This is a genomic window from Pseudomonas sp. W15Feb9B, from assembly GCF_000828175.1.
Classification (GTDB): Bacteria; Pseudomonadota; Gammaproteobacteria; order Pseudomonadales; family Pseudomonadaceae; genus Aquipseudomonas; species Aquipseudomonas parakoreensis.
Genome location: NZ_JTKF01000041.1, coordinates 115,218 through 172,888 on the forward strand (window position 1 = coordinate 115,218; position 57,671 = coordinate 172,888).

The 57,671-nt window shown below is 59.8% G+C and carries 48 protein-coding genes (1 of these 48 only partly in view); 27 read left to right on the plus strand and 21 right to left on the minus strand.

Annotation, left to right across the window (positions count from 1 at the left end; genetic code table 11):
• Window positions 1–271 precede the first annotated feature (271 nt).
• Window positions 272–1,834, minus strand: coding sequence for a sigma-54-dependent phenylalanine hydroxylase transcriptional regulator PhhR (locus tag OC71_RS21085; RefSeq protein ID WP_041073049.1), 1,563 nt, complete (start codon window positions 1,832–1,834; stop codon window positions 272–274).
• A gap of 389 nt (window positions 1,835–2,223) precedes the next feature.
• On the opposite strand from OC71_RS21085, the gene phhA reads away from it, so the two are divergent.
• The 6 genes from phhA (at window position 2,224) to OC71_RS21110 (ending at window position 6,625) form a co-directional block, all read left to right on the plus strand.
• Window positions 2,224–3,015 (plus strand): phenylalanine 4-monooxygenase, encoded by a 792-nt coding sequence (gene phhA / locus OC71_RS21090; protein WP_041073052.1) that lies wholly within the window; start codon window positions 2,224–2,226, stop codon window positions 3,013–3,015.
• A 118-nt stretch (window positions 3,016–3,133) separates the two neighbouring features.
• Window positions 3,134–3,490, plus strand: a complete 357-nt coding sequence (locus OC71_RS21095) for a 4a-hydroxytetrahydrobiopterin dehydratase (RefSeq protein ID WP_003222798.1) — start codon at window positions 3,134–3,136, stop codon at window positions 3,488–3,490.
• The gene (locus tag OC71_RS21100; protein ID WP_041073054.1) at window positions 3,490–4,683 is read left to right on the plus strand and encodes an amino acid aminotransferase; all 1,194 of its coding nucleotides are present in this window, start codon (window positions 3,490–3,492) and stop codon (window positions 4,681–4,683) included. Before OC71_RS21095 ends, OC71_RS21100 begins: the two co-directional genes overlap by 1 nt.
• Window positions 4,684–4,936: 253 nt before the next feature.
• A complete protein-coding gene (locus OC71_RS28550) occupies window positions 4,937–5,068 on the plus strand; it encodes a hypothetical protein (RefSeq protein ID WP_256198933.1) in 132 nt (43 codons plus the stop codon).
• Window positions 5,069–5,138: 70 nt separating this feature from the next.
• Window positions 5,139–5,321, plus strand: coding sequence for a hypothetical protein (locus OC71_RS21105; protein WP_007965516.1), 183 nt, complete (start codon window positions 5,139–5,141; stop codon window positions 5,319–5,321).
• A 104-nt stretch (window positions 5,322–5,425) separates the two neighbouring features.
• Complete coding sequence (locus OC71_RS21110) at window positions 5,426–6,625, plus strand: MFS transporter (protein ID WP_041073056.1); 1,200 nt, start codon at window positions 5,426–5,428, stop codon at window positions 6,623–6,625.
• On the opposite strand, the gene arfB is transcribed toward OC71_RS21110, so the two are convergent.
• Both arfB and OC71_RS21120 read right to left on the minus strand, forming a co-directional pair.
• Entirely contained in the window at window positions 6,622–7,035 is a 414-nt protein-coding gene (gene arfB / locus OC71_RS21115; protein WP_041073058.1) for an alternative ribosome rescue aminoacyl-tRNA hydrolase ArfB, read from the minus strand. The genes OC71_RS21110 and arfB overlap by 4 nt on opposite strands.
• Before the next feature lie 116 nt (window positions 7,036–7,151).
• Window positions 7,152–8,570 (minus strand): amino acid permease, encoded by a 1,419-nt coding sequence (locus tag OC71_RS21120; protein ID WP_041073059.1) that lies wholly within the window; start codon window positions 8,568–8,570, stop codon window positions 7,152–7,154.
• A gap of 893 nt (window positions 8,571–9,463) precedes the next feature.
• Here OC71_RS21120 and OC71_RS28395 point away from each other — a divergent pair.
• A complete protein-coding gene (locus OC71_RS28395; RefSeq protein ID WP_003222780.1) occupies window positions 9,464–9,601 on the plus strand; it encodes a hypothetical protein in 138 nt (45 codons plus the stop codon).
• Between the two features lie 70 nt (window positions 9,602–9,671).
• Window positions 9,672–10,637, plus strand: a complete 966-nt coding sequence (locus OC71_RS21130; protein WP_041073062.1) for a hypothetical protein — start codon at window positions 9,672–9,674, stop codon at window positions 10,635–10,637.
• Window positions 10,638–10,835: 198 nt separating this feature from the next.
• Here the strand turns inward: OC71_RS21130 and rluB are convergent, their stop codons facing one another.
• The 6 genes from rluB to OC71_RS21160 all read right to left on the minus strand — a co-directional run bounded on the left by rluB (window position 10,836) and on the right by OC71_RS21160 (window position 15,845).
• Entirely contained in the window at window positions 10,836–12,056 is a 1,221-nt protein-coding gene (gene rluB / locus OC71_RS21135) for a 23S rRNA pseudouridine(2605) synthase RluB (RefSeq protein WP_003222775.1), read from the minus strand.
• A gap of 142 nt (window positions 12,057–12,198) precedes the next feature.
• Entirely contained in the window at window positions 12,199–12,390 is a 192-nt protein-coding gene (locus tag OC71_RS21140) for a DUF1289 domain-containing protein (protein WP_003222773.1), read from the minus strand.
• Between the two features lie 143 nt (window positions 12,391–12,533).
• Complete coding sequence (gene scpB / locus OC71_RS21145) at window positions 12,534–13,505, minus strand: SMC-Scp complex subunit ScpB (RefSeq protein ID WP_041073064.1); 972 nt, start codon at window positions 13,503–13,505, stop codon at window positions 12,534–12,536.
• Between the two features lie 11 nt (window positions 13,506–13,516).
• Entirely contained in the window at window positions 13,517–14,215 is a 699-nt protein-coding gene (locus OC71_RS21150; protein ID WP_171061841.1) for a ScpA family protein, read from the minus strand.
• A gap of 123 nt (window positions 14,216–14,338) precedes the next feature.
• Entirely contained in the window at window positions 14,339–14,968 is a 630-nt protein-coding gene (locus OC71_RS21155; protein WP_007966016.1) for an L-threonylcarbamoyladenylate synthase, read from the minus strand.
• 13 nt (window positions 14,969–14,981) lie between these two features.
• On the minus strand, window positions 14,982–15,845 hold the full coding sequence (locus OC71_RS21160) for a PHP domain-containing protein (RefSeq protein ID WP_041073066.1): 864 nt from the start codon (window positions 15,843–15,845) through the stop codon (window positions 14,982–14,984).
• A gap of 87 nt (window positions 15,846–15,932) precedes the next feature.
• On the opposite strand from OC71_RS21160, the gene OC71_RS21165 reads away from it, so the two are divergent.
• From OC71_RS21165 to OC71_RS21190, 6 genes are all read left to right on the plus strand, one after another.
• Complete coding sequence (locus OC71_RS21165) at window positions 15,933–16,529, plus strand: septation protein A (protein WP_027613975.1); 597 nt, start codon at window positions 15,933–15,935, stop codon at window positions 16,527–16,529.
• Between the two features lies 1 nt (window position 16,530).
• Window positions 16,531–16,830: a YciI family protein gene (locus tag OC71_RS21170; RefSeq protein WP_025110562.1), complete on the plus strand. Its 300-nt coding sequence runs from the start codon at window positions 16,531–16,533 to the stop codon at window positions 16,828–16,830.
• A gap of 246 nt (window positions 16,831–17,076) precedes the next feature.
• On the plus strand, window positions 17,077–17,487 hold the full coding sequence (locus OC71_RS21175) for a translation initiation factor 2 (protein ID WP_041073068.1): 411 nt from the start codon (window positions 17,077–17,079) through the stop codon (window positions 17,485–17,487).
• Between the two features lie 7 nt (window positions 17,488–17,494).
• Window positions 17,495–18,172: a response regulator transcription factor gene (locus tag OC71_RS21180; RefSeq protein ID WP_041073070.1), complete on the plus strand. Its 678-nt coding sequence runs from the start codon at window positions 17,495–17,497 to the stop codon at window positions 18,170–18,172.
• A gap of 277 nt (window positions 18,173–18,449) precedes the next feature.
• On the plus strand, window positions 18,450–18,899 hold the full coding sequence (locus OC71_RS21185) for a Spy/CpxP family protein refolding chaperone (RefSeq protein ID WP_041073072.1): 450 nt from the start codon (window positions 18,450–18,452) through the stop codon (window positions 18,897–18,899).
• A gap of 170 nt (window positions 18,900–19,069) precedes the next feature.
• Complete coding sequence (locus OC71_RS21190; RefSeq protein ID WP_041073074.1) at window positions 19,070–20,410, plus strand: HAMP domain-containing sensor histidine kinase; 1,341 nt, start codon at window positions 19,070–19,072, stop codon at window positions 20,408–20,410.
• A 191-nt stretch (window positions 20,411–20,601) separates the two neighbouring features.
• On the opposite strand, the gene OC71_RS21195 is transcribed toward OC71_RS21190, so the two are convergent.
• On the minus strand, window positions 20,602–21,168 hold the full coding sequence (locus OC71_RS21195) for a nitroreductase family protein (protein ID WP_041073077.1): 567 nt from the start codon (window positions 21,166–21,168) through the stop codon (window positions 20,602–20,604).
• Window positions 21,169–21,289: 121 nt separating this feature from the next.
• On the opposite strand from OC71_RS21195, the gene OC71_RS21200 reads away from it, so the two are divergent.
• A complete protein-coding gene (locus OC71_RS21200) occupies window positions 21,290–22,744 on the plus strand; it encodes a TrkH family potassium uptake protein (RefSeq protein ID WP_041073079.1) in 1,455 nt (484 codons plus the stop codon).
• On the opposite strand, the gene OC71_RS21205 is transcribed toward OC71_RS21200, so the two are convergent.
• Window positions 22,701–23,756, minus strand: a complete 1,056-nt coding sequence (locus tag OC71_RS21205) for an AraC family transcriptional regulator (protein ID WP_198759098.1) — start codon at window positions 23,754–23,756, stop codon at window positions 22,701–22,703. The genes OC71_RS21200 and OC71_RS21205 overlap by 44 nt on opposite strands.
• Window positions 23,757–23,920: 164 nt before the next feature.
• Here OC71_RS21205 and OC71_RS21210 point away from each other — a divergent pair, with 164 nt between their 5' ends.
• Both OC71_RS21210 and OC71_RS21215 read left to right on the plus strand, forming a co-directional pair.
• Entirely contained in the window at window positions 23,921–24,232 is a 312-nt protein-coding gene (locus OC71_RS21210; protein WP_041073083.1) for a DUF962 domain-containing protein, read from the plus strand.
• Window positions 24,233–24,258: 26 nt separating this feature from the next.
• Window positions 24,259–24,849, plus strand: a complete 591-nt coding sequence (locus OC71_RS21215; RefSeq protein WP_041073085.1) for an HD domain-containing protein — start codon at window positions 24,259–24,261, stop codon at window positions 24,847–24,849.
• Between the two features lie 116 nt (window positions 24,850–24,965).
• Here the strand turns inward: OC71_RS21215 and OC71_RS21220 are convergent, their stop codons facing one another.
• Window positions 24,966–25,781, minus strand: coding sequence for a UDP-2,3-diacylglucosamine diphosphatase (locus OC71_RS21220; RefSeq protein WP_041073087.1), 816 nt, complete (start codon window positions 25,779–25,781; stop codon window positions 24,966–24,968).
• Window positions 25,782–25,917: 136 nt separating this feature from the next.
• Here OC71_RS21220 and OC71_RS21225 point away from each other — a divergent pair, with 136 nt between their 5' ends.
• Together OC71_RS21225 and OC71_RS21230 are read left to right on the plus strand one after the other, a co-directional pair.
• Window positions 25,918–26,682: an AraC family transcriptional regulator gene (locus tag OC71_RS21225; protein ID WP_041073089.1), complete on the plus strand. Its 765-nt coding sequence runs from the start codon at window positions 25,918–25,920 to the stop codon at window positions 26,680–26,682.
• Window positions 26,683–26,756: 74 nt separating this feature from the next.
• Window positions 26,757–27,650 (plus strand): DMT family transporter, encoded by an 894-nt coding sequence (locus tag OC71_RS21230; RefSeq protein ID WP_041073091.1) that lies wholly within the window; start codon window positions 26,757–26,759, stop codon window positions 27,648–27,650.
• Here OC71_RS21230 and OC71_RS21235 read toward each other — a convergent pair.
• Window positions 27,644–27,931, minus strand: a complete 288-nt coding sequence (locus OC71_RS21235; RefSeq protein ID WP_041073093.1) for a SelT/SelW/SelH family protein — start codon at window positions 27,929–27,931, stop codon at window positions 27,644–27,646. The genes OC71_RS21230 and OC71_RS21235 overlap by 7 nt on opposite strands.
• Window positions 27,932–28,002: 71 nt before the next feature.
• On the opposite strand from OC71_RS21235, the gene OC71_RS21240 reads away from it, so the two are divergent.
• Window positions 28,003–30,192 (plus strand): patatin-like phospholipase family protein, encoded by a 2,190-nt coding sequence (locus tag OC71_RS21240; protein WP_041073095.1) that lies wholly within the window; start codon window positions 28,003–28,005, stop codon window positions 30,190–30,192.
• Between the two features lie 142 nt (window positions 30,193–30,334).
• Here the strand turns inward: OC71_RS21240 and OC71_RS21245 are convergent, their stop codons facing one another.
• The 3 genes from OC71_RS21245 to recQ form a co-directional block, all read right to left on the minus strand.
• Window positions 30,335–32,113, minus strand: coding sequence for a FimV/HubP family polar landmark protein (locus OC71_RS21245; protein WP_041073110.1), 1,779 nt, complete (start codon window positions 32,111–32,113; stop codon window positions 30,335–30,337).
• A 127-nt stretch (window positions 32,114–32,240) separates the two neighbouring features.
• Window positions 32,241–32,675: a MarR family transcriptional regulator gene (locus tag OC71_RS21250; RefSeq protein WP_027613988.1), complete on the minus strand. Its 435-nt coding sequence runs from the start codon at window positions 32,673–32,675 to the stop codon at window positions 32,241–32,243.
• Window positions 32,676–32,808: 133 nt separating this feature from the next.
• Complete coding sequence (gene recQ, locus OC71_RS21255) at window positions 32,809–34,938, minus strand: DNA helicase RecQ (RefSeq protein WP_041073098.1); 2,130 nt, start codon at window positions 34,936–34,938, stop codon at window positions 32,809–32,811.
• Between the two features lie 390 nt (window positions 34,939–35,328).
• Here recQ and OC71_RS21260 point away from each other — a divergent pair, with 390 nt between their 5' ends.
• The 6 genes from OC71_RS21260 to OC71_RS26820 all read left to right on the plus strand — a co-directional run bounded on the left by OC71_RS21260 (window position 35,329) and on the right by OC71_RS26820 (window position 47,779).
• Window positions 35,329–35,916: a YecA family protein gene (locus OC71_RS21260; RefSeq protein ID WP_007962155.1), complete on the plus strand. Its 588-nt coding sequence runs from the start codon at window positions 35,329–35,331 to the stop codon at window positions 35,914–35,916.
• A gap of 10 nt (window positions 35,917–35,926) precedes the next feature.
• Entirely contained in the window at window positions 35,927–36,322 is a 396-nt protein-coding gene (locus tag OC71_RS21265) for a YbaN family protein (RefSeq protein WP_041073100.1), read from the plus strand.
• A gap of 118 nt (window positions 36,323–36,440) precedes the next feature.
• Window positions 36,441–40,448 (plus strand): hypothetical protein, encoded by a 4,008-nt coding sequence (locus tag OC71_RS21270; RefSeq protein ID WP_041073102.1) that lies wholly within the window; start codon window positions 36,441–36,443, stop codon window positions 40,446–40,448.
• Between the two features lie 70 nt (window positions 40,449–40,518).
• Complete coding sequence (locus OC71_RS21275) at window positions 40,519–41,427, plus strand: hypothetical protein (RefSeq protein ID WP_041073104.1); 909 nt, start codon at window positions 40,519–40,521, stop codon at window positions 41,425–41,427.
• Window positions 41,428–41,459: 32 nt separating this feature from the next.
• Entirely contained in the window at window positions 41,460–43,088 is a 1,629-nt protein-coding gene (locus OC71_RS21280; protein ID WP_052510609.1) for a hypothetical protein, read from the plus strand.
• A gap of 170 nt (window positions 43,089–43,258) precedes the next feature.
• On the plus strand, window positions 43,259–47,779 hold the full coding sequence (locus OC71_RS26820) for an Ig-like domain-containing protein (protein WP_052510610.1): 4,521 nt from the start codon (window positions 43,259–43,261) through the stop codon (window positions 47,777–47,779).
• Window positions 47,780–47,847: 68 nt separating this feature from the next.
• Here the strand turns inward: OC71_RS26820 and OC71_RS21290 are convergent, their stop codons facing one another.
• The 4 genes from OC71_RS21290 to OC71_RS21300 all read right to left on the minus strand — a co-directional run bounded on the left by OC71_RS21290 (window position 47,848) and on the right by OC71_RS21300 (window position 54,350).
• On the minus strand, window positions 47,848–50,046 hold the full coding sequence (locus OC71_RS21290; protein WP_256198934.1) for an autotransporter outer membrane beta-barrel domain-containing protein: 2,199 nt from the start codon (window positions 50,044–50,046) through the stop codon (window positions 47,848–47,850).
• Window positions 50,047–50,323: 277 nt separating this feature from the next.
• Complete coding sequence (locus OC71_RS21295) at window positions 50,324–51,661, minus strand: hypothetical protein (RefSeq protein ID WP_256198935.1); 1,338 nt, start codon at window positions 51,659–51,661, stop codon at window positions 50,324–50,326.
• Window positions 51,643–52,260: a hypothetical protein gene (locus OC71_RS28555; RefSeq protein ID WP_256198936.1), complete on the minus strand. Its 618-nt coding sequence runs from the start codon at window positions 52,258–52,260 to the stop codon at window positions 51,643–51,645. The genes OC71_RS21295 and OC71_RS28555 overlap by 19 nt, the downstream gene beginning before the upstream one ends.
• 164 nt (window positions 52,261–52,424) lie before the next feature.
• Window positions 52,425–54,350 carry a hypothetical protein gene (locus tag OC71_RS21300; protein WP_086794519.1) on the minus strand — a complete coding sequence of 642 codons (1,926 nt, stop codon included), beginning with the start codon at window positions 54,348–54,350 and terminating at the stop codon, window positions 52,425–52,427.
• A 269-nt stretch (window positions 54,351–54,619) separates the two neighbouring features.
• Here OC71_RS21300 and OC71_RS28810 point away from each other — a divergent pair, with 269 nt between their 5' ends.
• Window positions 54,620–54,931: a DUF6124 family protein gene (locus OC71_RS28810; RefSeq protein WP_371260446.1), complete on the plus strand. Its 312-nt coding sequence runs from the start codon at window positions 54,620–54,622 to the stop codon at window positions 54,929–54,931.
• Here the strand turns inward: OC71_RS28810 and OC71_RS21305 are convergent.
• Window positions 54,885–57,671: part of an S-layer family protein coding region (locus OC71_RS21305; RefSeq protein WP_041073106.1), annotated on the minus strand (this coding region is incomplete at its 5' end). 901 nt of the annotated region lie beyond the right edge of the window; the window shows 2,787 of its 3,688 annotated nt. The genes OC71_RS28810 and OC71_RS21305 overlap by 47 nt on opposite strands.

Consider the following 57,671-nt stretch of genomic DNA (forward strand, 5'->3'; position numbering starts at 1 on the left):
CTGGCGGCTTGCGGCCCGGTAAACAAAGGACTTGCGGGGTTTTGCGGGGAAATTGGAAATGTATCGAAGTCGAAAAACCGGCGGTGTTATGCCGCTTGGCGGCAATCCCGACTTTTGCGGATGGAAATAAAACCTGTGGTGAGGGAGCTTGCTCCCGCTGGGTTGCGTAGCAACCCCAAACCCATTCAATACGGTGTATCAGACAAACCGCATTGATCCGGTTTACGACTGCTGCGCAGCCGAGCGGGAGCAAGCTCCCTCGCCACAATGGTTACTCGGCAGGGTCTTTACCGACCTCATACTCGCGCAGCTTATTAGCGATGGTGGTGTGCGAAACCCCCAACCGCTTACCCAGTTGCCGACTGCTCGGGTGCTCGGAATACAAGCGCTCCAGCACCGCTTTTTCAAAACGCCCGACGATTTCGTCCAACCCGCCCTCCAGCGAGAAATCGCCAAGCGGCTGACGCACGCCGTAGTCCGGCAGGCGAATATGCTCGGCCTTGACCGTGCCGCCATCACACAGCGAGACCGCCTGAAACAGCACGTTCTCCAGCTGTCGCACGTTGCCCGGCCAGTGGTAGTGACTGAGACGCTCCATCGCCGCCGGCGCCAGTTTCGGCAGCGAGCAACCGATCTGCCGACTGGCCTGATCGAGGAAGTGTTCCACCAGCGGTGTCAAACCGTCGAGGCATTCGCGTAGCGGCGGGATGTGCAGCGACAGCACATTCAAGCGGTGATACAGATCCTGACGAAACTCGCCGCGCGCGCACAGCTCGGACAAGTCGACCTGAGTGGCGCAGATCACCCGCACATCCAGATACACCTCTTCATCGCTGCCGACCCGGCGGAAGCAGCCGTCCTGCAGAAAGCGCAGCAGCTTCACCTGCAAGCGCGGGCTCATTTCGCCGACGCCATCAAGAAACAGCGTACCGCCCGCCGTCAGTTCCAGCAGGCCGAGTTTGCCTTCGGCGCGCGCGCCTTCGAACGCGCCGGGGCCGTAGCCGAACAGTTCGGTCTCGGCCATCGACTCCGGCAGCCCCGCGCAGTTGAGCGCCATCAATGGCGACTGCCCACGCGGACTGGCGAGGTGACAGGCCCGCGCCAACAATTCTTTGCCGGTGCCGGTTTCGCCTTCGATCAACAGCGGCGCATCCAGTGGCGCCATGCGCCGCGCTTCACGCACCACCGCCGCCATCACTTTAGAACTCTGGAAGATACTGTCGAAGCCACGCAGTTCCTGTTTACGCACGTTATAGATGCGCTCACCAACGCGGTCGGCGCGGTGCAGGGTCAGCACCGCACCGGCCATGGCTTCGCTGTCGTCGTGCTCTGATTGCAGCGGCGCGATGTCGGCAAGAAAGATGTCGCCCTTGACCTTGACGCGCATGCCGTTGATTCGCGATTTGTTGGCGCGCACCAGTTCCGGCAGGTCGAAATCCTCGGCATAGCGCGACAGCGGAATCCCCGGCACCTCGTCCACGCGCACCCCGAGCAACTGCGCGGCCGCACGGTTGGCGGCAACGATCGAGCCGCCCATGTCGATCGACAGCACCGGAAATTCCAGCGCGCCAAGCAACGCATTCAACTCCATGTGCCGACGCTCACTGGGCATCAACCCGACGCGCTTGACCCCAAACACCCCGGCAATCGCTTCGAACTTCGGCCGCAGCGCCTGGAACTGAATGTTGATCAGGTTCGGGCAGTGCAGGTAGATCGCATTGCCATGCTCGCCGCCGACCTCACCGCGCGCAACGTTAATCCCGTACTCGACCAAGAGATTGAGAATGTCACGCAGGATGCCGATGCGGTTCTGGCAGTGGACTTTGATACGCATATGAATGACCCGACAAAGTGGGATTGAACACAATTCCTGTGGGAGCGAGCTTGCTCGCGAATGCGTCAGCACACCGACATTGATGTGTCAGACCTGCCGCTTTCGCGAGAAAGCTCGCTCCCACAGGGTATTGCGGTGCGCCCGGAACCCATTTTTCTGTCGAGGCGCGCAGATAGTTGTCAAGATTATGTGACAGCCACAGCCCTTTTCAAACCTGCAAATCAGCGCAAACGCGAGATATCCGCCAAAGCGTAACGATTTATTTACAAAATACGGTGATTATTCCTACAAAGATCGCATTCAACCTGCTGCATCTCGCCCCACTCTCGGGTAATCCTGACCCCATCGCTGGACATAACAAGAACGAATTCCCCTAGCAGGAGAGCAGTATGAAGCAGACGCAATACGTGGCCCGCGAGCCCGATGCGCAAGGTTTTATCGACTACCCCGCCGAAGAACATGCGGTGTGGAACACGCTGATCACCCGCCAGCTGAAAGTGATCGAGGGTCGCGCGTGCCAGGAATACCTGGACGGTATCGAAAAACTCGGTCTGCCCCATGACCGCATTCCGCAACTGGGCGAGATCAACAAGGTGCTCGGTGAGACCACCGGTTGGCAGGTTGCCCGCGTCCCGGCACTGATCCCCTTCCAGACCTTCTTCGAACTGCTCGCCAGCAAGCAGTTTCCGGTGGCTACATTCATTCGTACCCGCGAAGAACTGGACTACCTGCAAGAGCCGGACATCTTCCACGAGATCTTCGGTCACTGCCCGCTGCTGACCAACCCATGGTTCGCCGAATTCACTCATACCTACGGCAAGCTCGGCCTGCAGGCCACCAAGGAAGAGCGCGTGTACCTGGCGCGCCTGTACTGGATGACCATCGAGTTCGGCCTGGTCGACACCCCGCAAGGCAAACGCATCTATGGCGGCGGCATCCTGTCCTCGCCAAAGGAAACCGTTTATTCGCTGTCGGACGAGCCCGAGCATCAGGCCTTCGATCCGCTGGAAGCCATGCGCACGCCGTATCGCATCGACATCCTGCAGCCACTTTATTTTGTCCTGCCCAACCTCAAGCGCCTGTTCGACCTGGCCCACGAAGACATCATGGGCATGGTCAAGCAAGGCATGCAGTTGGGGTTGCACGCACCGAAGTTTCCGCCAAAACCGAAAGCCGCGTGATCCGCGACTTTTGCTGACAATTGAGTCTGTCAGTCGCCGCCACTTTGGTTTAGCGTGACGGCATTGACGGGCCGATAGTTTCTATAAAAAAAACACACTCGATTTCAGGAATCACACCATGTCCACTTTGAACCAAGCCCACTGCGAAGCCTGCCGTGCCGATGCGCCACAAGTCAGCGACGAAGAACTGCCGATCCTGATCAAGCAGATCCCTGACTGGAACATCGAAGTGCGCGACAGCATCATGCAGCTGGAGAAAGTCTTCCTGTTCAAGAACTTCAAGCACGCACTGGCCTTCACCAACGCCGTCGGTGAAATCTCCGAGGCCGAAGGTCACCACCCGGGGCTGCTGACCGAGTGGGGCAAAGTCACCGTGACCTGGTGGAGCCACTCGATCAAGGGCCTGCACCGCAACGACTTCATCATGGCCGCGCGCACTGACGAAGTGGCCAAGACCGCAGAAGGACGCAAGTAATGCACTTTGACGCCATCGGCCGGGTACCCGGCGACCCGATCCTCGGCTTGATGGAGGCTTATGCGCAGGACACTAACCCGCGCAAGTTCGACCTCGGCGTTGGCGTCTACAAGGATGCCCAGGGCCTGACGCCGATCCCCGAAGCGGTGAAAATTGCCGAGGCGCGACTGGTCGAAAGCCAGGACACCAAGACCTACATCGGCGGGCACGGCAACCCATTGTTCGGCAAGGTCATCAATGAGCTGGTGCTTGGCGCCGACTCGAAGCTGATCGCCGAACAGCGCGCCGGCGCCACCCAGACTCCGGGCGGCACCGGTGCCCTGCGTCTGGCAGCCGACTTCATCGCCCAGTGCCTGCCGGGCAAGGGCGTCTGGCTGAGCAACCCGACCTGGCCGATCCACGAAACGATTTTCGCCGCCGCCGGGGTCAAGGTCAGTCACTACCCCTACGTGGGCAGCGACAACCGCCTCGACGTCGATGCGATGCTTGCCGTGCTCAACGAAGTGCCGCAAGGCGACGTGGTGCTGCTGCATGCCTGCTGCCACAACCCGACCGGTTTCGACCTGAACCATGACGACTGGCAACGCGTGCTCGACGTCGTGCGCCGGCGTGACCTGCTGCCACTGATCGACTTCGCCTACCAGGGCTTTGGCGACGGGCTGGAGCAGGACGCATGGTCGACCCGGCTGTTCGCTGCCGAAGTGCCCGAGTTGCTGATCACCAGCTCCTGCTCGAAAAACTTCGGCCTGTACCGCGACCGCACCGGGGCGCTGATTGTTTGCGCGAAAACCGCCGACAAACTGATCGACATTCGCAGCCAACTGGCCAACATCGCCCGCAACCTGTGGTCGACGCCACCGGATCACGGTGCAGCGGTTGTCGCGACCATCCTCGCCGATCCGGAGCTGAAAGCCCGCTGGGCCGACGAAGTGGAAGCCATGCGTCTGCGCATCGCGCAGTTGCGCAGCGGTCTGGTCGAAGCGCTGGAACCGCACGGCTTGCGCGAGCGTTTTGCGCACATTGGCGTGCAACGCGGCATGTTCTCCTACACCGGCTTGTCGCCGGAGCAGGTCAAACAACTGCGTGAGCAGCACAGCGTGTACATGGTCAGCTCGGGCCGGGCGAACGTCGCCGGGATCGACGCCACGCGCCTGGCACTGCTGGCACAAGCCATCGCTGACGTCAGCAAGTAGATCCAGCTACACAACCCCCTGTGGGAGCGAGCTTGCTCGCGAATACGGAGTGTCATTCGACAGATATGTTGACTGATACACCGATTTCGCGAGCAAGCTCGCTCCCACAGTTGTTTTTGCCCCCCCTGCGGCCATCTGTCGCATTATTTTGAATTAAAAGTCTGATTGTCATTTTTCCTGCTGTATCCTGCGCAGGCTTTCAAGAAGCGCGGATCTACCAGATCTATCAACAGACTTAGCGAGGAGCGCAACCATGCACGAGATTCCTAATCTCCCCTTCCCAAGCCTGCACGTACCTGAGCAGACGACCACGCAACAAGCCGGTGCCCAACAGCCCGAGCCGAAAGAAGCCGTTGACAGCCGCAAGGCCGACCACGAAGAGTAAAACCCCGCCGTACAGACCGTGTGGAAAGCGCTAAGATGCGCTTTCCACACTGCCTGAAACCGAGCCCGCCATGACCGACGAATTCTCCGAAAGCCAAGCCGCCGTCCTGATCGGCGCCACCGAGAAAATGATCGAGATCTGGCAGCGCCTCTCTCCGGAAAAACAGGCTGCTTTGCTCGCCCGTTTTGGCAGCGAAGAAAACGCCCTCGCCGCCCTCGTCACCACGCAACTGGTCGCCCCGGCCAAACCCTGATACCCCCCATCGGGCAAATAGTTTTACTTTTCCCCGCCCCAGATGCGTTCACGCCGGTATCATAAGCAGCCTATCTAATCCTGCTTTGCCGTGGATCGTTCCCCATGTCGTCCTCTACGCCACAACCCCAGCGCCCCCTGGCGGTCACGCTGCAAGTCGTTTCCATCGTCCTCTTCACTTTCATCGGCTACCTGAACATCGGCATTCCGCTCGCGGTGTTGCCCGGTTACGTCCACAGTGATCTGGGCTTTGGCGCGGTGATCGCCGGGCTGGTGATCAGCGTGCAATACCTCGCCACCCTGCTCAGCCGTCCGTACGCCGGCAAGATCATCGACAACCAGGGCAGCAAGCGCGCGGTGATGATTGGTCTGGCCGGTTGCGGCTTGAGTGGCGTGTTCATGCTGATTTCGGCGTGGACACCGAACCTGCCGATGCTCAGCCTGATCAGCCTGTTGATCGGCCGTCTGGTGCTGGGCAGCGCGGAAAGCCTGGTCGGCTCCGGTTCAATCGGCTGGGGCATCGGCCGCGTTGGTGCGGCGAATACCGCCAAAGTGATTTCGTGGAACGGCATTGCCAGTTACGGCGCGCTGGCGGTGGGTGCGCCGTTCGGCGTGTGGCTGGTCGGCCAGCTGGGGCTGTGGAGCATGGGCGTCAGCATCATTCTGCTGGCAGCGCTGGGTCTGCTGCTGGCCTGGCCGAAAACCGCCGCGCCGATTGTCGCCGGCGAGCGTCTGCCGTTCATGCATGTGCTCGGTCGCGTGTTCCCGCACGGCTGCGGACTGGCACTGGGCTCGATTGGTTTCGGCACCATCGCCACCTTCATCACCCTGTATTACGCCACTCAGCACTGGGATAACGCGGTGTTGTGCCTGAGCCTGTTCGGCGCCAGCTTCATTGGCGCGCGGCTGCTGTTCGGCAACCTGATCAACCGCCTCGGCGGCTTTCGCGTGGCGATTGCCTGCCTGTCGGTGGAAACCCTGGGCCTGTTGCTGCTGTGGCTGGCACCGGATGCACATTGGGCACTGGCCGGGGCGGCGCTGAGCGGTTTCGGCTTCTCGCTGGTGTTCCCGGCGCTGGGCGTGGAAGCGGTGAACCTGGTGCCGGCCTCCAGCCGAGGCGCGGCCGTGGGCGCTTATTCGCTGTTCATCGACTTGTCGCTGGGGATTACCGGGCCATTGGCCGGGGCCATTGCGTCGGGCTTCGGTTTTGCCTCGATCTTCCTGTTCGCCGCCCTCGCCTCCCTGAGCGGTCTGGCGTTGAGCGTTTACCTTTACAAGCACACGGCGAAGTACCGAGAAGATTAGAAATCCACCTTGCCCCGCCCGGCCTTGATGCTGCCACGCTTGGTCTTGGATTCGAGCCGGCGCTTCTTCGAGCCGAGGGTCGGTTTGGTCGGGCGGCGTTTCTTTTCGACCTTGGTGGCGCTGAGAATCAGCTCGGTCAGACGCTGCAGCGCATCGGCACGGTTGGCTTCCTGCGTGCGGTATTGCTGGGCCTTGATGATCAGCACGCCGTCGCTGGTGATGCGACTGTCGCGCAGCGCCAGCAGCCGCTCCTTGTAGAACTCGGGCAAGGACGAGGCCGGAATGTCGAAGCGCAGGTGCACAGCGCTGGAGACCTTGTTGACATTCTGCCCACCGGCGCCTTGCGCGCGAATGGCCGTCAGTTCGATCTCGGCATCCGGCAGATGCACATTGTTGGAAATCACCAGCATGGAAAAGCGTCCGTATTCAGAAGCAGCAGGATACGCCATCAACCCTGTAGGAGCTGCCGAAGGGGCAATAAAAAACCCGGCACATTGGCCGGGTTTGTTGTTTGTTGCCTCAGCGCTTACTTCGAAGCACTCGCCGCGTGCAGCGCCTGTTGCGCACCGCGCTTGTTCTTGATCACGTAGCAGACCCACATGAACACGACCCACACCGGAATCGCGTACACCGAGATCTGGATGCCCGGGATCAGCAACATCACGCCGAGGATGAACGCGACGAACGCCAGGCAGACGTAGTTACCGTACGGGTACCACAGCGCCTTGAACAGCGGCGTCTGCTGCGTCTTGTTCATGTGCTGGCGGAACTTGAAGTGCGAGAAGCTGATCATCGCCCAGTTGATCACCAGGGTGGCCACCACCAGCGACATCAGCAGTTCCAGCGCCTGTTGCGGCATCAGGTAGTTAAGCAACACCGCCACCAGCGTGACCGCCGCGGACGCGAGGATCGAACGCACCGGCACGCCGCGTTTATCGATCTTCGACAAGGCCTTAGGCGCATCGCCTTGCTCGGCCATACCCAGCAGCATGCGGCTGTTGCAGTAAGTACCGCTGTTGTACACCGACAGCGCCGCGGTCAGTACCACGAAGTTGAGGATGTGCGCGGCGGTGTTGCTGCCGAGCATCGAGAACACCTGCACGAACGGGCTGCCGCTGTACGAATCGCCGGACGCATTGAGCGTTTCCAGCAGACTGTCCCACGGGGTCAGCGACAGCAGGATCACCAGCGCGCCGATGTAGAAAATCAGGATGCGGTAGATCACCTGGTTGATCGCTTTCGGGATCACGGTTTTCGGCTTGTCGGCTTCGGCTGCAGTGAAACCGAGCATTTCCAGACCGCCGAAGGAGAACATGATGATCGCCATCGCCATCACCAGGCCGCTGACGCCGTTGGGGAAGAACCCGCCATGCGACCACAGGTTGCTGACCGAGGCCTGCGGGCCGCCATGGCCGCTGACCAGCAGGTAGCTGCCCAGTGCAATCATGCCGACGATCGCCACGACCTTGATGATCGCAAACCAGAATTCAGCTTCACCGAAGACTTTGACGTTGGCCAGGTTGATCGCGTTGATCAGCACGAAGAATGCAGCGGCGGTGACCCAGGTCGGGATGTCCGGCGCCCAGTAGTGGATGTACTTGCCGACCGCGGTCAGCTCCGACATGCCCACCAGAATGTACAGAATCCAGCAGTTCCAGCCCGACAGGAAACCGGCAAAACCGCCCCAGTACTTGTGTGCGAAATGGCTGAAGGAACCGGCCACCGGCTCTTCGACGATCATCTCGCCGAGCTGGCGCATGATCATGAAGGCGATGAAGCCGCAGATGGCGTAGCCGAGGATCATCGACGGGCCGGCGGATTTCAGGACCCCGGCCGAGCCGAGGAACAATCCGGTACCAATCGCACCACCGAGGGCGATCAGTTGAATATGGCGATTTTTCAGGCCGCGTTTCAGCTCGCCTGATTGCGAGTTTTGTCCACTCATGAAAAAGGTCCCACGCAAGGTTTGATGATGTTCAGTAGACGTTGCTGCAAGGTTGCGATTTCAGACAACCCCGATCAAACCCCAGCGCAAGCACCAGGAATTCAGCGTTTTTACAACGGTCATGCGTCACCTGTTTGTTTTTATCTGTGACGAAATCGAACCCGACACGCTTGTGACGTGGCGGAGTGAACAAGGCGGATAGCCTTGAGGTTTGCGCGATTACGCAGAGGGTCACAGTTAAAACGCGGCGCATTGTACACCGCTAACCCCCTGCTGCCAGACCCCGCTGGATCAGCGTGGCGCCTGCCGGGATTGCGTGGGTCCGCCTCGAGACACTCGGGCGACTGCAAAAAATGAGTCAGGCCTTTGCAGGCCATCGACGGGGACGAGCGAAAAACCGCCCCACGGAGAGAAGTGAAGATCAATCTCGGCGTTCATTGCGCCTCCTTCTTGTTATGCACCTGCACGACAGGCATGGGGCGCATCTCACCCTGCAAACGAGGCTGAAACAAGCGCGCCAGAGCCCTGCGCGGGGCCTTTGCCGCTTGGCCCCGGCAGGTTTTCCTTACAGAGTCGGCAACGGGGTGAATCCACTGGCCTTTACCGGGGTTTTCGTAAACTTTTCTTTACAACGCGTAACGCAGATTTTCCATTTCGGAAAATTCTGTAGGACGTCTGCAAATTGACGGTAGCTAGCTTGCTAATGAAAGTGGCCGCTTAGTTTTTTGTTTTCAAATAAGAAAACCGCCGCTTAAAAACAGAATAAAAAGTTTATTTAAATTTTAAATAAATAATTTTTTGCATTACAAAACACCCTGAACTAGGTTCTTCACGTCTTGCCGGCCACCTCGACCGGCCAGTCATAACCGTGAACGTCATCTAGGAGATCGACCATGCAAGCACTGGAAAAAGACCTGGACACCGAACTGCAACTGGACGAATGGTTCGAAGCACCGACCCATGAGGCCGCCGTGGAAATGATGCAAGCCGACGCGGTGGTTCCGTTCGGCACGGCGATGTGGCCTCTGTAAGACATCCCCGGGCAGGCACGATCCGGCCGGTCGTGCCTGCCGCTTTCTCACGGTCAGTCAGGGAGGACTCATGGATAAGCCCCGCGCGATCTCGCATTTCCTTTACTACCTCGAACATCACCCTGCCCTTGCCGGTCTCGACTCGGCGAAGGTACTGCTCGGCCACACCGCCGATTACGAAGCCCTGACCGGCGCCATCGCCGAACAGGCCGGCGATCATCCCCGCTTCACCTTCAGCGCCAGACGCCTGGACCTGGAAAGCACCGCAACGCTGACGGCGGCGATTGCCGACAGCGATCTGTACATTTTCTTCTATGACTCTTCCACGCTGCCCAACCCGCGCCCCGACGGCCCGGAGTTCGTCCGCGCCCTGCAAGGCGTGATGGCGGAAAACTGGAAGAAGTCGCTGTTGTTCAAAGATTACGGCGACTATTTTTACGACACCTTCAGCGTGACGCCGCAGCGTATCGCCGGGCTCAACAGTCACTTGATCCAGCGCATGTCCCAAGCGACCACGCTGAGTTTCAAGGACGACCACGGCTCATGGTTTGAAACGCCGCTGAGCAGCATCAAGAAGTGGACCGACATCAACGGCGTCGGCAACTTCGACCTGGCCCCCGGCGAGATCGCCACCCACAGCGAAGCCATCAACGGCCATGTGAAATTCAAGGGCACGTTCCTCAGCACCATCCCGTTTGCGCGCAAGTACGGCGTACTGGAGTCGCCACTGGAGTTGTGGATCGAAAACTCGACCATCAGCCGCATCGCCACTGATGTGCCGGGGCTGGAGCATGATTTCAACAAGTACCTGGACGCCAATCCGTCGAACCGGCGCATTGAGGAATTGGGGATTGGTACCAATGAAGGCGTTAAAGACCTGTATGCGCGCAATGCCGGTTTCGAGGAGCGCCATTGCGGGCTGCATCTGGGCCTCGGCGGTGGGGCCAAGGGCAGTCATCACCTGGACCTGATTTTCTCCGGCGGGGTGTTGGCGCTGGATGACAAGCCGGTGTTTGACGGACGCTTTGTCTTTTAAGCAGAAATTTCTGTTTTGAAACCACTGCTCCCTGTAGGAGCTCTCGAGTAAAACGAGGCCGCGATCTTTTGATCTTGCTTTTGAAGAGCAAAAGATCGCAGCGTGCCGCAGCTCCTACAGAAATAGCGCGCCAATAATCCAGACGAAAAAAAACGCCAACCCTGCGGTTGGCGTTTGTCATTCAGGCACTAAACCCGATCACTCAGGCTTCTTGCGACCGAAGCCTGGACGCTGACCAGAACCGGCCGGTGCGCCACGGCGCTTGCCCGATGGCTTGTCGCCGTCGACCAGTTTGATCCCCGGACGCTTCGGTGCTGGCTTGGCCGGACGCTTGTTGGTGGTGTCCGCAGGACGATCCGCCACTGGCGTACCGCGACCGGCCGGCGCACGACCTTCGCCACGCTCGGTGCGACCGTTGGCCGGACGCGGTGCGCGCTCGCCGTCACGGGCCACTGGCTTGCGACCCGGACGCTCGCCTTCGATCTGCGGCTCACGGCTCGGACGCGGACCGGTCGGCGCGCCAGCGGCGGGACGCAGGGTGCGCACGCGCTCGGTCTTGGCCATCGGCCGCGACGATTTACGCTGCATACGCTCCAGCTTGTCCTTGCTCTTGGCGTTGAGTTGCGGCATCGCCACCGGCGTCAGGCCGACTTCGGCGCTGAGCACGTCGACTTCGTACTGGCTCATTTCGCGCCAGCGGCCCATCGGCAGGTCGGAGTTGAGGAATACCGGACCGAAGCGCACGCGCTTCAGACGGCTGACCACCAGGCCTTGGGATTCCCACAGACGACGAACCTCACGGTTACGGCCTTCCATCACCACGCAGTGATACCAGTGGTTGAAGCCTTCGCCGCCCGGCGCCTGTTGAATGTCGGTGAAACGCGCCGGGCCGTCTTCCAGCACCACGCCCGCCTTCAGGCGCTCGATCATTTCATCGTCGACTTCACCGCGGACACGCACGGCGTACTCACGGTCCATCTCGTAGGACGGGTGCATCAGGCGGTTGGCCAGCTCACCGTCGGTGGTGAACATCAGCAGACCGGTGGTGTTGATGTCGAGACGACCGATGTTGATCCAGCGGCCTTCTTTCGGACGCGGCAGTTTGTCGAACACGGTCGGACGGCCTTCCGGGTCGTCACGGGTGCAGATCTCGCCATCGGGCTTGTTGTACATGATCACGCGGCGTACCGACTCGGCAGCCTCTTCGCGCTTGATCACCTTGCCATCGATGGTGATGGCGTCGTGCATGTCGACGCGCAGGCCGAGGGTGGCGTCTTTGCCATTGACCTTGATCCGGCCCTGGCTGATCCAGGCTTCGACGTCACGGCGCGAGCCGACGCCGATACGGGCGAGGACTTTCTGCAGTTTTTCGCCTGCTGGGCCGATTTCCTGGTCGTCTTTCTGATTGATGTCACTCATCTGGGCACCTCCCGGTGTGGTCTGTTCAGGCGGCGCCTGAAGCATTGAAATCTGGTTTTCGGGCGAAGGGATCGCCGAAGGGTCGCGAATCATACGCGGATGTGCGCCATCGCGCATCAGAGACTAGCTGATGGATCGACAGTTATTTCTTTTTCCGCCGACCGGCGCCACCGAGTTTGATCAGGCGCAACGCGGCTTCCGCCAGCACTGTGCGCTTGTCGTCCTTGTCGAGTTTCTTCCAGGCGCGGATTTCGCGCTTGCTGCGGCCACAGCCGAGGCAGATGTCGTCGGTGAATTTGCAGAGGCTGATGCAGGGGTCTTTGGTTGAGCTCATTTGATATTCCTGGCTTACGCTGAGCCCTGTGGGAGCGAGCTTGCTCGCGAAGGCGGCATGTCAGACGCATCATCTTTGAATGACACTCCGCTTTCGCGAGCAAGCTCGCTCCCACAGGGGCCTCATTGCTCCCCGGATTTCGGTCAGTCCTCGAACTCGCGGCGTTCGGCTTCGATGGCTTCGGCCAGGGCGCGGGCTTCAGCTTCTTCCTCACTCAGCTCGGGCTCGGGCGTCGGTTGTTCGAGGGCAGCGACGGCAGCCAGAAGTTTTTCCCGGGCCTGGGCAACGCCAAGAATATCTTCTTCCGGTTCGGCTTCAGGCTCGGCCTCAAGTTCAACTTCAATCGCCGGCTCGACGGTCTCGACTTCCGGCTCAGTCGTCGACGTTTCACCATCCGCCGCATCGCGCAACAAATCATCGAAGTCGGTCTTGATCCCCTCCTCCATGCTGTCCAGCTCCAGCAGCAAGCTGTGGAAGCTGGTTTCTTCTTTCGGTTCTTCCGGCTCGGCGCTGGCGTCGGCCTGTTCCTGCAGGCCCTGCGGCACCGGTGCGTCGTCGAAATCGAGGACGGGCTCGGTTTCCATCTCGCGCAGTTCGGCCAGCGGCGGCAGGTCTTCGAGGTTCTTCAGATTGAAGTGATCGAGAAACGCCTTGGTGGTGGCGAACATCGCCGGTTTGCCCGGCACGTCGCGGTAACCGACGATGCGGATCCACTCGCGCTCGATCAGCGTTTTGACGATGTTGGTGTTGACCGCCACACCCCGCACGTCTTCGATCTCGCCCCGGGTAATCGGCTGGCGATAGGCAATCAGCGCCATGGTTTCCAGCAGCGCACGGGAATAGCGCTGTGGCCGCTCTTCCCACAAACGCCCGACCCACGGCGAAAACTTCTCGCGGATCTGCAAGCGGTAGCCGGAGGCGACTTCCTTGAGCTCGAACGCACGGCCCTCGCAGGACTTGGCCAGCAGGCTCAGGGCTTTCTTGAAGACCGGCGGTTCAGGGCGCTCGCCTTCTTCGAACAGTTCGTAGAGGCGTTCAAGCGATTGCGGTTTTCCCGAGGCCAACAGAAAGGCTTCAAGCAGGGACGCCAGCTCGCGGGGTTCAGTCAGGTTCATGTTTCGACTCGTTATTCGGCTCGGGCTCGCACGTGGATCGCGGCGAACGGCTCATTCTGCACCAGCTCGACCAAGGATTCCTTGACCAGTTCAAGGATCGCCATAAAGGTCACCACCACGCCGAGGCGACCTTCCTCGGCGGTGAACAGCTCGACGAACGGCACAAACCCGCCGCCCTTGAGCCGTTCCAGCACATCGCTCATGCGCTCGCGGGTCGACAGTGCCTCGCGGCTGACCTGATGGCTCTCGAACATATCGCCCCGGCGAAGCACTTCGGCCATGGACATCAGAATTTCTTCCAGCGCGACATCCGGCAGCAGCTTGCGCGCCCGGGCTTCCGGGGCGTCGAGCTTGGGCACTACAACATCGCGACCGACCCGGCTCAGGCCGTCGATGCCTTCGGCGGCAGCCTTGAAGCGCTCGTATTCCTGCAGGCGGCGGATCAGTTCGGCGCGCGGGTCGTCCTCTTCGTCTTCGACGGTTTCGGCGCGCGGCAGGAGCATCCGCGACTTGATCTCGGCCAGCATCGCCGCCATCACCAGGTACTCGGCGGCCAGCTCCAGGCGCACCGACTGCATCAACTCGACATAGCCCATGTACTGACGGGTGATTTCCGCCACCGGGATGTCGAGGATGTTGATGTTCTGTTTGCGGATCAGGTACAGCAGCAGGTCAAGCGGGCCTTCGAAGGCTTCGAGAAACACTTCCAGCGCATCCGGCGGGATGTACAGGTCCAGCGGCATTTCCGTGACAGCCTGGCCATAGACCATGGCAAACGGCAGTTCCTGCTGGGCGCCGGCCTGGGGATCGACAACGGTTTCCACTGCGGACATTCAGGCCTCGACCATGAACGGCGCGGGGTCGCCGCAACCGACGCGGATCACTTCCGGGTCGTCGCCGGTCAGGTCAATCACGGTGGATGCCTTGATCCCGCCGAAACCGCCGTCGATGATCAGGTCCACCTGATGTTCAAGCAATTGGCGCATTTCGTACGGATCGCTCAGCGGATCTTCATCGCCGGGCATGATCAGGGTCACGCTCATCAGCGGCTCGCCGAGTTCGGCCAGCAACGCCAAAGCAATCGGATGGCTCGGCACCCGCAGGCCGATGGTGCGTTTTTTCGGATGCAGCAACAGGCGCGGCACTTCGCGGGTGGCGTTGAGGATAAAGGTGTAAGGCCCCGGCAGATGCGCCTTGAGAATGCGGAAGGTGCCGGTGTCGATCTTGGCGTAGTTGCCCAGTTGCGACAGGTCGCTGCAGATCAGCGCAAAGTTGTGCTTTTCGTCGAGCTGACGCAGACGGCGCACGCGCTCGATCGCGGTCTTGTCGCCGATCTGGCAACCGATGGCGTAGGAAGAGTCCGTGGGATAAATCACCACCCCGCCCTTGCGGATGATCTCGACCGCCTGTTTGATCAGGCGCGCTTGCGGGTTTTCCGGATGGATCTGGAAAAATTGACTCACGTTTTCTACCTGTTCAGACGGCGGCAATAACTGTGTCATGTTTGAACCGACACCACAGGGGTGGAAGGTCCTCGGGAACCGGCCGGTACTGGCCAATCTCCGACCAGCCTCCAGGGCCATGGAAATCACTGCCGGCGCTGACCAGCAGACCGAACTCGCGGGCAAGGATTGCCAGGCTGCCGACCTGTTCCGCGGGCTGATGGCCATTGACCACTTCGATTGCATGCCCGCCCGCTTGAATATAGTCGGCAATCAGCTTTCGGCGCTTGCTGCGGGTGAAATCGTAGTGCCATGGATGCGCCAGACTGACCCACGCTCCGGCGGCGCGCAGGGTGCTGACGGTGTCTTCCAGCGTCGGCCAGTGTTGCTTGACGTCACCCAGCTTGCCGGCGCCGAGCCATTTACGGAACGCCTCGGCGCGATCCTTTACAAAACCTTCACGCACCATCCAGTCGGCAAAATGCGGACGGGCCGGGGCGTTGCCGCTGTCGCCCAGCTCCTGCTGGATCTGCCGGGCGCCGTCGAGGGCACCGGGCATACCTTTGAGGCCGAGCTTGCGGCTTATTTCTTCCGACCGCAGCCAGCGGCCATCGTGCAATTTGGCGATGGCCTCGACCAGTGGCGCGGCGTTGACGTCGAAACCGTAACCCAGCACATGGATGGTCGCCCCGCCCCAGGTGCAGGACAGTTCGACGCCGTTGACCAACTGCATGCCCAGTTCTTCGGCAGCGCTGCGCGCTTCGGCGAGGCCTTCTAGGGTGTCATGATCGGTCAACGCCAGGACTCGCACGCCGTTTTCAAACGCACGCGCAACCAGAACCGCCGGCGCCAGGGCGCCATCGGAGGCCGTGCTGTGGCAGTGCAAATCAACATTCACGGGGAGTTGTAACCTCAAATCAGCTGGCGCTATCGCGCGCCCATATGTTTGTTATTATGCCGCCACATCCAGCTTCTGGCTCTCACTGTGAAACAATTCATCGATTTCATCCCGCTTCTGCTGTTTTTCATCGTTTACAAACTGGATCCACGGGTCGTCGACATTGCCGGCCATGAGGTGACTGTAGGCGGTATTTACAGCGCCACGGCGATGCTGATCATCAGCTCCCTCGTAGTCTACGGCGCGCTGTTCATCAAGCAGCGCAAGCTGGAAAAAAGCCAATGGCTGACCCTGATCGCCTGCCTGGTGTTCGGCAGCCTGACCCTGGCCTTCCACAGCGAGACCTTCCTCAAATGGAAAGCCCCGGTGGTCAACTGGCTGTTCGCCCTGGCCTTCATCGGCAGCCACTTCATCGGTGACCGCCTGCTGATCAAACGCATCATGGGCCACGCGCTGACCCTGCCGGATCCGGTCTGGACCCGCCTGAACATCGCCTGGATCGCCTTTTTCCTGTTCTGCGGCGCTGCCAACCTGTTCGTGGCATTTACCTTCCAGAGCATCTGGGTCGACTTCAAGGTGTTCGGCAGCCTGGGCATGACCGTGCTGTTCCTGGTCGGTCAGGGCATCTACCTGTCCCGCCATCTGCACGACGCCGATACCACAACGCCAAAAACCGAGGACTGACATGCTCTACGCAATCATTGCCACCGACGTCGCCAACTCGCTCGAAGCCCGCCTCGCCGCGCGCCCGGCCCACCTCGAACGCCTGCAAGTGCTCAAGGGCGAAGGCCGCATAGTACTGGCCGGCCCGCACCCGGCGGTCGACAGCAATGATCCGGGCGCTGCGGGTTTCACCGGCAGCCTGATCGTCGCCGAATTCGACTCCCTGAGCGCCGCCCAGGCCTGGGCCGACGCCGATCCGTACATCGCCGCAGGCGTGTACGCCAGCGTGATCGTCAAGCCGTTCAAGCAAGTTCTGCCGTAAAGAGGCAACCTTGTGGCGAGGGAGCTTGCTCCCGCTGGGTCGCGCAGCGGCCCCGCTTTTCAAAGGCAATGGGACTGCTGCGCAGTCCAGCGGGAGCAAGCTCCCTCGCCACAGTTTCAACAGGTGCCTTATCTCTGCATTGCCTCTGGCACTGAACCTTCCCGCTTCTCACCGCTCTCAATCGCTCATTATTCTCGTTTGCCTGCCGACAACCTGCCCAATATCCATTTGCTAGCAGGAATCGCAATGCGCAAAGGTCCGTTGTGTCTGATGTGGGTCACGTTGACGATCATGGCGCCCGCCCATGGTGAGGAAACCACCGAAAGCGGCAGCTCCACGCCATTGTCATTAAGTGCCGGCAGCCAGATTACCGAGTTGCAGCAGCGCCTGAAGGCCAGCGAGCAGCAGCGGGAAGAACTGAGCAAACAACTGCAAAATGCCGACAACACCCGCGAAAGCGCCCAGCTTGCCCGGTTGCGCCAGGAGAATCAGCGCCTGAAGCTGCAACTCAAGGAAGCCCAGGCAAGTCCCTTGCCGCGTTTGCTGACCGAACAGCAGCAATGGTTCGTTACGGGCGCCGGGGTAGCGCTATTGGCGCTGCTGTGCGGTATCTTTGCCAGTGGAGCAAGCCGAAAACGTCGGCAATGGCTAAATTGAGTGAGTCATGAGCGAGCTGTTACTGATTGATGATGACCAGGAGTTGTGTGAACTCCTGAGTAGCTGGCTGAGCCAGGAAGGCTTCCTGGTGCGTGCCTGCCACGATGGCCAGAGCGCGCGCAAGGCGTTGGCCGAATCGGCCCCGGCGGCGGTGGTGCTGGACGTGATGCTGCCCGATGGCAGCGGTCTGGAACTGCTCAAGCAATTGCGCAGCGAGCACGCAGAGCTGCCGGTGCTGATGCTTTCGGCCCGTGGCGAACCGCTGGATCGCATTCTCGGTCTGGAACTGGGTGCCGACGATTACCTGGCCAAGCCCTGCGATCCGCGTGAACTCACCGCGCGTCTGCGCGCCGTGCTGCGCCGCAGTCACCCGGCCGCCGTATCGACCCAACTCGAACTCGGCGACCTGAGCTTCAGCCCGGTGCGCGGCGTGGTCAGCATCGATGAGAAAGAACTGACCCTCACCGTTTCCGAAAGTCGTTTGCTCGAAGCCCTGCTCAAGCAGCCCGGCGAACCGCTGGACAAGCAGGAACTGGCGCAACTGGCCCTCGGGCGCAAGCTGACCCTGTACGACCGCAGCCTCGACATGCACGTCAGCAACCTGCGCAAGAAGATCGGCCCGCACCCCGACGGCCGCCCACGCATCGTCGCCCTGCGCAGCCGTGGTTACTACTACAGCCTGTAAATCGGGAAAGACCTGCCTGAATGCTATATGTGGCGAGGGAGCTTGCTCCCGCTGGACTGCGCAGCAGTCCCTCGTTTTTGATTCGAAAAGCGAGGGCCGCTTCGCTGCCCAGCGGGAGCAAGCTCCCTCGCCACACGCCGGTTTGCCGGTGATATTTGTCAGGCAGGGTACGAAGCGTCTTTACCCAAGCTTTACGCAGCGCTGACCGCCGCTGACCTTGATCTCCGTAATCTGTACTCATCCGGAACGTACCGGGAACGAGACAAGGAGATACACCATGCGCAAGACTCTTATCGCTCTGATGTTCGCTGCCGCTCTGCCCACCGTCGCCATGGCCATGCCACAGGATGGTGGCCCGATGGGTGGCCCGCTCGACGGCCCACGCCACGGCGGTCAGATGCACGGCGAACACGGCAAAGGCCCGTACAGCCAACTCGACCTGACCCGCGAACAGCGCGATCAGATCCGCAAGATCATGGGCGAGCAAATGCACGAGCGTCGCCAGGTGGTCGAGAAGTACCTGGAAAAACTCTCGCCGGCTGACCAGAAAGCCATGAAAGACGAGATGGCGGCCAACCACAAGAAAGCCGAAGCTGACGTACGCAACCTGCTGAAACCGGACCAACAGAAGAAATTCGACGAGATCCAGAAGAAACAGGCTGAACGCCGCGCCGAATGGGCCGAGTTCAAGGCGTGGAAAGCGCAACAGCCGCAAAAGGCGCAATAATGTTCTAATCACAGGCCCGACGGCTGACACCGTCGGGCCTGTTCACATCCGCCCTCTGTAGGAGCTGCGGCACGCTGCGATCTTTTGATTTTGCTTCTGAAAAATAAGATCAAAAGATCGCAGCGTGCCGCAGCTCCTACAGGGGTTAAGCGTTTGATTGAGGATTTTCTGTGCGTTCATTGTTCTGGCGTATTCTCGCGAGCTTCTGGCTGGCCATCGCCCTGGTCGCAGGGCTGTCGATCCTGCTCGGGCACATGCTCAATCAGGACGCGTGGATCCTCAGCCGCCATCCGGGCCTCAACACGCTGGCCGCCGAATGGACGCAAACCTACGAAGCCCAGGGCGAAGACGCCGCGCAGGACATCCTTCAACAGCGCAAACGCCAGTACCACATTGACGTCCAGGTGCTGAACGAAAGCGGCGACCCGGTGGTGCGTGGCACCTTCCCGCGTCGCGCCGCCGCCTTCGAAGCCAGACAGAACAACGATGACCGACGTCTGCCCTGGCGCCGCCTGACCGACGAATTCACCAGCGAAAAAACCGGCGACACCTACCTGTTCATCTTCCGCATTCCGCACCCGGAGCTCGATGCGTGGCACCGTGAAAGCCTGCTCTGGCCGCTGAGTGCGCTGGGTATCGCGCTGGTGGTACTGACCCTGTTCAGCCTGCTGGTGACCTTCTCCATCACTCGCCCGCTCAGCCGTTTGCGCGGTGCGGTGCATGATCTGGGGCAGACCACCTATCAACAGAACAGCCTGGCGAAACTGGCCAACCGTCGCGACGAATTCGGTGTGCTGGCCAATGACTTCAACCGCATGGGTGCGCGACTGCAAAGCCTGATCGGCAGTCAGCGCCAGTTGCTGCGCGATGTGTCCCACGAACTGCGTTCACCTCTGGCGCGACTGCGCATCGCGCTGGCGCTGGCGGAACGGGCCAATCCTGAAGAACGGGAAAAACTCTGGCCACGCCTGACCCGCGAGTGCGATCGGCTGGAAGCGTTGATCAGCGAAATTCTGGTGCTGGCGCGGGTCGATGCCGACAACGCCAGTGCCGAAGCGGTGGACCTGAACGCCCTGCTCGGCACCTTGCAGAAAGATGCTCAGCTCGGCTCACCCGAGCAGACCGTGCGCCTGAACGCCGAGCCTCAGTTGAATCTGACCGGATGGCCGACCATGATCGAGCGCGCCGTCGACAACCTGTTGCGCAACGCCCAGCGCTTCAACCCGGTGGGCCAGGCAATCGAAATGCAGGCCACACGTCAGGGCGAGCGGATTGTCGTGAGCGTGCGCGACCACGGGCCGGGCGTGCAGGCCGAGCACCTGAGTCAGTTGGGCGAACCGTTTTACCGGGCGCCGGGGCAAACGGCGGCGGGACATGGCCTGGGCCTGGCAATTGCCAGGCGGGCGGCGGAGCGGCATGGCGGGAGTCTGACCCTGGCCAATCATCCCGAGGGCGGGTTTATTGCCAGCCTGGAATTGCCGCTGGTGCCAGGCGCTATCGTCCAGCCTTAAAAGCCCCTCACCCCAGCCCTCTCCCGGAGGGAGAGGGAGCCGACCGAGGTGTTATGCGAATTGCATCGACCTGGCAAGCCGTGTCGACTATGGATTCAGCGAAGATCGCTCCGGTCGGCGCATCCCTGGAGTATTCCCCAATCAGTCCCCTCTCCCTCCGGGAGAGGGTTAGGGTGAGGGGCTTTTGATCTTCAAGCCTTGGACGGCCAGGCGCTGACGAACTCGGCCTGGTCGACTTTCTCGGCAACGCGCGGCTCCTTCTGCGGCGTGCCGAGATACAGGAAGGCAATCACCTGCTCGCCTTCAGCCAGGCCCAGCCCCTTGGCCACATGCGCCGAATAGGCCAGATCACCGGTACGCCACACCGCACCAATCCCCTGCGCGTAAGCCGCCAGCAGAATCCCGTGCGCCGCACACCCCGCCGCCAGCAACTGCTCGGCCTTCGGATACTTGACGTGTTCCTGCAGTTTCGCGATCACCACGACCACCAGCGGCGCCCGCAGCGGGCCGTTGCGCGCCTTGTCGATCATCGCTTCAGTGACTTCACCTTCCTGCATCTGCGCCGCTTCGGCCAGCAACTCGCCCATTTTCTCGCGCGCCGCCCCTTCGACTGTAAGGAAACGATACGGCTGCAAGTGGCCGTGATCCGGTGCGCGCAGGGCTGCGCCAAACAGGGCTTCGCGCTGCTCGGCAGTGGGGGCTGGTTCGACCAGGCGTGGAACGGAAACACGGTTGAGCAACGCGTCGAGAGCCTGCATCGGCCACCTCCTGAGAAAAATGTGCGGCTATTCTAGCTTCATCTGCCAACGGGATGCCGGTTTACATGCCCTGCCTCACGGGTAGAATGGCGCCCTTCCCACTTCAGCCCGAGCGGACTTCATGGCGTTGCCGACCTTACGGATCATTGGTTTCATCATCGGCATCTTCCTGATCACCCTGGCCATCGCCATGGTTGTGCCCATGGCCACCCTGGTGATTTTCGAGCGCACCGGCGATCTGCCGTCGTTCCTCTGGGCGAGCATGATCACTTTCCTCGCCGGCCTCGCACTGGTGATCCCCGGCCGCCCCGAGCACATTCACCTGCGCCCGCGCGACATGTACCTGCTGACCGTCAGCAGTTGGCTGGTGGTGTGCATTTTCGCCGCGCTGCCGTTTTTGCTGACCCAGCACATCAGCTACACCGATTCGTTCTTCGAAAGCATGTCCGGCATTACCGCCACCGGCTCGACCGTGCTCAGCGGGCTCGACACCATGTCCCCGGGGATCCTGATGTGGCGCTCGCTGCTGCACTGGCTCGGCGGCATCGGCTTCATCGGCATGGCGGTGGCAATTCTGCCGTTGCTGCGCATCGGTGGCATGCGCCTGTTCCAGACCGAATCGTCCGACCGTTCGGAAAAGGTCATGCCGCGTTCGCACATGGTGGCGCGCCTGATTGTCGCGGCGTACGTCGGTATCACCATCCTCGGCAGCCTGGCGTTCTGGTGGGCCGGGATGAGCCCGTTCGATGCGATCAACCACGCGATGTCGGCGATCTCCACCGGCGGTTTCTCGACCTCCGACCAGTCATTGGCGAAGTGGACGCAACCGGCGGTGCACTGGGTCGCGGTGGTCGTGATGATTCTCGGCAGCCTGCCGTTCACCCTGTATGTGGCGACCATGCGCGGCAACCGTAAGGCGTTGATCAAGGATCAGCAGGTGCAGGGCCTGCTCGGCATGTTGCTGGTGACCTGGCTGGTGCTCGGCACCTGGTACTGGTGGACCACCAAGCTGCACTGGCTGGAGGCGCTGCGGCACGTGGCACTGAACGTGACCTCGGTGGTCACCACCACCGGTTTCGCCCTCGGCGACTACAGCCTGTGGGGCAACTTTTCGCTGATGCTGTTTTTTTATCTGGGCTTTGTCGGCGGCTGCTCCGGCTCGACCGCGGGCGGGATCAAGATCTTCCGTTTCCAGGTCGCCTACATCCTGCTCAAGGCCAACCTTAACCAGTTGATTCACCCGCGTGCGGTGATCAAGCAGAAGTACAACGGCCACCGTCTCGACGAAGAGATCGTGCGCTCGATTCTGACCTTTTCGTTCTTCTTCGCCATCACCATCTGCGTGATCGCCCTGCTGCTGTCGCTGCTCGGCGTGGACTGGATGACTGCACTGACCGGCGCCGCCAGCACCGTGTCCGGCGTCGGCCCGGGCCTGGGTGAGACCATTGGCCCGGCGGGCAACTTCGCCACCCTGCCGGATGCAGCGAAGTGGATCCTGTCGTTCGGCATGCTGCTCGGCCGACTGGAGATCATTACGGTGTTTGTGCTGTGTATTCCGGCCTTTTGGCGTCACTGACCGGCGCCTGCAACAGCCGCGCCCGATAATCGCCGGGCGTGGTATCGAACCAGCGACGGAACGCGCGGAAGAAGTTGCTCGGATCGGCAAACCCCAGCAGATACGCAATCTCCAGCAAGGTCATGCTCGGCTGCGCCAGATACTGCTCGGCCAGTTCACGGCGGGTGTCGTCGAGCAACTGCTGAAAACTCGTGCCCTCCTCCTGCAACCGCCGCTGCAGGGTACGCTGCGACAGATGCAGGGTCTGCGCCACCGTATCGCGCTTGGGTTCGCCCTGCGGCAGTAAACGGCACAACACCTGGCGCGCTTTGTGGGTCACGCGGCTTTCGGAAAACCGCGCCAGGTATTCCCCGGCAAACCGGTCGTGCAACAGCGCCATGGCTTCGTTGGCGGTGGGCAGTGGCGCCTCCATGTCGGCCCTTTCGAAAATCAACGCATCGTACGGTGCGTTGAACATCAGCGGCGCATGGAAGGCTTGCCTGTAAGGTTGCAGGTCGGCGGGCTCGTCGCCCTGGAACAGCACTTTGACCGGATGCAGCGTGCGCCCGGTCAACCAGCTGCACAGGCCCAACGCACAGGCCAGCGAGGCTTCGGCGCTCTGCCGGGTCGGCGGCAGGTGATCGCCATGCACGGTCAGAATCAGCGCGTAGCCTTCTTCGAGCAGACGAAAACTCAGGTCGGCGCTCTCGGCGATGATCCGCTGATAACGCACCAGCCGTTGGAAGCCTTCGGCCAGAGTGTTGCTCGACATCAAGGCATAGCCGGCGACATGGAACGAGGCCGGACGCACCACTTTGCCCATGTTCAAGCCGATCGCCGGGTTGCCGGACAGCTCGACCGCCCGTTGCCAGAGGCGGGTCATGGAATCTTGCGGGAAGCGCGCATCCGGATCATTCAGGGCGGCGTAATCGAGCCCCAGTTGCTTGAACAGTACCCGGCAATCCAGGCCGTCCATCTCCAATGCTTTGACAATCCCCATCGCCCAGCTTGCAGAAGTCGTTCGTTCGCTCATGGCGTCATTCTTTTACATGATGGATCACATGTTGCGACCCGATTAGCGAAGGATACTAAAGTGGCGCCCATTGTCACTGGCTGATACCAGTGTTCACTCTAGACTCAAATAGGCTACCCGCTGAACAACTTGCCGTCAGAACAATAACCACAGAGATCGCAGTCGTGGAAAACATCAAGCCATTCAATAGTTTCGCCGAGTTCTATCCGTATTACCTCAGCGAACACGCCAACAGTACCTGTCGCCGATTGCATTTTATCGGCACCACGCTGGTGATTTTCATTCTGGCCATGACCATCGCCAAAGGCGCCTGGCTACTGTTGCTGGCCCTGCCGCTGGCCGGTTACAGCTTTGCCTGGGTCGGGCACTTCTTCTTTGAGAAGAACCGTCCGGCGACTTTCCAGCATCCGCTGTACAGCCTGCTCGGCGATTTCGTCATGTACCGCGACATGATCCTCGGCCGCGTGGCGTTCTGAAACCCGACACACCAGGAGGCTTGCCGATGAACGCCAATGCCCGCTTCACCCACATGCAGGATGGCACGCAGGAAGACTGGGCGATCATCGCCGCAGACTTCAGCGCCTACGCCCGGCAATTGCCGTCGCGGATCGTCGCGCATCTGAAGTTGCTGGAAGGTGATTTCGGCGGCTTCCCGGTGGATCGACTGACCCACTCGCTGCAAACCGCGACCCGCGCCTATCGCGATGGTCGTGACGAAGAATACGTGGTCTGTGCGCTGCTGCATGACATCGGCGACACCCTGGGCTCTTACAACCACCCGGACATCGCGGCGGCGATTCTCAAACCGTTCGTCAGCGCCGAAAATCTGTGGATGGTCGAGAAGCACGGGATCTTTCAGGGTTACTACTTCTTCCATCATCTGGGCATGGATCGGCACCTGCGCGAGCAATTCGCCGAGCATCCGCAGTATCAGGCGACGGCGGAATTCTGCGCCAAATACGATGCGGCGGCGTTCGACCCGGCGTATGACAGCCTGCCGCTGAGTTTCTTCGAGCCGATGATGGAACGGCTGTTTGCGCAGCCCAAGCATTCGATCTACAAGGCGGCGATGGAAGAACACGCCCCGGCCTGATGTTGTCTGTACCGGCCTCATCGCTGGCAAGCCAGCTCCCACAGTGATCGGGGGCGTTCGCAAGACCTGTGGGAGCTGGCTTGCCAGCGATGAGGCCCTTTTGTATAGCCGAGAAATCAGGCGATCTCGGCGACCTTGGCCGCCTTGAGCTGCGCCTCCCGCGCCTGCGCATCCGCCAGGCGATACAGCTCGATCGTGCCATCCCAGTGCTCGATCAACGCCGTGCACGACTCCACCCAATCGCCGCAGTTGAGGTAGTCCACCTCCCCGACCTTGCGGATCTCGGCATGGTGAATATGCCCGCAGACCACGCCGTGCAATTCGCGTTTCACACATTCGTGGGCGATGGCTTCTTCGAAGTCGCTGATGAAGCTCACCGCCGTCTTCACCTTGTGTTTCAGGTACGCCGACAACGACCAGTAGCCGTAGCCATAACGGGCACGCCAGTGATTGAGCCAGCGGTTGAGGGTCAAGGTGAACTCGTAGGCCGAGTCGCCGAGAAAGGCCAGCCAGCGGTGATAGCGGGTGATCACGTCAAACTGATCGCCGTGAATCACCAGCAGGTGCCGGCCATCCGCCGTGACATGCACGGCCTCATCGACCAACTGGATGTTGCCGAGGATCAGCTTCGAATAACGGCGCAGGAATTCGTCGTGGTTGCCGGTGACGTAGATCACCTCGGTGCCGCGCTTGCTCATGGTCAGCAGGCGACGGATCACGTTGGTGTGCGCCTGTGGCCAGTACATGCCGCCGCGCAGCTTCCAGCCGTCGATGATGTCACCGACCAGGTAGATCTTGTCGGCATGGTAGCCCTTGAGAAACTGCGACAAGTGCTCGGCCTGGCAGTCCCGTGTGCCCAGATGCACATCGGAAATCCACAAGGTGCGCACCCGTTGTTTACGGCTGGGTCTGGCGAGCTCGGCGCTGGTCATGGGCAACCCTCTGCGATGTTTTCGCCACTGTGCACGCGCCGGGTGAATCGACCATGACAGGCAGGCGTCAGTCGTGTGACAGCGCGCAAGCCCGTTGCCCCGGTGTAGACTGGCGCTCACTTCGGAGACCTCTGCCATGCGCCCGATCCTGACTCTGCGCCAATACACCCACGACCTGATCGTCCACAGCCACGACCACGCGCAACTGGTGTTCGGTCTGTCCGGTGCGCTGGATTTCGAAGTCGAGGGTCAGGGCAGCCAGGTGCGCCAGCAGAGTTTCGTGGTCGTCCCCGGCGGCGCGCATCACGCCTGCGGCAGCCCCGATGGCAGCCGTTGTCTGGTGCTGGACGTACCCGACGGGCCATGGCTGAACGACTCGCTGGGCGAGCACGCCGACGCCAGTCAGCGCTTGCTCGACCAGCCTGCGCGGTTGTCCCTTGATGCCGGGCAAAGCCAGTTGGTCAACTGGCTGGCGCACAGCCCGGTCACGGATCCGCTGATCGCCCAGCAAGGCGCGGTGTTGCTGCTCGCCAGCCTGAATCACGCCAGACCTGCCGAACACTCGGCGCGGCGTCTGCCCTACGCGGCGCTGGATGCGCACATCGAACAATACGCCGCCTACCCGCTGCAAGTGGCCGATCTGGCGCAGATCGCCGGATTGTCCAGCGCCCGCCTGCACGCACGGTTCATGGCGGAATGCGGGCAGACGCCGATGGACTACATTCGCAGCCGGCGGCTGCACAAGGCGGTTTGCCTGCTGCGTGACACGGCGCTGCCCATCGGCGAAATCGCCTGCCGGGTCGGCTACAGTTCGCAAAGTGCGTTCGCGGCGGCGGTATTGCGGGAGTTTGGCGCATCACCGGGCCAGTTACGCCGCGATTCCTGCGACAAAAAACGCTAGTTCGCCGACAGACTTCTGCGCCGCAACACGTTTCAATGGGCAACATTGAAACCGTGTTCGGATTAAGGATTGCAATGACTCCGCGTACTGCCCTCGGCGCCCTGCATATCGGCGCTCTGATGTTCGGCCTGACCGGTGTGTTCGGCAAACTCGCGGCCGCCTCACCGGCGGTGATCGTCTTCGGACGTGCGGCGTTTGCCGTGCTCGCCCTGGCCTTTTTCGCCCGCTTCGCCAGCCAGCACGGCTGGCAGAAACTGCAGGCGGTCGACTGGCGCCGTCTGGCACTCAGCGGCGTGTTGCTGGCCGGGCACTGGGTGAGTTTTTTCATCGCGGTGAAAGTCGCCGGGGTGGCGATTGCGACCTTGGGCTTCGCGAGTTTCCCGGCGTTCACGGTGATTCTTGAAGGGCTGATTTTCCGCGAACGCATCCGCGCCAATGAAATCGTGCTGGTGGTGCTGGTCAGCGTCGGTCTGGTGTTGGTCACCCCGGCGTTCGATCTGGCCAGCGGCGCCACGACCGGCCTGCTCTGGGCGGTACTCTCAGGCCTGCTGTTCGCCTTGCTGTCGCTGACCAACCGTGCCAGCTCCGGACGTATCCCGGCGGTGCAGGCGGCACTGTGTCAAAACGTGGTGGTGGCGCTGTGTCTGCTGCCGGTCGCGGCCCCGCAACTGAGCGAAGTACACGCGATGGACTGGCTGTGGATCGGCCTGCTCGGGGTGTTCTGCACCGGCGTTGCGCACAGCCTGTTTGTCGCCAGCCTCGCGGTGATCAAGGCGCGCACCGCCGCCGTGGTGTTCGCCATGGAGCCGGTCTACGGCATCACCGTCGCCTGGTTGCTGTTCGATGAAAACCCGACTGTGCGCATGCTGGTCGGCGGCGCGCTGATCATCGTCGCCATCGTGGTCTCCGCGCGGATGTCAGGCAGCGCCGACAAGAAAACCGTCGCGGCCGAAGCGGCGTCTCACTGAGTGCGATCGTTGTGGCCGAGGTCGCGCTCAGGGTCGATCTGATCGCGGACTCGCTGCTTGAGCACCTTGGCCTCGGGAAAGCCGCCGTCGGCCTTGCGCTCCCAGATCTGCACATCGTCGCAGCTGATGTGAAATACCCCGCCGGTGCCGGGCACCAGCGAGACCTTGCCGAGGTCGTCGCCGAAAGTGCTGAGCAGTTCCTGCGCCAGCCACGCGGCGCGCAGCAGCCACTGGCATTGGGTGCAATACGTGATGACGATTTCCGGTTTTGCAACAGACATGTTCGCTGAAACTCCTGAGACAGAGGGCGCCGCTATAATAGCCGGCTTTATCGCTTGCCCCGAGACTCACCATGCGCCGTTTGCTGTTCTGCCTGCTGCTTGGCTTGCTGCCGTTATTTGTGAATGCCACCGAAGCCACCCGCCCGAAAGTCGGCCTGGTGCTGTCCGGCGGTGCTGCCCGTGGTCTGGCGCACATTGGCGTGCTCAAGGCCCTTGAGGAGCAAGGCATCAAGATCGATGCGATTGCCGGCACCAGCATGGGCGCGGTGGTCGGTGGCCTGTATGCCTCGGGCTACAAGATCGATGAGCTGGAAAAACTCGCGTTGAACATCGACTGGCAACAGGCACTGTCCGACGCGCCGCCCCGGGAAGACGTGCCGTTTCGCCGCAAACAGGACGACCGCGATTTTCTGGTGAAACAGCAACTGAGTTTCCGCGATGACGGCAGCCTCGGCCTGCCGCTGGGGGTGATTCAGGGCCAGAACCTGGCGCTGATGCTGGAAAGCCTGCTGGCGCATACCAGCGACACCCGCGACTTCGACAAGCTGCCAATCCCGTTCCGCGCGGTCGCCACCGACATCGCCAACGGCGAAAAAGTGGTGTTCCGCAAAGGTCACTTGCCGCAGGTGATCCGCGCCAGCATGTCGATCCCGGCGGTGTTCGCCCCGGTCGAACTGGACGGCCGGCTGCTGGTGGACGGCGGCATGACCGATAACATCCCGCTCGACGTCGCGCGGGAAATGGGGGTCGATGTGGCGATCGTGGTCGACATCGGCACCCCGCTGCGCAACCGCAAGCAACTGACCACCGTGGTCGATGTGCTGAACCAGTCGATCACCCTGATGACCCGGCGCAACTCCGAAGAGCAACTGGCCGCCCTCAAACCCGGCGACGTGCTGATCCAGCCGGCGCTGGCGGCATTCGGGGTCACTGATTTCGGCAAAGCCCAGGAAATGATCGACGCCGGTTACCGCGCCACGCGGATTCTCGACACCCGCCTCGCTCAGCTCAAACCTCAACAATCCCAGGACGCCGAACTGAACGCTGCCCGCGCCCCGGGCCAGCGCACGCCGATCATCACCGCGATCAAGGTCGAGAACAATTCGAAAGTCGGTGACGACGTGATCCGCTACTACATCCGCCAGCCCATCGGTGAGCCATTGGATCTCGGTCGACTGCATTCGGACATGGGCACGCTGTACGGCCTCGATTACTTTGAACAGGTGCAGTACCGCGTGGTGCACAAAGGCCAGGATCACACGCTGGTGATCAGCGCCCGAGGCAAACGCAGCGGTACCGATTACCTGCGGGTCGGCCTGAACCTGTCGGACGACATGCGCGGCGACAGCGCTTTCAACCTCGGCGCCAGCTATCGCATCAACGGCATCAACCGTCTCGGCGCGGAATGGCTGACCCGGGCGCAGATCGGCGACAAACAGGAGCTGTACACCGAGTTCTATCAACCGCTGGATGTCGGCTCGCGCTACTTCATCGCGCCCTCTCTGGTGTTCCAGGCGCAGAACGTCGACGCGGTGCTCGACAACGATCCGATCGCCCAATACCGGGTCGAACGCTACGGTATGGCCCTGAATGTCGGACGGCAGATCGGCAACAACGGCGAAGTGCGTTTCGGCGTCGGCGAAGCCTGGGGCAAGGCCGACGTGCGCATTGGAGATCAAGACCTGCCGAGCGAACACTTCAACGAGGGCTTCTATTCGCTGAAATATTCGTTCGACTCGCTGGACAACGTTTACTACCCCCACGACGGCAAAGACATCAGCCTGACCTTGCTGCAATTCGAACCAAGCCTGGGTTCGGACACCCGTTACCGCCAGTGGGAATTCAAGCTGGACAAAGCCATGAGTCGCGGTCCGGATACGCTGATTCTCGGTGGCCGCTATGGACGTACGCTGGATGACACCAACGTGGTGACCTCAAGCTTCCTGCTCGGAGGCGCACGGCAGTTGTCGGGCTTTCGTGAGGATTCGATCTCCGGGCAAAACGTCAGCCTGATGCGCGCGGTGTATTACCGCCGGTTGACCCCGCGCTCGTATCTGCCACTGGACTTCCCGTTGTATGCCGGCGCCTCGCTGGAACGCGGCCGGGCGTGGAACAACGACAACGAATTCGACAGCGGCTACATCAATGCCGCCAGTGTGTTCATCGGTTTCGATACGCCGTTGGGACCGTTGAATTTCACCTATGGCTTGAATGATGCGAATGAGCAGGCGGTTTATCTGAATCTGGGGCAGACGTTCTGATCATTCAGGTGGATTGATGTTGTCGGCCCTGACGCCTTCGCGAGCAAGCTCGCTCCCACAATAGAACGCATTCCAACTGTGGGAGCGAGCTTGCTCGCGAAGGCGATAGCCCAGTCACCGCGCAATTGCGGTGACTCAACCATCAGCGAATACCCGCGAGTAACGTCCGCGCCGTTTGCTTGAGGGGCTCGTCTCCTTCCTTGAGCAACTCATTGAGCAAGGCAATGGCGCTGTCGATATCCCCGTCATCAATACAGGTTTGCGCCTGTTCAAGCTTCACCGAACCGACAGCAGGTTCCGGTTCCTGCAGCGTCAGTGGCTCCAGCGCCAGTGATGGCGGCGGGTCACCAAATTCATTGAGAAAGTCATCATCCAGCGGCTGCGCGTCGGGTTCGGGAATCCACTCCAGCTCCGCCTCGTCATTCACGGTGGCTTCGGGCAACTCAAAGTCCACCGGCAGCACTTCAAGGCTTGAGTCCGACGCGGGGGCGCCCGCGGATGGCTGATCTGCGGCCTTACGACTGTCCTCAAGATCCCAACTTGAAGCCATCGACAGCTCGCCCAGGTTCAATTCGAAGTCATCCTCAGGCGCTGGTGGTACTGCTGGCGCAATCGGTGCTGCAGCGATGACAGGCAACACCGGTGTGATCGCGGCAACACGGGTGAGCTTTGGATGACGCGCCCGGATCGCCTCCAGTTGCAGAGGATCGACTCCTGCCCCGCGCAATTGGCTTTCCTGCTGCTCATAAGCGGCACTGTCGCCCTGGCGCCCCAACACTTCAAGCAATTGCACGCCCAGATCGGTTCGCTCCGGCTCTTTGTCCAAGGCATCGCGCAACAGTCCGACGGCCTCGTTCAGGCGTCCATAGGCCAGATAAATCCCCACCGCCTCCAGCACATCCCCCGCCGCCGGCTCTTCACGATGCTCGGGTGTTGCACTGAGGCTGATCGAGGGCGCAGCGGGTCTGTCGTCCAGATCCGGCTCGTGACCGGTCGGGGCAAGCGCCAGCGGCGCTGCATTTTCGGCCAGTTGACGGCGACGGCGCACGAATAGCCCACCCACCAGCAAGCCCAACAACAGCAGCAAGCCGCCGAACAGCGGCCAGTTGAGATCATTGTCCTCGACTGGCGGCGCGGCGGGTGCTGGCGCTGGGGTTGGCGGCGTAACCACCGGTGCCGGAGGCTTTTGCACTTCGGTCAACCGCGTTTGCAGATCACTGACCTGTTTTTTACCGTCGGCAATCTGCACATCCTGCGCCTGCAGTTTGACGTTGAGTTCGTCCACCGTCTTTTGCAGTTGCTGATTGAGCAGTACGCTGGCCGCCAATTGCTCCGCGAGGGCATCGCTGGCGGGTGAAGCCGCCGCTGGAGATGCCGGCGCTGAGGACGGCGCCTCGCGTTTGCCCTGGGCTGCCTGAGGCGCCGCGGTGGCAGGCTCGACGGCGGGAAATTCAGAGGATTGCGGATGGGGATCGGGTTCATCCGTGGCCGGTACGATACTGGGCGATCCAGGCGGATCGATCAGCACCGTGTACTCGCGCAGCAGGCGGCCATTGGGCTGATCAAGCTGCAGCAGAAAATTCAGAAAGGGTTCCTTGACCGGCTTGCGCGAGGTCACCCGGATCATCTGCCGATTGCCATGCAGGATCGGGGTGAACTTGAGGTCATTGAGGAAGAACACCCGTTCCACCCCGGCCCGGCCGAATTCATCTGCCGTGGCCAGGCTGGCCGAGAGATCGCTGGCACTGAGGCCAGCGGCATCCACCAGCGCAATGTCGGCCTTGAATGGCTGATTGAGACCCGAGTGAACCGTGATGTCTCCCAGGCCCAGTGCCATCGACCAGGTCGAATAGCTGAATACGCCAGCGACCAGCAGCCATTTGGCGCCACTGCGCAGTACCACGTGCCGACTTGCGTGCATGAGCATCCCTTAGATAAGCAAAACCGGTTTCTATGCGTTCGCACATCCGGTACGAACACGATATTGCCCAGTAGTTCTTATAGTCTGCTCAGCGCGATCTCTCAAAAAACCGGCACGCGGTTATGCCTCAAGATTTTTCCAGGTTGCCCAGAATGTGCCCGTGAACCCGCATGCACACCTTCAAATCCGCCTCGTCGACGCCTTCGAACAATTCGTGGCGCAGTTGCGTGGCAATGGTTTCGATTTGTTCGATCAGCGGCAGCGCCGGCGCGCAGAGCACGATTTTTTTCGCCCGGCGGTCTTCCATCACCGACTGGCGTTGCACCAGGCCCTGGCTTTCCAGACTGTCGAGCAAACGCGCGAGGGTCGGCCCCTCGACGCCGACGCTTTGCGCCAGCTCGCGTTGGGTCGGCGCATCTTCAAATCGCGCCAGATGCAGCAGCACCAGCCAGCGCGCCTGGGACAATCCCAGACCCGCCAGTCGGCGATCCAGTTCGGCGCGCCAGCCACGGGACATCTGGGCCAGTTGCATGCCAAAGCGGTGTTGATCGGTTAACGGCATAAAACACTCATGAGTAGACTGATAAATAGAGAAAAACTAATTATTAGTCAGCTAAGCATGACATTTGGCTATAGGCAAGAGCCGACCTGTACTGAATCGTTACAACTGCCTGACGGTTGGCGCAAACGCCCTCTTACATTTCAAACTCAGATTGCAACGCGGCTCTGACGCAATAAAGAACGCCTTCCGGAACCCGACCGGCGAACAGCTCGGCGACTTCGGCGACCGACGGCAACTCGCCTTCGCCGTCGAGGAACGCATCCTGCACTTCGCCCATCAGTTCTTCAGGCAGGTCGAGCGCCTGCTCCAGCGACAATTGCTGCTTGCCAATGGCCTCGGCGAGCATGGTGTAGACGTTCTTTTCCGAGCACTGCAACTGCCCGGCGATCTGCATCGGGGTCATGCCGGCGCGAGCCAGAGTGATCAGTTCGTGACGCACGTCGGCCACCACTTTCGGCGCCTCGGCCTCGCCGCCGAGCACTTCGAGGAAGGCTTCGCCGTAACGTTCCAGCTTGCGCGCACCGACACCGCTGACACGCGCCATGTCGGCCAGCGAGGTTGGCTGGCTGCGGAGCATTTCCAGCAGCGTCGAGTCGGGGAAGATGACGTACGGCGGCACGCCATGCTCTTCGGCGAGTTTGCGTCGCAGGGCGCGCAAGGCTTCCCACTGCTCGCGCTCTTCGCCACGCACCAGTTGACTGGCCGGGCTCTTGCTGGCGGTCTTGGCGGTGACCTGCGGCTTGAGGTCGCGGCGCAGTTCCAGCGTCACCTCGCCCTTGAGCAACGGCCGGCAGGTGTCGCTGAGGCGCAGGCCGCCATAGCCCTCGTGATCGACGTCGGCCAGACCACGCGCCACCAACTGACGAAACAGCGAGCGCCATTCGCTTTCGCTCAGCGCCTTGCCGACGCCATACACCGACAGATGCTGATGACCGAAACTGCGAACCTTTTCGTTGTCCTTGCCCAGCAACACATCCACCAGATGACCGACGCCATAGCGCTGGCCGGTGCGATAGATCGCCGACAGCGCCTGGCGCGCCGGCTCGGTGGCGTCCCAGGTCTGCACGCCGTCGACGCAGTTGTCGCAGTGGCCGCACGGCTCGGGCATGTCTTCATCGAAATACGCCAGCAAAGTCTGCCGGCGGCAGCGGGTTTCTTCGCAGAGCGAGAGCATGGCGTCGAGCTTGTGCTGCTCCAGGCGTTTGTGGCGCTCGTCGCCTTCGGAGTTCTGCAGCATCTGCTTGAGCATCACCACGTCTTGCAGACCGTAGGCCATCCACGCATCCGCCGGCAGGCCATCACGGCCGCCGCGCCCGGTTTCCTGATAGTAGGCTTCAAGGGATTTGGGCAGATCGAGGTGCGCGACGAAACGCACGTTGGGCTTGTCGATGCCCATGCCGAACGCCACGGTGGCGACCATGATCAGGCCTTCCTCGTTGAGGAAGCGCTTCTGGTGATAGGCGCGCAAATCATTGGGCAGACCGGCGTGATACGGCAGCGCCGGGAAGCCCTGCTCGCTGAGGAACGCGGCAACTTCTTCAACCTTCTTGCGCGACAGGCAATAGACGATGCCGGCATCGCTGCGCCGTTCGGCAAGGAATGCGAGCAACTGCTTGCGCGGCTGCTCCTTGGGCACGATGCGGTAGAAGATGTTCGGCCGGTCGAAGCTCGACAGGAAGCGCTCGGCGTTCTGCAAGTGCAGGCGGGTGACGATTTCTTCGCGGGTACGCTTGTCGGCGGTGGCGGTCAGGGCGATGCGCGGCACGTCGGGGAACATTTCCGCCAACTGGCCCAGTTGCAGGTATTCCGGGCGGAAGTCGTGGCCCCATTGCGACACGCAGTGCGCTTCGTCGATGGCGAACAGGGCGATGTTCAAGCCTTGCAGGAACGACAGCATGCGCGGCTGCACCAGACGCTCGGGCGCCAGATAGAGCATTTTCACTTCACCACGCTTGATCCGTGCCGCCAGATCACGCTGCTGTTCAGCGCTCAAGGTGGAGTTCAGTGCGGCGGCCGCCACACCCAGCTCTTCGAGGGTAGCGACCTGATCGTCCATCAAGGCGATCAACGGCGACACCACCACTGCCAGGCCTTCGCGCAGCAGCGCCGGCACCTGAAAGCACAGGGACTTGCCGCCACCGGTAGGCATCAGCACCAGCGCATCACCGCCGCTGGCTACGCGCTCAATGATTGCACCCTGACGGCCACGGAAACTGTCGTAGCCGAAGATGTCCTTGAGGACGCGTTGAGCCTGTTCGAGCATAAAAACTCCAAAAATCTACCGAAACATCCCTGCACAGGCTGGTTCAGAACAGCCAGGGCTGCTTAAACAAAACGTAAGAACGCATTGCAATGACAGCCGCAATACGAGCAGGGAGCGCAAAACGCGGCAGTATACCCGAGCCCTTCCCGGCAGGGGGTGCCGCTGAGAAGACTCATTCCTGCACCTCTGCTGTAGGAGCTGCCGAAGGCTGCGATCTTTTGATCTTGATCTTGAAAAACAAAATCAAAAGATCGCAGCCTTCGGCAGCTACTACAGGGATGGGCGGTGCATCTGCGGGCCGTGGCGGGGCAAATCTGCCGTGCGGCTGGCTTGAGCGCTCAAGAAGGCCTAGAATTCCCGCATTGTTTATTCCCCCAAGGTAGCCCCGTAATGTCCTTCGCTGAGCAACTAACCCGCCTGCAAGTCTTTCTCGACGCCGACGAGCTGCACGAAGAGGCGCTGGATTACGTGGCCGCCCACGGTTACCTGACCGCCCTGTCGATCTGCGCAGAAGACGTACCGGAGCGTGAGTGGATCGACGCCCTGTTCGCCGAAGAGCCGCATTACAGCAGCGAGGCCCAGCGCGAAGAAATCGAAGCCACGCTGATCGGTCTCAAGGCTCACATCGCCCGTCAGCTGGCGTCCGACGAAGAATTCGAACTGCCGTGCGATCTGGACCTCGGTGATGAGCCGGACGACTCTGAACTGCGCGGCTGGTGCATCGGTTTCATGGAAGGCGTGTTCCTGCGCGAAGCGGCCTGGTTCGAGACCGCCGAAGAAGAAGTCAGCGAAATGCTCCTGCCGATCATGGTCGGTTCCGGCCTGTTCGACGAGCAGCCAGAGTTCGAAGACATCGCCAAGGACGCCAACCTGATGGACGACATGATCGTGCAGATCCCCGAAGCCCTGACCGCGCTGTACCTGCTGTGCCAGGCGCCAGACGAAAAACCGGCGATCCTCAAGCCACGTCACCACTAAGATCCGGCCTATGGACAACCCCATAGGCAACCGCTCCCTGATGTTGCGCTACTTCCTGCTGGCCGTCGGCTGGCTCAGCGTGGCATTGGGGGTGATCGGGATTTTCCTGCCGGTTCTGCCCACCACCCCTTTCCTTTTGCTGGCGGCCGCCTGTTTCGCGCGCAGCTCTCCGCGTTTCTATCAATGGCTGGTCGAGCACCCGAAGCTCGGGCCATGGATCCGCGACTACCTCGACGGCAACGGCATTCCGCTCAAGGGCAAGGTCTACGCGATCGGGCTGATGTGGGCGAGCATTCTGTTCTCGTGCTACCTGGTGCCGCTGCCTTGGGCACGGGGGTTCATGTTGACCAGCGCGGTGTTGGTGACGGTGTACCTTCTGCGACAGAAAACCCTGCACAAACGATGAGCGCTCAGCAACCGTTCGTCGAAAAACCCTGCTCACCTGTCAGATCTGACAGTAGCCAGGCGATCGGCTTCAATCCTTAAATCACTCCGTCGCCCATCCCTCGACAGGAGTGTCTGCCATGTTGAAAAAACCTGCGAAAAGAAATCCCGCGTTGGCACTCGCCGAGCTGGAAATCCCCGACAAGCAGCCCGAAAAACTGCCTTCCGGTGAGTGGGGGATCAATTGGGCCGCGGCGATGGGGGTACACCCCGAAAAAGGACTGCTGACTTACATTCTGCCATGGGGCGAGATGGGCATCGGTGACGACGTCGAACTGTTGAAGGATGGTAACGTCGTTGCTCAGACCACCATCAGGGAAGCTGCCGAGGTGAATCAGCGCGTGACACTATTCGTCGCCCCCCGGCACGCCCGGACCGGCTCACATACCCTGAATTACCGAGTTAAACGAATCAATCAAGCGTGGGAACCCCAGAATCCCCCGACCGCAATATACGAAAAACTCGAGATTCCGGGCGGGCAAGATACGTTGCCAGGCCCCGGCCACTCCGGGCTGTATATGTATATCGATCCGGAAATTGTCAATGGCGGCGTGGATAAGGACATCGCTGAAGAAGGTGTGCCGATTATCGTCCGCGCTCAATCCGGTTCCGGTGTGCCTTATCCTGATGTGGCGGTCGGTGACAGGATGAAGGTGACGTGGGGTGGAGTGTTCAAAGAATCCGATCCGGTCACCGCCGAGCAAATCAGTGATCCCGTCAACAATCCGATCGAAATCGTGGTCGACAAAGCCATGATCGAGAAGGCCGGCGATACCGATGATTCAGGCCTTGCTGTGAGCTTCATTGCTTTCGACATCACGGGAAACTTCGCAGAAGACTGGTGCACGGAAACCCGGATCGTAGTCTCGGTGGGCACAAATCTTCTGCTCGCCCCTATTGTCGCGCCGGCCATCAACAACGTGCTTGATCTTGAGAAATTAGGTGACGACAACGTCGTCGTTCAAGTGGTAGCCAGAGCCCCGGACTTCAAGCTTGGCGACAAAATCGAACTGAAGATGCGCGGCACCACGGTAGAGGGCGATCCGATCGAGGCCGTTGCTCCCTTGGTGACCATTGACAACTTGCCACACACCTACGAGTTGGTAATCCAGAACTCGGATGCGCGAAAGCTGGCAAAAACCCAAGCCACTTTCTCTTACCGCCTGATACGCGATGGAAGCGCAGACCCGCTTCGATCCAAAGGCCAATTCGTGCAGATTGTGGGCGAACCGGATCAACTGGCCGCACCAACTTTCGATGATGAGGAAAATGGCGCTATTGACCCCGAACTCACTCAAACCGCTTTTCGGATTCCACACGATCCGATTATTGAAGTAGGCATGGCAATCGAAGTTGAATGGTTCGGCAAGCGCCCAAATGGCACCATCTATAACCCAAGCTTCGACTGGTATTTTCCGGACAAGGACGAAGTAAGCAACGAAAATGGTTTTGTCATTCCTATCGACGGCATGCACATTTCCACCCTCAACGGCGGAACTGTCGACGGGTCCTATACACTGCTGGCGGACGAAGACGGCGAAATCATCAGACGCCGCTCTCGAACTGCGGCCCCCGTCAACGTCGGCGAACCGCAGTTCGAGCTGGTGCAGCCCATCGTTCTGGGAGAGCAGAATGGTGGACTGGAACCCGGCGACCTTCCCGCAGGCGCCAGTAAACTCACTGCGCCAAGACCCACCGGTACGCCAAGCAAGTCTGGCGACATAGTCACCTATACGTGGGATGGCGAGGTCACAGGCAAGAAGGAAGACTCCATCTCTCTCAACGCCCTCTCGGCCAACAAGGATGTGCCCTTCACGCTGAATGCCGCCTTCGTAGCGGCACACATTGAACCCAATCGCGGAAAGAAGATAACTGTCACTTACCGGATCTGGCGCAAGGAAACCGATACCACCAGCTACTCCAATCCGTTGACCTTTGTCGTCGGCAAGGCAGAGCAACCACTGCTGGATCCAGCGGAAGTGGTGCAAGCCCCCGGTGGAATCCTCGACCCCGCCGATGCCCCGGACGGTGCAACCGTCAAAATTGCCGCCAACCGGCCAGAAAACGCCGGCGATCATTTTTACATGACGTGGGCCACAACGGACGGCGAGACCGTGCACACGGATGACAGATCCATCAGCTCAAACAACCAGGGCAAACCCGTCGAGTTCACGGTTGAGCAATCCATCCTGCTCGCCTGCCTGAACAAAGATGTGGTGATCAGTTATTACGTAGCATTGTTGGAGGGTGGCCAGGCCCCCGGTGCGGATTATCCGCTGAGAGTCGAGGCAACGGAGTTCAAGCTGCCAGACGCCACGTTCAGGGAGGCAACCGGTCTTCAAAAAGACCAGTTGAACCCCGACGATGTTTATCCAGACGGCGCAACGGTGGTGATACCGGCAACCGCCCTTCTGAAGACAGACGACGAAATCACGGTAACGGTCGAGGGTCAAACCACTACCACGTATCCGTATACCGTGACGTCCGCGCAAGCCGACAAAGAGCTGGCCGTGATCAAGGTCCCGCATAGCGTGATCAACGCCAACGACGGGCGAAGCATCGCCTTGAGCTACGAAATCAAACGCAAGGCCGGCGGAACCGATGGTCCTTCCAACCCGACGGTCTACGATGTGCGCAAGGTGATCGGCAGCGGTAAGTTGCGGGTCATCGGGGCGCGTTACAACAAGGGGATATATCGGGAGAGTAGCTCCAGCTGGCTCATATCCGCCTTCAACGCAGACACGCTGCATCGCGTAGAGGCAGAGTGGAAATATGCTGACGACAGCACCTGGACGAAAGCGCAGTTCTGGGTTGATACCGACCCGTATGCCCCCTTGCAAGTTCGCACCAGCGACGACCAGGTCACCCTGAACAGAGTCAATATATTTGGCACCGGCGGCCCTGGCACTCCCGCCAATGACGGGGCATTCGTGGCGCTGCGGGACAGGAACAATCTGGCAGCCTGGGGTAACCCATTGAATGGCCAGAAAATCCCGCCAACCTTTCAGACGTTCACCGACATTGCCAGGGCGGCTTGTTCAGGCAGTTCTTACGCGGTGATTCGCACCAACAACTTCACCGTGGCATGGCCCGGGACTGCAGGTCAGGGTGGAGAAATGGGCACGGTGGACCCTACGAACTTCAAACTGCTTGCGGGCAACAGCGTTGCAATTGCGGGCATCAAAACCGATGGAACAGTCCATGCCTGGGGCACCGCTGACAAAGGCGGAACCCCGTCCGCCGAAATCCTGGCCTTGAGAGATGCAGTCGAACTGACGCCCGCCGGAAATGCTCTCGCCGTCCTCAGAACGACCGGCCAGGTGATGGCCTGGGGAGGTGGAACGGGGTTCGGCGGTGTTGTTCCTCCAGAGATCGCCAGCCTGACCGATATTAAACACGTGATCGGCAATGGCTTCGCGTTCGCTGCACTTCGGAACAACGGCAGTGTGGTCGCCTGGGGTGATCCCGTGAAAGGCGGCGCCGTATCCGACGATGTCGCCGGCCTGACCAACATCAAGGCGCTTGCCTGTGCAAATGCTCAAGCCTTTATCGTCATGCTCATGAGCGGACAAATCGCAGGCTGGGGGCCCGCAACGTATGGCGGGGAACTGCCCGCCGATATCCGCTCCCTGACGGATGTCATCTCAGTGGTCTCCAGTTCGAATGCGTTTGCAGCGCTTCGACACAGCGGTCACGTCGTTGGATGGCCCGCGGCCAATTCGGGTGGGCTGATACCTGACCCGATTGCCGGCAGGGACGATCTTGTTCAATTGGCCGCCACCGCTGGAGCATTCGCCGCAGTGTGCAAAGATGGAACCGTCGTGGCCTGGGGAGACCCGTCGCTCGGCGGAGATACCACGCCCGTAGCCGACAAACTGCTCAACGTCACCGCGATCTACGCCAACCGTCATGCTTTTACGGCGCTCACTTCCGACGGCGAAGTAGTGACCTGGGGCAATGCTCTCGCCGGCGGCGACAGCAGCGCCGCTCAAGACCGGCTCAAAGGCCAGGTGTCGTACTACGCCAATGCGGCCACCCGCGGCCTGGCCCTCAAGGCCAGTCGTTTGGCCAGGCTCAACACCCCCTGACATTCTCAACGATGCCTTGCTGTGCGGCGCTCACCCGAGCGCCGCCTATCTGTTCTGAGGAGAGGGAGATATGAGCCAGACCAAGAACAACCTGCGGGCGCCCTCTGTAGACGAAGCGCCCCTCGGTATTCTGGATCCGCAAACGCTTCCTCCCGGGGGAGCGACCGTCAGGATAAAACCCTGGACGCCCATGACGTTCCGCGATCACGTTTACTTGTTCGTCGGCGATACCTACACCGATGACCTGCCGATCAGCGCCGGCGCAGTCGACAAGGATGTCGTGTTCAAGGTCGACGCGTCGGAATTTGTTGCCGACGAAAATGACATCGTACCGATTCGCTACGAAGTGCAGCTGTATCAGAGCACCCGCGAACCTTCGGACACCCTGAATCTGAAATTGCAGACGGGTTTCGACGCTGCCGCCACACTGGATCTGAGCACTGAACACTACGTCGTCTGCGTCGACAAGCCCCCGCTTGCGCCTCCGCCGGCAGCGCGCATGACCCGTGTAGCCACGTGGGGTCAGGCGCCTTACACCTACGACAGCAGCAATCCGTTGATCGCCAGTGCCGATGCAGAATCGGGCGAGATCACCGCCCTCAGCAACGGCGCCTGCACGATTCGCGCGACCGACAGCCAGAGCCAGAGCCGCGAGTACCCACTCACCGTCAAGGGTATTCAGGAAGTGCACTTCCTGAGTGCCGGTGCGGATTGGGAGGGCATGACCAGAATTTGTACCGCTGCAAAACTGCAACCGATCACCCTCGCCCAGACGAAACGCCTATGGACGCTTTATTTCCCCGACAGCGGCCCCGTCGCGGATTTCCTCGAGTGGCTGAACTACCCGGTATGGACCGCCGACATCCTTGGCGCCAATACCGCCTGGACTTACGACCTCAACGGTTCATCGGTCAATGACAACGCCACCAGCCAGGACATGGCCTCGTTCTGGCAGGTTTTGGGTATCTCCCAGACTTGAGCGACTGCGACCAAAGACTTGTGGAGATCACCATGCGCAGCACATCGCAAATCAGATGTCTGTTGCTCGGATTGGCGCTGTTCGGCAGTGTCAGCCAAGCCGCAACCGGTCCGGAAACCGCTCACCTGCTCAACCAGCGCTACCAGAGTACCCTCAGCCAGTGTCCAGGAGACAACCCGGCGTATTTTTGCAGCGGTGTATTGCTGCGTGGCAGCCAGGGAGCTGAAGAGTTCTGGAAGCACAATGCAGACACCACTCAACTCGGCGCAGAGGGCATGAACTATCTGCGCGCCGACCTCGACACCCGCACACTGGCGCAAGCATACGGTGCGGTATTCAATGATCAGTTCAGCGCGATCGGCCTGGGCAAATCGCTGGATGTCCTGTGCGTCTATCCGTTCGAATTTCCGATACCCGCCACCAGACCGGAAATGGGCTGCGGCTGGGCCGCCGCCGCAGTGCAACGAGCGCCGGACATCAGTTCCTGCACGGCGCTGGGCGTGACTGACGCACAAGGCTGGCTCGTGCACTTCGCACAGCAATCCAATGAGGCTGTCGCGCAATGCTCACTCAGCAGCCAGAACCCCGCACAGTTCAAGGCCAGCCTGCTTGCACACCAAGGGCTCGACACCACGTGGTCTGCACGGCCGATGCGGGTGCAGGTGCGTAACTGGGACGAACTGGACCCTGCGAAGTTGGCACTGCAAGCATTGTTTTATGACGTGACGCAGACCGGCTCACTGCTCGGAGCACAGAAAGATCAACGCGATTATTTCAAGGCTACCGGTGAGTGGTTGCCGATCCTGCGCATGGATCTCGGCCAACCTGCGGACAGGGTGTTCGGTTTCAACCTTCAGGACCAGTTGTACATCGGCTACGATGTGGTTGCGCGTTTGAATGCGCGATCAGTGGACACGCGAACAACCTGTCTGGGCAATAGCGCTGCATTCCACTGCAGTGGTGTACTGGTGCGCTCGACCAATGTCTCCACCGCCTATCACTCCTGGGATCCCAGTGACAGCTCCATAAACGGCAATGGGGTTTCGTTCACCTACATCGCGGACGGTACACGGATTACCCGCACTTACAAGCCACAGGGGTTCATTGTCCGGGAGTCCTTTGCCCCCTCCGGCAAACCATTGACCGTTCGCTGTCTGTACCCGTTTGACGCCGGCACCTCCGGCTCGGCCGATATCTGTCGAACCCACGGCGGCCAGTGCGAGGAGCTGGGTATCACCACCCGGGAGCTGTGGATTGCACGTTACGCCACCAGCCCCACCCGCACGTGCGCGTTCAACACCCAAGCGCAAAACTTTCAGCTGGCGACCACGGTACGGCCCGACGCCACTGATCCTTTGGGCTGGAACGAATTGATCATGGCGGCGTGGACCGAAGACGATCCGCAACACCTGCCACTCGAGGCGTTCGCCGTTTTCACCCCCTCTCACCAAGCTGGAGACGGGCTGGTAGGGGCTCGATACATTCAACGCGATTATTTCCAGGTCACGGGGCGCTTCCTTCCGGTCGTGCGTGTGCTGTTAACGGCAGCACCTGGTTCGACGTTCACTTATGACGTCGAGGATCAGGCTCTGGGAGATTCGAGCACGCAGGCTTTGTCGACAGCAATCCCGTTCCAGCCAAGGGCGATGCGGGACGACTAGGGTGATAGCCCCGGGATCCAGAACGGCTACGCACGCAGACCATGATCCTGAAACCGTTGGTCGAAAGATCCTTCGCACCTGTCAGATCTGACAGTACCCCTCTCCCCGCCCCTCAGGTTCAATAAAAAACCGTCTGCGATCCCATTGCGTGCTCGTTCAGGAGTTTCGTCATGCTCAACCACAGTCCGCTTCTGTTTCCCCATCTCGACCAGCCCGTCACCCTGGCGCTTCGGCCAATGCAGATCAGCGGCGCAGTCACGCCAGTCGAGGAGGCCGATGGCGGGATCAATATTGCAGTGGTCGAGGAAAGCGCCAGCGGTGTGCTGTGCGTAATCGTGGCGTACCTCGACATGCTTGAGGGTGATGAAAATGTCGTTTACTGGGACGACGCTCCGGTGCTTACCCGAAAGGTTGAAGCGGGGGAAAAAGACACGCACCTGTTCTTTTACCTGGACAAAGTGCTGTTCACTCCCGGTCTGCATGAGTGTTTTTATGAGTTGACCCGGTTCGGCGAAACCGCGCCGGACGATCCCTCTGTGGTGTCGCTGTTTTTCGTCAAGCTGACCAGCCCCGGTGGCCGAGACAGGGAACCTCATCTGCCCGACGGGCACTCCGAACTGCACATCGCGCAATTGCCACAGGAAATCATCGATCAGGGATTGATCGACGCAGAGTGGGCAAAAAAAGGCGTTCCCCTCACGGTTCCTGCTTATCCGGAAATCAGGGTGCGAGACACGATTCTGATGCGCTGGGGCAGCCATACCCTCGCGCCGCACCTCGTCACACTCACGCAGGCGGAAGGCAAGGATCCCATCGTGATCGTCGCCACGCAGGAAGACATTCTGGCCGGTGGCGACAGCGCAGCACTGGAAATCAAGTACGACCCTCACGATGAAGTATGGAACTGGTCTTCCCGGCACTCCAAACGCACGCGGATCGCCGTCGACGCCGGCGCCTGGCGTCTGGCTGCCCCGATTATCAAGGAGTCGGTCAATCAGATCATCACGATCATCAACTTGAACAAGGAGGACGTCACGGTCCAGGTCCACATCCAGGGCTCGGATTTCGCACTGAACGACTCTGTGAAAATGACCTGGATCGGCACCCCCTTCAGCGGAAATCCGTTGATTCACACCGAAACCAGACTGGTGGTGAACATTCCGAGTGTCATGGAATTCAAGGTGCCGTACGCGCAAGTCCGCGCCATCGCCATGGGCCGGGCTGATGCCTCCTACGTGCTGACGAAGGCAGACGGGAGTCCGCCGTTATCCTCCAAACGCGAATTCGCCGACGTGGTGGGTGACGTTTCGATGCCGGACGCACCGACGATTGTCGAGTTACTGGGTGACCTACTCGAGTCGGACAGGCCCTACGCTACGGTACTGATCAAGTACCTGAGCATTGCCAATGGCGATCTGGTCGCCATTCACTGGATAGGAAAAAAGTCCAACGATCAGCCCTATGTCCATGAATTCACGCACACCGTCAGTGCCAACGAGGCGAAGGAAGGCTTTTTCACTGCTTACGTCGACGCAGAGCACATCGGCGTGCTCGACAACGGCAGTCTCGATCTTTGGTACACCGTGTCCAATGACAAGTCGGAGCTCTTCGGCGTCAGTGATTCAGAGCATCTGTTGGTCAAGGTGCAAGCCGTCACCGCGACACTGCCCAGGCCCGAGGTGGAGGAAGCCGACAAAAACCCCGATGTGCTCGACCCTTCCAAAGTCTTCGATGTCGTCCACATACTCATCGAAAATCCGCCGACGCAAAAAGACGACATCGTGACCTGGTACTGGCAAGCGACCCACCCGTTCGGCAGCACCAGCGACTGGGTGCCCATCACCTCGCTGAGCGCCGGTAAAGCGCTGCGTTTTCGAGTGCCCGCGAACTTCGTGACGATCAGCATCGGGCAGTACGTCAAGGTGCGTTACTCGCTAAAGCACGCGTCCACAGGTTTATACAGTCACTCCGCCGTACTCAATCTGCTGATCGGGTCGCTTGTAGGTGAATTGCCACCGCCGCAAGTCAAACAGGCACCGAACGCCGTACTCAAAGCAATGGATGGGTTGAACGGTGTGGACGTCAACGTCAGCTACGACAGTATGGATCCCGCCCTCGATATCATCCCCCTGCACTGGATCGGAACGCCAGGCGCCGGTACATCAACAGATATTGAGTTTCCCGGGCACAGCAGTGGCAGCGTGGACGTTCATCTTCCCCCAACGCTCATTGGCCCCAACATCAACAAAACCGTGGACGTGAAGTACTTGGTGCGCCGCTATGGCCACGAGACTGAATCAGAGTCGCTGGGCCTGAGAGTCACGGGATTCGACGACCCCGAGAAGGATCTGCCTCGCCCTGACGTATCTGAGTCAGACAGCAACCGGGTCCTGGATCTGATGACGTTCAACGGGAACGCCACAACGCTCGTTGCCAAGTGGCATTACATTGCCCTCAAACAACGCCTCTGGCTCAAAGTGGAAGGCAAGACAACGGCGGGCGGCGACTACGTCATCCGGATGCTCGATGGCGACGAGATCACTCCGGCGCAGGTCGGCAGCGGGCTGAATGAAATCCTGCTCAGAAGCGAATTGATGAAACTGGGGCATTCCTCACCGGCAAACGTGATTTGCAAAGTCTCGTTTGATGGCAGTGCTCAAGAAGCCGATGCGATTGAGTTTCCGAGGTTGCCGCTGACGATCAGAACCCGATATGACTGGGTGACGCCTGTCATCACCAGCGTGACAGATGCCCGTGGCGACGTACCCGAAGGGGGGAAAACCCGTTACAAGCAGGTCACTGTCAAAGGCACTGCAACTCGCGATGAAACGGTTGAGCTTTTTGATGCAGTTTCGACATCCCTGGGCACCGCGTCCGTAGATGAAAAAGGCGAATGGACCCGCATCATCAGCGGTTTGACCGAGAAACCCTACAGCATTACCGCCAAGGCGTTGTACGGCGCCGATCCGGTCACCAGCAATCCCAGAACCTTCGAGGTCAAGTTCGCTGAAACCCCGGAGATCAACAAAGTGACCGACTCCAGAGGCCTGGTCGCCCCCAACGCCATCACCTACGACAACAGTGTCGCGATCGAAGGCAGCGCTACACCCAACGAGCGGATTCAGCTTCAACAAAGCGGGACACCAATCATCGACCTCCCTGTCGACCCAAGCGGAGTCTGGCGACGTACACTTTCCGGATTGACGGTAAAAAGTTACGTACTCAATGCCAAGGCGCTTTATGACATTCAACCAGAGCTGAGCCCCCCCTATCCTTTTCGCGTCGGGCAAGCCGTCACACCGACCATTTCTCGTGTGGTCGATGTGAAAGGCGACGTCGAAGCGGGCGGGACGACCTACTACAAGAGTGTCACGTTGCACGGCAAAGCCAGTCCCAATGAAAAGATCACGCTTAGCGATGGAAACACTGCGATAGACACGGTAGACGTCAAACCCAGCGGCGACTGGGAATATTCCTACGGCAATCTGACGTTAAAAACTTACAGTCTGACAGCCAAAGCCGAGTACGGCAGCGAACCTGTCTCTGCACCACCGAGGGTATTCACCGTTGCCGCGTTCATTTCCCCGAGCATCACCTCGGTGACCGACAGCAGAGGGCCGTTAAGGCAGAACGAAACCACCTATGACTCAACGGTTGCTCTGCTGGGACAGGCGACACCCAAAGAACAGATTCAGGTTTACAACAAAGGTACAGCTATCGGCCCGCCCGTCACTGTCGGTGTCGATCGGCAATGGCGCTCGACTGTCACAGGGTTGGGAGTGACGTCACACAGCCTGTCGGCAAAGGCGCTCTACCCCGTTGATCCGGTCGAAAGTCAGCCGTTCAACTTCAATGTGGCCGCCCACACCCCAGTGACGATCACGTCTGTGCACGATGGCATCAGCGAGCTGCTGAACGGTGCGGAAACCAAAAGCACCTCCGTCACACTGCGAGGTAATGTCACCCCTGATTTCGAGGTGCAAATCCACGACAACAACTCGCCCAAACACACAGTGCGTGCCATAGGCAGTACCTGGACCACAACACTGGGTGTTGGGCTGGGCCCGCACTCGATCACGGCGAAGGCCGTGAGCACCGGGCAGTTCTCGGGGGCGCGCACGTTCAGGGTTATCTCACCGATTCCGCCACTGACCATCAACCCGGCACCCATGAGTCTGAATGCCTGGCACTTCAGGGATGGCAACACACCAACCAACCCTCCTTCCGGCGCCTTTGGCGACAGATCGGCAAGTGGCGGCGTGCCTCCCTACAGATATGCTTCCAGCAACCCCAACGTTGCGGAAGTCAACATCAGCAGCGGGCGCGTCATTTCCAAGGGCAACGGTTCGGCAACCATCACGGTTACGGACGGTGCCAATCAAACCGCCAGTTACACCGTCACCACTTCAAACGTGGACCATCTGTTTGGCACAGGCATCTTCGGTACCCACACCTCATGTGCAAACGCGGCGGCCGGTATGGGAGGAAGAATTCCTTCTCTGGCCGAATGGCGAGCCTATATCAATAACTACGCCGGCCAACGCACGATCGAAGGCTGGTGCTGGGCGTCTGACTCGGGCGGCTTCGCCAAACGGATGGTGATCTACCCGGCCACAGGCCAGACTGAGACCCGACCCGATTTCGGTGGCGCCGGCGGCTCCGCCGGTGGCGTAGGCATTCGACGCGCATAAAGGCCAGGCACAAAAAAGCCGCTACTCCCTGAAGGAGTAGCGGCTTTCCTATATTCGGGGGCCGTGACTTACCAGCTATACCGCACCCCTACATTCCCCCCCCAAGGCTGCTCGATATGCTCGCCATTGGCGTAATCCAGATCGACATGCACCTGCCATTTGTCCGACATGGCCACCGCCACACCAGCGCCGAACTCCGCCCGTGAACCCGACAGGTCATTGTTGAACACGTTATTGTTGACCTGCACTTCGTTGTTTTTGGCAAATTCGTGAGCTATCGCTGCACGTACATAAGGTTGCGCAACGGCACCATTGCCAATGTCGAAGTTGCGCCCGGCCGTGGCGCCTGCCTTGCCCAGGAAAGAGCGGGTACGATCACCCTCGGCCTGCATGTCGTTGTCCAGGCTGAAGCGTTTGCCCTGGATCTGCGCTGCCGAAAACTGAACGAAGGGTTCAATGAAGTAATCGTTGCTCAACTTGATGTGACGACCGCCTTCAACCGACGCGCTGACACCCCAGTTATCGTAATCGCCCTTGGCACGCGTGCCGTCGCTCAAACCGACCTTGGCCTCGTTCCGGAAACGGTTGAATTTCAGCACACCGTCAACGTAGTAACCGGTGTCGCGGTCCATCCACGTCACATACGGCCCGAAGTAATAACTCTTGACCGTGCCCGAGGTGCCATGTTCAAGACTCAGATCGGACTCACTAAAGCCCACCATCACGCCCCCCAGTACATCGCTGTCATTGAGTCGGGCGTCGGCCCCGAGGGAAAGCCCTTGCTGGTTCTGCTTGTACGCCACACCGGAACTTTCGGACACGTTGTACTGGTTGCCATAGGTGCGTACCCAGGCGCCCGACTGGCCACCGTTGAACCGCAACTCACCCATGCGGCTGCGCAATGAGCTGGCTTCGCCGTACAACAGGGTAATCGGAGAATTGAACAAGGCCAGTACCGCACTGGCGCCGGGGCTGATCACCTGGGTGGTCGGGTCGAGGAACCATTCCGTACCGCCCGTTCCACCTTGTCGTTGGGCCAGGTCATAGGACCAGGTACCGAGATCCACTCGCCCGCCCGTCAAAGCAAATTGCGCATCACCAGCGGCGGTGCGCACCAGAGTCAGTTGCTGCGGGTTCACTGCATCCAGACCGGACGCCGCCACCAGCAACCCGAACGACCCGGTCGCCACACCTGTGACATTGAGCAAGTCATGCTGGCCCGTGGCGAAGTTGCCCTTCATCGCGAAGGTGCTGGAACCGTCCGGCGAACCGGCGAGCGTACCGACGTTCAACTGGTAGAAGGTATTCGGTACATCCTGCGCACCAAAGCGAACCGTCCCACCACTCATGGCGAGAGTTCCTACGGTGTCGTTGCCCGTCAGGGTCCAGATCGAACCGCTGTTGACGGTTACGCCATCGACCTTGTCGAGACGGCCAGTGAACTGCGAACTGTTCTGCAGGGTGACGTTGGCGGTCGAACCGTTTTCGACCAGCACATCGCCGGTCATCCGGCCTTGATCGAAGGTCAGGTTGCCGGTGCTGTTGCCGGCGATGTTGATGTTGCCTTGCAAGTTGCTGTTGGCGACGGTCATGGTGGCGGTGGAGGCGCCCTGGACGTCGAGCAGGTTGTTGTTGCCGGCGAGCAGGCTGGCGCCGTTCGACAGGTTGATGGTGGCATCGGTACCGCGATCAACCAGAACTGCTGAGCCATTGATCCCTTGTACAGTGGCGTTATCCAGCGAGAGCGAACGGGCGCCGACATTGTCCGTGTCGTTGACAATGCGCACGCCTGTCGCCTGACCGCTGATGACAGACCCGGCGGAGGCGTTGAGCGCACCGCCAAGAAGATTCGCACCAATGCCATTGCTGCCAGTACCGGTCACTTGCGTATTGACCAGCGACAACGTGCTCAGCCCCGTGACTTGCGCACCGAAAACATCACCACGGATCTGACTGTTGGAAACATCCACGGTGGAGCCGCCAGCGGCAATTGAAGAGCGGTTGACAGCCAGACCGATGTCGTCGCTGGTCACAGTGGCCTGGTTGATGGTGCCCCGGCTGCTGGTGACCAGAATACCTTCGACGCCAGGATTGCTGGCGACCGTGGCGCCATTGATGTTCAGCGTCGAGCCGGACTGAACGGTGATCGATTGGGTGGTGGCGCCATTGACGTTCAACACACCTCTGTTGCGCACCAGATAATCGATCGGTGCAGTCGTTGCGTCGATATCCAGTGAAGTGTTGTTGACGATAACAGCTGCCTGCACACCACTACCGAAAAAAGAGAATGCAGGTATGAATATAAACGCACCCAACGTGCTTTTTACAACGGGTCCATTAAACCAGACACTCAACGCCTTCATGACTTGTCCACCTCCAAAACCATTACAAAAAAATGCAAGAAGCATCTGCATGAAAAATCGAGCGCGAACAGTAGTCGGATCCCCCACAAAAAACTGTAGGAAAAGTCCGAAAGCCAAAGAGGAAATAACCCGAGCACTACCGCAAAAAAACGGGAGGTATTGAACCTCCCGTCTTCCTCACTTAAATCGGGCAAGGATTACCACTGCCTGATTCCATATGCACCCTGACAAAATCGCTGGACTCCACCGGTCTTCCATCAATATCAGCCACATAACTGATCTTCCCCCACGCACTGCCTGTTGCAAGCAGTTCCTGATAACGGATTTTCAAAATGAACCCAGCATCCACCTCCTGATCGGTAGGTGTATAAGTGAAAGCGTATTTTGTATTCGGCTTTTCCGTAGCGCCCGCCTCATCGGTATAACCTTGATAAACGCAAGACAGGGTCTGACCCTTCAATTGATTCTCCCCACCTGCAACCAGCGCGTGAGCACACTTGACAAGGACAGCATCTGTTCGTAACGAATTACAGTTGAGCAGAGGAGGATCAAAATCATCGTCCATATATTGAAAGGTTACTGCTGGCGCTACGCTTGGACGAATGAACACCTCAACCTCCCGAGGCAATGAAAACTCTTCGTTATCGTTAACAGCTGGATTGGTCAACTTGTAACTTACCGGTAGTTTTGCATCATTCCCTCCAAAGTCGACAACCGACCATTCAATAGTCCACTCCAGCTCACCGGTCTCCGTTCCATCCAACTCGATAACACCACCGTCCGCTTGGGAAACTTCTACGCCCTTCCAGATAAGTGTCGCAATGTCCCCATCTTTCACATCATCAAAAACTGCCACCTTCACTGATACCGTCTGGTCTATGTCGTCTTCAGACAGAACGTTTGGAAGATTGCCTCCTTGCCCTTGAACTGTCACCGGAGCGAGATCCGGGTTAGGGTTCTCTCCCCCCTCTCCTGGACCGGGCCTGCGAAGATCGACATCAATATCTTTTGTGAGAGGCCCTGTTAATGGATGTCGAGCATTCCCGCGCTTTATCTGATAGCTGGTAGTAATCTTCTTGGGGCCAAGGTTGTCGTTGAACAGTGCAGCGTAAGGAATATCCAGATAGTAAGGAAAACCTGTAATTTGAACAGCCTTTAATGTGGTGCCATCAACGGTAACTTCCAACTCATCCATGCCATCGATGAAGTTGGTGTACTGAGTTGTTATACCGATCCCCAATGGCGTCCGGGCATCCGCCAGATCTACCAGTTTAATGGGAGTATCGTCATCAAACAGCGGGATATCAGGTGGGAGCAATCCCGCAGGAGGATCTGTCAGCGATATGTTGACCTTCTTGAATGGAGAAGGTGCACTCGGGTTACCCTTGCGGTCTTCCAGCGTATACCAAAGTTCTTTTTCGCCTTCCTCCTTTCCAATGTGGTCGCTGGTCAGATCGAAAGTTACCGGTGTAGTTGTATCTGGACGCTCAAACTCTCCAATCAAGACAGCACTTGGCAAACTGACTCCGAAGTAACAGCGAACGGTATCCTTGATTTTTTTGTAGGGTATTCAGGAATACCCACCACCACAACACCACCATTGTTATCTAGATAGGTTTTAGTAATACCAAACTGCTCCACTTCGGGCGGAAGTGTCACCAAACCATTTGGAGTAGGAGCCTGGGTATCAATATTGATTATCAGAGATTCTACCGGATCAGTATTGCCACCATGATTTAATACATAACCCAGTTCATGCGAGCCTGGATCGACCGTCAAACCCTCAGGGAGCACCAGATCAAATTCAGTTATTGCCGAATCAATCGGCGTGGTGTAGTTAAATCGAGTTCCTGTAGGAGTAGCATCCCAGGTCAACCGTAAAAAACCCGGTACTGAATTGGGATCATCTGCCTTGGGAAAACGAGGAATCACAACCTTGAGTGCAGCGCCCCGAAGACTGCTGTGCAATTGATTTGGCAAGTCATCGGCTTCGTCGCCAAGTAGAGGATTATCCGCATGCAACTTGGGTGGTTCCAGATCAGCGACAGCCATGCTTTGGCGAACCCTGAGATAGCGTGCACGATTCTCTGCGGGACTTAACGGTTTAAAAATGGTCATTGTCATTATCCTTTCCAAATTTAAATAGCTGGCCAAGGGTGCTATAAGCCTGCACCAGCACTCATTGAAAACTGACAACTTTCAGGGAACTGCAAAAGCCTCAACAGCAGTCAGCACAACTTATGTCAGCGTCCGGCAACTCAAACGATCCGGCGCCACAGATATTACTTCGAACAAAGATCCACATCCGGCCCGCAAACTGCGCCGCTGGGCATTGTTCTATTGATAATTACAAAATCGAATTTCGATACTCCACGACCGCCATTACTTTTTCTCAAAAAGTACTGACAGAGCGCCGACCCGTTATTCACCATGGGCTCAATCAACCGTTGATAGTCCGTCACCAGCACGTCAAAGCCATTGCGTGCCTGATCAAGAGTCAGCTTCGTTTCGAACGAGTCCGCGACGCCCGAAATAGGAGAGGTACCGTTGGGGCCCTGACACCCTTGCCAACGCAGCTCGACAATATCGTTCTCATCGAACGCGTCATTACCCTCGATATGAACTTTCACATGCACCCACAACCGTGGGTTGGCGCAGCAATCGAGGAGCCCTTCCCGCCCGCCATCCGGGAAGGTTGGTTCGGGCATATTCCTGATGATGACGATTGCCACGTCCACCCGAGTAGTCCGGGCCAGTTGCTGGTTCACACCGTTATCGGTGAGGTAATGCACAGGCAGCGCCGGATTTTCCTTGTCCTGGTCGATAAACTCCCAAGGGATGCTGAAGGGAATTTTTTTCCCGGCTGTATCACCGGGCCTAACCTCATACTCCGCGACGGGTGCGCTGATGGCTCCCCAGAACACAAAGACCTTTTCCCCTGGCAAAGGGTTGTCATGCAGCGCCAGGTACCCATCGGCGTTTAATTCATAGTCGTCGGGAAGCAGCTTGTTCAGCTGTTTTGAAACGGCTCCGTAAATCTCGACCTTCGCCAGCCTGGTGTTCAACAGCGCAGGTGCATCGGGGTGGTCTTGACCCGCGACCGTAAAGTTGAAGGGCACGGTTGTTTCCGGTGACGGCGGCGTCGGCGTCCCGCCCCGACTGACGCGATAGTCGATACGCGCGTCCATGGGACCGAGCCCGTCGGCCGTCAATGTTGACCAGGGCACGGCCGCGATCTGTACCGGCTTCGAAGGATCGACATCGAGCGGTGCCAGATCATGACCATTCCACCGAATCAAAAGCTTGTCGGAGGCATCCGGGTTGTCATAGTTATCGATTTCGACCGTAACAGCCTGCTGATTCGAAGCCCCTTCGCGGGCATGCTCGCGGTCGATCAATCCCCTGGCCGATAACGGGACACGTGGCGGGTTGAGTTTGCCGGGCCCGGGTTTCAAATCGACGAACACCGGCAACGTAGTAGAGCGCGGTCCGATGTTGCCGGCCCAGTCCCGCAACTTGTAATAAAAGTAACGTGGGCCGTGTCCCTTGGCCCGAATGTCCGCTTCATAAATCGTGATGATCAGTTGCTTCTGATCGATGTCCTGCTGGCTGAATGCTTGCTCACGTATTTCCTGTTCGGAGTCCGGCGGATTTTCTTTTTCGGTCAGGAAATAGATCGCACGATCCCGTGCCCTGGCATCCGGATAGAACGGGACTTGAAACCGGACCTCGCCAAAACGAATGAGATAGTCATCGGTGATATCGCCCGGAACGTTCAGCATGATCAGGGCTGTCGGTTGCTGATTATCATTCGGAGGGACCCGATCAACCGTCACTCGTTTACGAAAAGAATACTCCTTGTTCCCGCCGTAGTTCAGCTCGTAGGACAAGTCATAAGTGCCAGGATCCAGCTTGTCCTGCGGGACTTTCAAGACCTTCTCCCCCGGTTCATCAAATGTCTCGCGGTAGACCTCAGTGAACGGGCCGCCCTCAAACACCCAACTGATGATAATGATGTAGGGGATCGGAGCATCGAAGTAAGCCGGCTTCCAATTGGGGACAATCACTTTCACATCATCGTTCAGAGCATTGCGCGGCAGCAGCCCATCGGGGCTCTCGTTGCCATTTTCATCCTTGAGAATGATGGGAACTCTGGGTTTCTCCAGGACGGGATCCTCAGGATCGGCCAGCTTTTGAGTCATCGGCATTGCAGACGCCCTCTCACGATATCGACCCACGCTCCCAAAACATCTGCCCGTTATCGGCAGGTTGAGGATTCGTTGCTCTGAAGTGATTTAACGGCGTTGTATATTCGCTGGCTACTGTCAGAAATTACAGGTTTTGCTACCGTTCGTCGGAGATTTGGATCGCTGTCACCTTGCAGAACGGCATGAACAGAGCGGTTCAACAAACCGGATCGGAGCCTGAATCAGGCTGCGCATCCTAGCGCCAGTGCCCGGTACCTCATCGCCCCGGTATCGACAGCGAAGAACTGCTGGTCGATGGGTGCGAGACACTGAACTCGGCCAAGGTCATGGCCAATGACTTTCCCGGGCCGATGGACGGATTGCAACGGCATGTGTTGTCGAGGATTGCGCATCTGATCATGCTGGGTGGGCCGGCGGTGAATCGGGTGCCGGATAATCTGCAGTTGAAGGCTGAGGCGCCACTCTCGCCTGAGCAAAGAAAAACCCGCCGTTCCAATCAGCCGGAGCGGCGGGTTTTGTCGTTTCAGGCCTTGATCAAACCGTGTCAACCTTCAACGAATGATCATTCAACATGCCGCTGATGATCGTCGCCGTGTCGTGCCCACCGGCTACCACTCCACCCGCCCCTGGCGTTACACCGTAATGACTGGCGAGGTTGACGCCGGCGAGGTCGATGGTCTGGTTCGGCGTGGCGCCGGCCAGGGCGCTGACGTCGATGCTGGTGAGCACCGAGGCGCCGCTGCCGGTGACGGTGAAGTGCAGGTAGTCGTCGAGCGACGCGGTGGTGCCGTTTTCACCTTGCAGCAGTTGCGACAGGTCGAGCTTGTCGGTGCCGGGGGTGAAGTCGGTGATGGTGTCGTGGCCAGTGTTGCCCTTGAGGTACTGGAAGGTGTCCGCTCCCGCTCCACCGGTCAGGGTGTTGTTGCCCATGCCGCCGATCAGCAGGTCATCGCCACCACCACCGTTGAGGATGTCGTTGCCCAGCCCGCCGTTGATCACGTTGTTATTGTTGTCGCCGGTCAGGGTGTCGTTGAAGTTCGAGCCGACCAGGTTTTCGATGTTGCTGATCGTGTCAGTGCCGGCGCCGATGGTGTTTTGCGCACCGAGCAGGCCGAGGTTGACCGTAACCCCGGCGGTGGCATGGGCATAGCTGACCGTGTCGATGCCGGTACCGCCGTCGAGAATGTCGTTGCCCGGACCGCTGTAGAGCAAGTCGTTGCCCGCACCGCCGTGCATCTCGTTGTTGCCGGAACCGGCGGTCAGTACGTCGTTGCCGTCGCCACCATTGAGGAGGTTGTTGCCGCTGCCTGCTACCAGAATGTCATCCCCGGCAGTACCGGTGAGGGTGTGGCCATCCTGATAGGTGATGCTGACATTGGCGGTGTCGCTGCCGCCATGGTTATCGTTGGCGGTGTAGGTGCCGTTGAAGTCCGGCGTCACGTCGTGGGCGCCGGCGTAATTGACCGTCATGGTCAGTTGGTAGTTTTCCGCTGCCGTCGGATTGCTGCCGCTGGTATTGCTGATGTTGGTCACGTGGATCTGGTAGGTACTGTCGGCGCTGGCGGTGATGGTGCCGCCGTCGGCGATGCTGACGAACGCGCCGCCGTTGACCGAGTACTCCATGGTGACGTGGCCGGCCGCCAGGTTGTGATCCAGGTTGAGGGTTTCGCCCTGCTTCAGTTTGACGGTGATCAAGTCCTCATCGTTGGCATTGGCGTTGGTCACCGCACCGAGGTAACCGCTGACCACCAGCACCGCGGTCATCGCGGCGGTGTTCGCCGCGAACGCGTTACGCACGTCGGCCAGGTTCTGGTTGGCCGCCGTGTTGCTGGTGCCGTTGAACGTGATCGCGCCGGTACCGGTGAAGTCCGCGCCCTTGGCCACCCACCCGGTGTTGAAGGTGGTTGGTGAGGCGTTGAGCGTGTCGCCATCCGGGTCGGTGTCGTTGGCCAGCAACAGTTCGCCCGGCACCGTGACGCTGCTCGACAGCACGTTGGTGATGACGTGGTCGTCCACCGCCACTGGTGGCGAGTTGGGGATCACTTTCACGGTCAGCGTCGAGCTGGCGAGGTCGCCGTCATTGTCGCTGAGGGTGAAACCGATGTTCTCGGTGATCACCGTGGTCGTGGTTTTCTGCGAGGTGTAGCTGTAGTCGCCGGTGTCGAGGTTGATTACCAGGGTGCCGCTGTTGTTGGTGGCGATGCTGATCGTGTTGTTCACGGTGTTGAACGTGCCGTGGTTGGTGCCGCCGCTGGCGGTCAACGAGCCCTGGCCGCTGTTGGCGCGCGGGTCATAGGTGTAGGTGGTGCCGTCGACCACGATGGATTTGATGAAGCCACCATCGGCGCCGAAGGTACCGCCCTCGCCCAGTAGCGAACCGGTGACTGGCGCACCTTCCACAGTGCCCGACAGCACCGAGTTGAGCTGATTGAGGTCAGTGACCACCACTGCGTTGGTGTTGGTGTGGCTGATGCCGTCATAGGCCAGCGGGTCGAGGTTGGCGTTGCTCACACCACTGCCCAGGCCGATGGCGTAGTTCTTGATGCTGTTGGCATCGAGGAAGTTCTTCAGCGCGGTCTCGTCGGCGGTGCCGATTTCCTGGCCGGTGGTCGGTTTGCCGTCGGAGAAGAAGTAACCGACGTTCTGCGCCCCGGTGAGTTTGCCCGAGGTATTGAAGGCGGTTTGCATCATCGCCACCGCCGCATCGTAGTTGGTGCCGCCGCCCGCCGTGAGGCCGGCGAGAATCGATTTGGCGGTCGCTACGTCAACCCACACCGAGGTCCTGTCGGTGGCGCTGCTGCTGAAGGTGACGAGTTGCACCTTGACGTCGCCGAGGTCGTCATATTTGTCGAGCAAGGCACTGATCGCCTGTTTCGCCAGATCCAGCCGCGACAGGCCCGGCACGCCGGACGGGTCGACCATACTGCCGGAGATGTCGAGGACGATCAGCAGGTTGGAATCGATTTCCACCGCCGCCACCGAACGATCCGACGCCACGGCTTTGGGCACGTCGTCGACGATGTTGACCACAATCGTGCTGGTGGTGCTGTTGCCCAGCGCATCGGTGGCTTTGTAGGTAAAACTTTCGCTCAGGGTATTGGCGCCGTCGTTGGCGTTCGGCGTGGTTTTCGGTGCCGAGGTCAGGGTGTAAGTGTAGGTGCCGTCGGCGTTGAGCTGGATCTGTCCGTAGGTGCCGGTGGCGCTGCCGACCAAGGTATAGGTGATCGCCCCGCTGCCGCCGGTGACCGCACCGACCAGCGTACCGGTGGCGGTTTCGCCGGTGTTGCTCGGGTCGCTGCCGGTGACCGTGCCGGGCGCCAG

Coding starts and splice junctions, on each gene's coding strand:
- OC71_RS21260 (WP_007962155.1), top strand. CDS start 35,329: ATGTCCTTCGCTGAGCAACTAACCCGCCTGCAAGTCTTTCTCGACGCC.
- OC71_RS21140 (WP_003222773.1), bottom strand. CDS start 12,390: ATGAGCTCAACCAAAGACCCCTGCATCAGCCTCTGCAAATTCACCGAC.
- OC71_RS21280 (WP_052510609.1), top strand. CDS start 41,460: ATGCGCAGCACATCGCAAATCAGATGTCTGTTGCTCGGATTGGCGCTG.
- OC71_RS21225 (WP_041073089.1), top strand. CDS start 25,918: ATGCGCCCGATCCTGACTCTGCGCCAATACACCCACGACCTGATCGTC.
- OC71_RS21220 (WP_041073087.1), bottom strand. CDS start 25,781: ATGACCAGCGCCGAGCTCGCCAGACCCAGCCGTAAACAACGGGTGCGC.
- OC71_RS21110 (WP_041073056.1), top strand. CDS start 5,426: ATGTCGTCCTCTACGCCACAACCCCAGCGCCCCCTGGCGGTCACGCTG.
- OC71_RS21130 (WP_041073062.1), top strand. CDS start 9,672: ATGGATAAGCCCCGCGCGATCTCGCATTTCCTTTACTACCTCGAACAT.
- phhA (WP_041073052.1), top strand. CDS start 2,224: ATGAAGCAGACGCAATACGTGGCCCGCGAGCCCGATGCGCAAGGTTTT.
- arfB (WP_041073058.1), bottom strand. CDS start 7,035: ATGCTGGTGATTTCCAACAATGTGCATCTGCCGGATGCCGAGATCGAA.
- OC71_RS21245 (WP_041073110.1), bottom strand. CDS start 32,113: ATGCACGCAAGTCGGCACGTGGTACTGCGCAGTGGCGCCAAATGGCTG.
- OC71_RS21185 (WP_041073072.1), top strand. CDS start 18,450: ATGCGCAAGACTCTTATCGCTCTGATGTTCGCTGCCGCTCTGCCCACC.
- OC71_RS21085 (WP_041073049.1), bottom strand. CDS start 1,834: ATGCGTATCAAAGTCCACTGCCAGAACCGCATCGGCATCCTGCGTGAC.
- OC71_RS28555 (WP_256198936.1), bottom strand. CDS start 52,260: ATGACCATTTTTAAACCGTTAAGTCCCGCAGAGAATCGTGCACGCTAT.
- OC71_RS21275 (WP_041073104.1), top strand. CDS start 40,519: ATGAGCCAGACCAAGAACAACCTGCGGGCGCCCTCTGTAGACGAAGCG.
- OC71_RS21170 (WP_025110562.1), top strand. CDS start 16,531: ATGCTCTACGCAATCATTGCCACCGACGTCGCCAACTCGCTCGAAGCC.
- OC71_RS21195 (WP_041073077.1), bottom strand. CDS start 21,168: ATGCAGGCTCTCGACGCGTTGCTCAACCGTGTTTCCGTTCCACGCCTG.
- OC71_RS28395 (WP_003222780.1), top strand. CDS start 9,464: ATGCAAGCACTGGAAAAAGACCTGGACACCGAACTGCAACTGGACGAA.
- OC71_RS21235 (WP_041073093.1), bottom strand. CDS start 27,931: ATGTCTGTTGCAAAACCGGAAATCGTCATCACGTATTGCACCCAATGC.
- OC71_RS21120 (WP_041073059.1), bottom strand. CDS start 8,570: ATGAGTGGACAAAACTCGCAATCAGGCGAGCTGAAACGCGGCCTGAAA.
- OC71_RS21200 (WP_041073079.1), top strand. CDS start 21,290: ATGGCGTTGCCGACCTTACGGATCATTGGTTTCATCATCGGCATCTTC.
- OC71_RS21230 (WP_041073091.1), top strand. CDS start 26,757: ATGACTCCGCGTACTGCCCTCGGCGCCCTGCATATCGGCGCTCTGATG.
- rluB (WP_003222775.1), bottom strand. CDS start 12,056: ATGAGTGACATCAATCAGAAAGACGACCAGGAAATCGGCCCAGCAGGC.
- OC71_RS21300 (WP_086794519.1), bottom strand. CDS start 54,350: ATGCCGATGACTCAAAAGCTGGCCGATCCTGAGGATCCCGTCCTGGAG.
- OC71_RS21180 (WP_041073070.1), top strand. CDS start 17,495: ATGAGCGAGCTGTTACTGATTGATGATGACCAGGAGTTGTGTGAACTC.
- scpB (WP_041073064.1), bottom strand. CDS start 13,505: ATGAACCTGACTGAACCCCGCGAGCTGGCGTCCCTGCTTGAAGCCTTT.
- OC71_RS21105 (WP_007965516.1), top strand. CDS start 5,139: ATGACCGACGAATTCTCCGAAAGCCAAGCCGCCGTCCTGATCGGCGCC.
- OC71_RS28550 (WP_256198933.1), top strand. CDS start 4,937: ATGCACGAGATTCCTAATCTCCCCTTCCCAAGCCTGCACGTACCTGAG.
- OC71_RS26820 (WP_052510610.1), top strand. CDS start 43,259: ATGCTCAACCACAGTCCGCTTCTGTTTCCCCATCTCGACCAGCCCGTC.
- OC71_RS21100 (WP_041073054.1), top strand. CDS start 3,490: ATGCACTTTGACGCCATCGGCCGGGTACCCGGCGACCCGATCCTCGGC.
- OC71_RS21175 (WP_041073068.1), top strand. CDS start 17,077: ATGCGCAAAGGTCCGTTGTGTCTGATGTGGGTCACGTTGACGATCATG.
- OC71_RS21240 (WP_041073095.1), top strand. CDS start 28,003: ATGCGCCGTTTGCTGTTCTGCCTGCTGCTTGGCTTGCTGCCGTTATTT.
- OC71_RS21215 (WP_041073085.1), top strand. CDS start 24,259: ATGAACGCCAATGCCCGCTTCACCCACATGCAGGATGGCACGCAGGAA.
- OC71_RS21095 (WP_003222798.1), top strand. CDS start 3,134: ATGTCCACTTTGAACCAAGCCCACTGCGAAGCCTGCCGTGCCGATGCG.
- OC71_RS21205 (WP_198759098.1), bottom strand. CDS start 23,756: ATGAGCGAACGAACGACTTCTGCAAGCTGGGCGATGGGGATTGTCAAA.
- OC71_RS21250 (WP_027613988.1), bottom strand. CDS start 32,675: ATGCCGTTAACCGATCAACACCGCTTTGGCATGCAACTGGCCCAGATG.
- OC71_RS21265 (WP_041073100.1), top strand. CDS start 35,927: ATGGACAACCCCATAGGCAACCGCTCCCTGATGTTGCGCTACTTCCTG.
- recQ (WP_041073098.1), bottom strand. CDS start 34,938: ATGCTCGAACAGGCTCAACGCGTCCTCAAGGACATCTTCGGCTACGAC.
- OC71_RS21270 (WP_041073102.1), top strand. CDS start 36,441: ATGTTGAAAAAACCTGCGAAAAGAAATCCCGCGTTGGCACTCGCCGAG.